General features: G+C 65.9%; 47 protein-coding genes (2 of these 47 cut by a window edge). 20 read left to right on the forward strand and 27 right to left on the reverse strand.

Annotated elements, in window-relative coordinates; all coding sequences use genetic code 11:
- Positions 1-244, forward strand: partial view of a nucleoside hydrolase gene (locus AC5P5R_RS01550; RefSeq protein WP_004147861.1) — the 3' portion only. 704 nt of this gene lie to the left of the window's left edge; only the last 244 of its 948 coding nucleotides appear in the window; its start codon lies beyond the left edge, outside the window; its stop codon occupies positions 242-244.
- 4 nt (positions 245-248) lie between these two features.
- Here AC5P5R_RS01550 and AC5P5R_RS01555 read toward each other — a convergent pair whose 3' ends face one another.
- The 6 genes from AC5P5R_RS01555 to AC5P5R_RS01580 form a co-directional block, all read right to left on the reverse strand.
- On the reverse strand, positions 249-1,508 hold the full coding sequence (locus tag AC5P5R_RS01555; protein WP_005408507.1) for an MFS transporter: 1,260 nt from the start codon (positions 1,506-1,508) through the stop codon (positions 249-251).
- A gap of 78 nt (positions 1,509-1,586) precedes the next feature.
- Positions 1,587-2,600 (reverse strand): hypothetical protein, encoded by a 1,014-nt coding sequence (locus AC5P5R_RS01560; RefSeq protein WP_043034146.1) that lies wholly within the window; start codon positions 2,598-2,600, stop codon positions 1,587-1,589.
- Between the two features lie 125 nt (positions 2,601-2,725).
- Complete coding sequence (locus AC5P5R_RS01565) at positions 2,726-4,039, reverse strand: sensor histidine kinase (protein ID WP_100437996.1); 1,314 nt, start codon at positions 4,037-4,039, stop codon at positions 2,726-2,728.
- The gene (locus AC5P5R_RS01570; protein WP_164281464.1) at positions 4,036-4,776 is read right to left on the reverse strand and encodes a response regulator; all 741 of its coding nucleotides are present in this window, start codon (positions 4,774-4,776) and stop codon (positions 4,036-4,038) included. Before AC5P5R_RS01570 ends, AC5P5R_RS01565 begins: the two co-directional genes overlap by 4 nt.
- A 57-nt stretch (positions 4,777-4,833) precedes the next feature.
- Entirely contained in the window at positions 4,834-5,379 is a 546-nt protein-coding gene (locus AC5P5R_RS01575) for a redoxin domain-containing protein (protein WP_100437995.1), read from the reverse strand.
- A 3-nt stretch (positions 5,380-5,382) separates the two neighbouring features.
- Positions 5,383-6,174, reverse strand: coding sequence for an alpha/beta fold hydrolase (locus AC5P5R_RS01580; RefSeq protein WP_100437994.1), 792 nt, complete (start codon positions 6,172-6,174; stop codon positions 5,383-5,385).
- 342 nt (positions 6,175-6,516) lie between these two features.
- Here AC5P5R_RS01580 and AC5P5R_RS01585 point away from each other — a divergent pair, with 342 nt between their 5' ends.
- The 5 genes from AC5P5R_RS01585 to AC5P5R_RS01605 all read left to right on the forward strand — a co-directional run bounded on the left by AC5P5R_RS01585 (position 6,517) and on the right by AC5P5R_RS01605 (position 10,148).
- Positions 6,517-7,161: an HvfX family Cu-binding RiPP maturation protein gene (locus AC5P5R_RS01585; RefSeq protein ID WP_100437993.1), complete on the forward strand. Its 645-nt coding sequence runs from the start codon at positions 6,517-6,519 to the stop codon at positions 7,159-7,161.
- Between the two features lie 95 nt (positions 7,162-7,256).
- Complete coding sequence (locus tag AC5P5R_RS01590) at positions 7,257-7,733, forward strand: HvfA family oxazolone/thioamide-modified RiPP metallophore (protein ID WP_049460061.1); 477 nt, start codon at positions 7,257-7,259, stop codon at positions 7,731-7,733.
- Positions 7,734-7,789: 56 nt separating this feature from the next.
- The gene (locus AC5P5R_RS01595) at positions 7,790-8,635 is read left to right on the forward strand and encodes an HvfB family MNIO-type RiPP peptide maturase (protein ID WP_100437992.1); all 846 of its coding nucleotides are present in this window, start codon (positions 7,790-7,792) and stop codon (positions 8,633-8,635) included.
- Positions 8,628-9,362, forward strand: a complete 735-nt coding sequence (locus AC5P5R_RS01600) for an HvfC family RiPP maturation protein (protein ID WP_100437991.1) — start codon at positions 8,628-8,630, stop codon at positions 9,360-9,362. The genes AC5P5R_RS01595 and AC5P5R_RS01600 overlap by 8 nt, the downstream gene beginning before the upstream one ends.
- Before the next feature lie 147 nt (positions 9,363-9,509).
- Positions 9,510-10,148, forward strand: a complete 639-nt coding sequence (locus tag AC5P5R_RS01605) for a ferric reductase-like transmembrane domain-containing protein (protein WP_043034153.1) — start codon at positions 9,510-9,512, stop codon at positions 10,146-10,148.
- A 56-nt stretch (positions 10,149-10,204) separates the two neighbouring features.
- Here AC5P5R_RS01605 and AC5P5R_RS01610 read toward each other — a convergent pair whose 3' ends face one another.
- The 5 genes from AC5P5R_RS01610 to AC5P5R_RS01630 form a co-directional block, all read right to left on the reverse strand.
- Positions 10,205-11,341: a metallophosphoesterase gene (locus AC5P5R_RS01610; RefSeq protein ID WP_164281463.1), complete on the reverse strand. Its 1,137-nt coding sequence runs from the start codon at positions 11,339-11,341 to the stop codon at positions 10,205-10,207.
- Between the two features lie 134 nt (positions 11,342-11,475).
- Complete coding sequence (locus AC5P5R_RS01615) at positions 11,476-13,014, reverse strand: TerC family protein (RefSeq protein WP_049460057.1); 1,539 nt, start codon at positions 13,012-13,014, stop codon at positions 11,476-11,478.
- A gap of 43 nt (positions 13,015-13,057) precedes the next feature.
- On the reverse strand, positions 13,058-13,282 hold the full coding sequence (locus AC5P5R_RS01620; RefSeq protein WP_495226299.1) for a helix-turn-helix domain-containing protein: 225 nt from the start codon (positions 13,280-13,282) through the stop codon (positions 13,058-13,060).
- Positions 13,282-13,749: a DUF2975 domain-containing protein gene (locus tag AC5P5R_RS01625; protein ID WP_005412578.1), complete on the reverse strand. Its 468-nt coding sequence runs from the start codon at positions 13,747-13,749 to the stop codon at positions 13,282-13,284. Before AC5P5R_RS01625 ends, AC5P5R_RS01620 begins: the two co-directional genes overlap by 1 nt.
- A 184-nt stretch (positions 13,750-13,933) precedes the next feature.
- A complete protein-coding gene (locus AC5P5R_RS01630) occupies positions 13,934-14,515 on the reverse strand; it encodes an NMCC_0638 family (lipo)protein (protein ID WP_005412577.1) in 582 nt (193 codons plus the stop codon).
- Between the two features lie 129 nt (positions 14,516-14,644).
- Between AC5P5R_RS01630 and AC5P5R_RS01635 the strand changes: the two genes are divergently transcribed.
- Both AC5P5R_RS01635 and AC5P5R_RS01640 read left to right on the forward strand, forming a co-directional pair.
- A complete protein-coding gene (locus tag AC5P5R_RS01635; RefSeq protein ID WP_004147836.1) occupies positions 14,645-14,956 on the forward strand; it encodes a metalloregulator ArsR/SmtB family transcription factor in 312 nt (103 codons plus the stop codon).
- A gap of 24 nt (positions 14,957-14,980) precedes the next feature.
- Positions 14,981-16,375, forward strand: a complete 1,395-nt coding sequence (locus AC5P5R_RS01640; protein ID WP_100437989.1) for a DUF2867 domain-containing protein — start codon at positions 14,981-14,983, stop codon at positions 16,373-16,375.
- A gap of 38 nt (positions 16,376-16,413) precedes the next feature.
- Here AC5P5R_RS01640 and AC5P5R_RS01645 read toward each other — a convergent pair whose 3' ends face one another.
- Entirely contained in the window at positions 16,414-16,845 is a 432-nt protein-coding gene (locus AC5P5R_RS01645) for a pyridoxamine 5'-phosphate oxidase family protein (protein WP_012479407.1), read from the reverse strand.
- A gap of 284 nt (positions 16,846-17,129) precedes the next feature.
- On the opposite strand from AC5P5R_RS01645, the gene AC5P5R_RS01650 reads away from it, so the two are divergent.
- A complete protein-coding gene (locus AC5P5R_RS01650) occupies positions 17,130-17,564 on the forward strand; it encodes a hypothetical protein (RefSeq protein ID WP_012479406.1) in 435 nt (144 codons plus the stop codon).
- Between the two features lie 35 nt (positions 17,565-17,599).
- Positions 17,600-18,106 carry a PaaI family thioesterase gene (locus tag AC5P5R_RS01655; protein ID WP_012479405.1) on the forward strand — a complete coding sequence of 169 codons (507 nt, stop codon included), beginning with the start codon at positions 17,600-17,602 and terminating at the stop codon, positions 18,104-18,106.
- 9 nt (positions 18,107-18,115) lie between these two features.
- Here AC5P5R_RS01655 and AC5P5R_RS01660 read toward each other — a convergent pair whose 3' ends face one another.
- The 4 genes from AC5P5R_RS01660 to AC5P5R_RS01675 all read right to left on the reverse strand — a co-directional run bounded on the left by AC5P5R_RS01660 (position 18,116) and on the right by AC5P5R_RS01675 (position 23,361).
- Entirely contained in the window at positions 18,116-19,858 is a 1,743-nt protein-coding gene (locus AC5P5R_RS01660; RefSeq protein ID WP_044571215.1) for a GGDEF domain-containing protein, read from the reverse strand.
- A 162-nt stretch (positions 19,859-20,020) separates the two neighbouring features.
- Positions 20,021-21,046 carry an AI-2E family transporter gene (locus AC5P5R_RS01665; RefSeq protein ID WP_005408485.1) on the reverse strand — a complete coding sequence of 342 codons (1,026 nt, stop codon included), beginning with the start codon at positions 21,044-21,046 and terminating at the stop codon, positions 20,021-20,023.
- A gap of 107 nt (positions 21,047-21,153) precedes the next feature.
- On the reverse strand, positions 21,154-22,206 hold the full coding sequence (locus AC5P5R_RS01670; protein WP_138927386.1) for a sensor domain-containing diguanylate cyclase: 1,053 nt from the start codon (positions 22,204-22,206) through the stop codon (positions 21,154-21,156).
- A gap of 147 nt (positions 22,207-22,353) precedes the next feature.
- Entirely contained in the window at positions 22,354-23,361 is a 1,008-nt protein-coding gene (locus AC5P5R_RS01675) for a LacI family DNA-binding transcriptional regulator (protein ID WP_012479402.1), read from the reverse strand.
- Between the two features lie 95 nt (positions 23,362-23,456).
- Here AC5P5R_RS01675 and AC5P5R_RS01680 point away from each other — a divergent pair, with 95 nt between their 5' ends.
- Genes AC5P5R_RS01680 through AC5P5R_RS01700 form a run of 5 tightly spaced genes read left to right on the forward strand, consistent with a single transcriptional unit; the run spans position 23,457 to position 28,089 of the window.
- Positions 23,457-24,509 carry a sugar phosphate isomerase/epimerase family protein gene (locus AC5P5R_RS01680; protein WP_100437987.1) on the forward strand — a complete coding sequence of 351 codons (1,053 nt, stop codon included), beginning with the start codon at positions 23,457-23,459 and terminating at the stop codon, positions 24,507-24,509.
- Between the two features lie 27 nt (positions 24,510-24,536).
- The gene (locus AC5P5R_RS01685; RefSeq protein WP_060379929.1) at positions 24,537-25,754 is read left to right on the forward strand and encodes a nucleoside permease; all 1,218 of its coding nucleotides are present in this window, start codon (positions 24,537-24,539) and stop codon (positions 25,752-25,754) included.
- Positions 25,755-25,766: 12 nt separating this feature from the next.
- Positions 25,767-26,891 (forward strand): Gfo/Idh/MocA family protein, encoded by a 1,125-nt coding sequence (locus AC5P5R_RS01690; RefSeq protein WP_100437986.1) that lies wholly within the window; start codon positions 25,767-25,769, stop codon positions 26,889-26,891.
- Positions 26,892-26,910: 19 nt separating this feature from the next.
- Positions 26,911-27,774, forward strand: a complete 864-nt coding sequence (locus AC5P5R_RS01695; RefSeq protein WP_100437985.1) for a sugar phosphate isomerase/epimerase family protein — start codon at positions 26,911-26,913, stop codon at positions 27,772-27,774.
- An 18-nt stretch (positions 27,775-27,792) separates the two neighbouring features.
- Positions 27,793-28,089, forward strand: a complete 297-nt coding sequence (locus AC5P5R_RS01700; RefSeq protein ID WP_100437984.1) for a c-type cytochrome — start codon at positions 27,793-27,795, stop codon at positions 28,087-28,089.
- Positions 28,090-28,119: 30 nt separating this feature from the next.
- Here the strand turns inward: AC5P5R_RS01700 and AC5P5R_RS01705 are convergent, their stop codons facing one another.
- Genes AC5P5R_RS01705 through AC5P5R_RS01720 form a run of 4 tightly spaced genes read right to left on the reverse strand, consistent with a single transcriptional unit; the run spans position 28,120 to position 32,062 of the window.
- Complete coding sequence (locus tag AC5P5R_RS01705) at positions 28,120-28,878, reverse strand: 3-keto-disaccharide hydrolase (RefSeq protein WP_100438054.1); 759 nt, start codon at positions 28,876-28,878, stop codon at positions 28,120-28,122.
- Positions 28,878-29,453 carry a gluconate 2-dehydrogenase subunit 3 family protein gene (locus tag AC5P5R_RS01710; RefSeq protein ID WP_100437983.1) on the reverse strand — a complete coding sequence of 192 codons (576 nt, stop codon included), beginning with the start codon at positions 29,451-29,453 and terminating at the stop codon, positions 28,878-28,880. Before AC5P5R_RS01710 ends, AC5P5R_RS01705 begins: the two co-directional genes overlap by 1 nt.
- Complete coding sequence (locus AC5P5R_RS01715) at positions 29,453-31,138, reverse strand: GMC oxidoreductase (protein ID WP_161771493.1); 1,686 nt, start codon at positions 31,136-31,138, stop codon at positions 29,453-29,455. The genes AC5P5R_RS01710 and AC5P5R_RS01715 overlap by 1 nt, the downstream gene beginning before the upstream one ends.
- Before the next feature lie 27 nt (positions 31,139-31,165).
- Positions 31,166-32,062: a hydroxypyruvate isomerase family protein gene (locus tag AC5P5R_RS01720; RefSeq protein WP_100437981.1), complete on the reverse strand. Its 897-nt coding sequence runs from the start codon at positions 32,060-32,062 to the stop codon at positions 31,166-31,168.
- On the opposite strand from AC5P5R_RS01720, the gene AC5P5R_RS01725 reads away from it, so the two are divergent.
- Positions 31,998-32,174 (forward strand): hypothetical protein, encoded by a 177-nt coding sequence (locus tag AC5P5R_RS01725; RefSeq protein WP_164221395.1) that lies wholly within the window; start codon positions 31,998-32,000, stop codon positions 32,172-32,174. The two genes, AC5P5R_RS01720 and AC5P5R_RS01725, sit on opposite strands and share 65 nt — an antisense overlap.
- An 89-nt stretch (positions 32,175-32,263) precedes the next feature.
- Here the strand turns inward: AC5P5R_RS01725 and AC5P5R_RS01730 are convergent, their stop codons facing one another.
- From AC5P5R_RS01730 to AC5P5R_RS01755, 6 genes are all read right to left on the reverse strand, one after another.
- On the reverse strand, positions 32,264-32,848 hold the full coding sequence (locus tag AC5P5R_RS01730) for a single-stranded DNA-binding protein (protein WP_100437980.1): 585 nt from the start codon (positions 32,846-32,848) through the stop codon (positions 32,264-32,266).
- A 192-nt stretch (positions 32,849-33,040) separates the two neighbouring features.
- A complete protein-coding gene (locus tag AC5P5R_RS01735) occupies positions 33,041-33,589 on the reverse strand; it encodes a toxin-activating lysine-acyltransferase (RefSeq protein ID WP_100437979.1) in 549 nt (182 codons plus the stop codon).
- Entirely contained in the window at positions 33,586-43,785 is a 10,200-nt protein-coding gene (locus AC5P5R_RS01740) for an SPM autocatalytic domain-containing protein (RefSeq protein ID WP_197634600.1), read from the reverse strand. Before AC5P5R_RS01740 ends, AC5P5R_RS01735 begins: the two co-directional genes overlap by 4 nt.
- A 2,339-nt stretch (positions 43,786-46,124) precedes the next feature.
- A complete protein-coding gene (locus tag AC5P5R_RS01745; protein WP_138927384.1) occupies positions 46,125-46,574 on the reverse strand; it encodes a hypothetical protein in 450 nt (149 codons plus the stop codon).
- Positions 46,575-46,693: 119 nt separating this feature from the next.
- Positions 46,694-48,088: an HlyD family type I secretion periplasmic adaptor subunit gene (locus AC5P5R_RS01750; protein WP_049422738.1), complete on the reverse strand. Its 1,395-nt coding sequence runs from the start codon at positions 48,086-48,088 to the stop codon at positions 46,694-46,696.
- A gap of 30 nt (positions 48,089-48,118) precedes the next feature.
- Positions 48,119-50,257 carry a type I secretion system permease/ATPase gene (locus AC5P5R_RS01755; RefSeq protein WP_235202901.1) on the reverse strand — a complete coding sequence of 713 codons (2,139 nt, stop codon included), beginning with the start codon at positions 50,255-50,257 and terminating at the stop codon, positions 48,119-48,121.
- Between the two features lie 258 nt (positions 50,258-50,515).
- Between AC5P5R_RS01755 and AC5P5R_RS01760 the strand changes: the two genes are divergently transcribed.
- From AC5P5R_RS01760 to AC5P5R_RS01775, 4 genes are all read left to right on the forward strand, one after another.
- Complete coding sequence (locus tag AC5P5R_RS01760) at positions 50,516-51,547, forward strand: LacI family DNA-binding transcriptional regulator (protein WP_100437977.1); 1,032 nt, start codon at positions 50,516-50,518, stop codon at positions 51,545-51,547.
- A gap of 355 nt (positions 51,548-51,902) precedes the next feature.
- Positions 51,903-52,805 (forward strand): ABC transporter ATP-binding protein, encoded by a 903-nt coding sequence (locus AC5P5R_RS01765; RefSeq protein WP_100437976.1) that lies wholly within the window; start codon positions 51,903-51,905, stop codon positions 52,803-52,805.
- Between the two features lie 12 nt (positions 52,806-52,817).
- The gene (locus AC5P5R_RS01770) at positions 52,818-56,402 is read left to right on the forward strand and encodes an ABC transporter permease/M1 family aminopeptidase (protein WP_100437975.1); all 3,585 of its coding nucleotides are present in this window, start codon (positions 52,818-52,820) and stop codon (positions 56,400-56,402) included.
- Between the two features lie 167 nt (positions 56,403-56,569).
- Positions 56,570-56,950 (forward strand): hypothetical protein, encoded by a 381-nt coding sequence (locus AC5P5R_RS01775; protein ID WP_100437974.1) that lies wholly within the window; start codon positions 56,570-56,572, stop codon positions 56,948-56,950.
- On the opposite strand, the gene AC5P5R_RS01780 is transcribed toward AC5P5R_RS01775, so the two are convergent.
- Positions 56,940-57,164 carry the 3' portion of a hypothetical protein gene (locus AC5P5R_RS01780; RefSeq protein ID WP_100437973.1) on the reverse strand. It continues 84 nt past the right edge of the window, so 225 of the gene's 309 nt are visible here — the last part of the coding sequence; its start codon lies off the right edge, out of view — the gene reads right to left on this strand; the stop codon is at positions 56,940-56,942. The two genes, AC5P5R_RS01775 and AC5P5R_RS01780, sit on opposite strands and share 11 nt — an antisense overlap.

Below are 57,164 nucleotides of genomic sequence, written 5' to 3' on the forward strand. Positions count from 1 at the left end.
CAAGGGCATGGTCGTGCACGACTGCTGCGCCTGCATCGCGCTGACCCGTCCGGAGCTGTTCCAGTTCGAGCGCGCCAGCGTGCGCGTGGCCACCGACGGCGTCGCCCGCGGCATGACCATTCCCAAGCCGGAAGGCCTGGCGTTCGGCCCCAGCGTGTGGGACGGCCACGTGGTGCAGTCGATTGCCATCGGCGTCGATGCGGCCGCCGTGCTGGCCGACATCGAGCAGACCCTGAAGGTCTGACCCGCTAGCGCTTGGCCCTGCCCGGGACCGTCTCGGGCAGGGTCCACAGCACCGGCAGCACCAGCACCGCCACCAGTGCGATCATCGCGCCCGGCGCCGCCGCCCAGCCGCTGCGTTCCACCCACCATTGCGCCAGCCAGGGCGTTGCACCGCCGAACACGGCCGTGGCCATGGTCACCCCCAGTGCCAGCCCGCTGACCCGCCCTTCGCCGGGGAACTGCTCGGCCGTGGCCGGGGCCGCCACCGCGCTCACGCCACCGGCCACGCAGGCCAGCAACACCGCGGCCAGCGCGATGCCCAGCGGCGTCGCCTGCGCCATCCACGCGAACAAGGACAGCGGCAGCAGCGCTGCCAGCACGGTCAGGCCCAACAGCACCGGCCGTCGTCCGACACGGTCGGACAATGCGCCGCACAGGGGCGTGATCGCGATCACCGCCACTGCCGCAATCGTCGACAGCCACAGCGCATCGCCCTCATCGTGGCCCCGCGCATGCAGGAATGCGGGCACATAGGTGATGCCGACGTAGTAAGTAATCGAGCCCAGCGCCGAGATCGCGAACGTGCGCGCCACCGCCAGCGGATGGTTGCGCAGCACATGCTTCAGCGGCGTCGCGGGAATGCTGCCCTCGCGGCGCTGCCGCTCGAACTCCGGCGACTCGTGCATGCCCGAGCGTGCGACCAGGATCACCAGTGCCAGCGCCGCGCCGACGAAGAACGGAATACGCCAGCCCCAGCTGTCCAGCTGCGCGGGCGCGAGCAGCGCCACGGTAACCGCAGAGATCGCCACCGCCAGCAGCGCACCCACCTCGCTGGCGGCCGAAGCCAACGAGGTCACCAGGCCGCGTCGCCGCGCCGGTGCGCTTTCCAGCAGGTACGCCACCACGCCGGTGTACTCGCCGCCCACCGAAAACGCCATCACGCAGCGCAGTAACAGCAGCAGTACGCCCGCCGTGGTGCCTGCGGTGGCCGCGGTTGGCAGCAGCGCGGTGGCCAGCATTGCCGCCGCCATCAACGCCATCGAAGCCAGCAGCATCCAGCGCCGGCCCAGGCGGTCGCCAAGGTGGCCGAAGCACAGCGCGCCGAGCGGGCGCATCAGGTAGGACACCGCGAAGCCGGCCAGCGTGACCAGCAGCGCCTGTTCGCCGCCGCCGAAGAACACCCGCGACAGCACCGTGGCGAAATAGAGGTACAGGGTGAAGTCGTACCACTCCACTACCGTGGACAGGCCCGCCACCCACATCGAGCGCTGCCGCGCCGCGGTCATTGCGTATTCGCCTTCAACAGCCTCGATCCCGGTTGCGCAGGTTCCGCGCAGCGTGGCATGGACGGGGTGAAATACCGGTCATCGGCTGTCCGCTGCCTGCATGTACTGGGTTTCATGGCCGGTGAAGCGCTCACCGTCAAAGCCGAAGCAGAAGCGCCCCTCCTCGAACACGCGGTAGACCAGCAGCGCACCATCGAGGCAGAACTGCTGCTGGTCCACGCTCGTCTCCAGTGTCCCGTAGCCGGTGGCCTCTCCGCCCTTCCCCGCCGGGCCGGTGAAGGCATCGAACGGCAGTGGCGTCGCCCTGCCCGTGCGGGTATCGACCAGCACCAGCGTGCGCTGGAAGTACTCGGGTCGATCATCGACCTGCACCAGCAGGTAGTGCTTGTTGAAATTGGGTTTCTGATGCTGGAGGGCATCTTCGATGGCTCCGCGGTGCCGCGCATCGCAGAAGTCGACCGGGCTGTAGCGGTAGCTGCAACCGTCGTGGTCGTAGGGCAGGTTCATGCCCGAGTAGCTGACGCCTGCCTGGCTGCCCAGATCGTCTCCCGGTTCCGGCGTGCTGCACAGCAGCCATGAGCGCTGCGCATCCTCGGGATCGGCCAGCAGCTTCGGCTCACGGCCTGCCTCGTACGCCGCGCCACCCGGGAATTCCTGCCCGAAGCGCTGGCGGACGATGGGACGTGCCTTCTCCAGCGGCAGGCCGATCTTCGCGCCACGGAACGAGACGAAGGTCATCGTCGGCAGGATCACCTCCTCCACCGGCAGCCCCTTCCATTGCCCCTGCACGCAGAACGTGGCGATCTCGTTCTCCCCGTCCTCCTTGCAGGGCTTCGGCGCGTTCGTCGCCAACCAGGGATGGGCCGGGCGCCTGGTCTGCTGATCGATGTACCAGCCGTCCAGCGCGCAGGTCGGCAGGGCATCGAGCAGCGGAGAGAGGTCTGTTGCGGTGGCCGGGGCGGCAAGTGGTGCGCCCGCTGCGGGTGCCCCGGTCGGCGCATCCGTTGTGCGCTGGCAGGCCGCCAGCGCGAGTAGACCGACCAGCAGCGCGACGTGGCGCGGGCGCCGGATTGAATGCTGCGTTCCCTGCATTGCGTGTTTCCTGGTTTCGACACTCCCTGCAGATGATCGCCGATCCCGAAGCCGTGCAGGAACGTCGCAGATCCCACATCGGGGTCAGAGCCCTTCGCTCCCGCAAAGGGATCCGACCCCGCCCGTTACCCCGGCAGCTGCAGTTCCGCCCGCAGGCCGCCGCCCTCGCGGTTGTGCAACCTCAGCGAGCCGCCCAGCGACTGTGCCAGCTGCACCGCGATGGCCAGGCCCAGGCCAGTGCCGCCTGTATCGCGGTTGCGCGAGCTTTCCAGCCGATGGAACGGCGCCAGCACTGCCTGCAGCTGGCCCTCGGGAATGCCAGGGCCACGGTCGGAAATGCTGATCCACACTCTGCCGGCGTCATCACGGCCCGCCTCGATCTCGGCGGCACCGGCGTAACGCAACGCGTTGTCGACCAGATTGCCGACCACCCGGCGCAGCGGCTGCGGCCAGGTCTGCACGACCAGTCCAGCGGGCGCACCACCGCTGACCGGCTTGCCCATGTCCTCGTAATCGCCCACCACACTGGCCAGGAACGCGCCCAGGTCCATCGACACCGGTGCGCCACTGGCGACGTGGCTGCTGCGCGCATAGGCCACGCCCTCACGCACCAGTTGACCCAGGTGGTCGAGGTCGTCCAGCAACCGCTGCTGGGTGCTGTCTTCAGGCAGGGTCTCCACCCGAAGCTTCATGCGCGTGATGGGGGTCTGCAGGTCATGCGAGATCGCGGCCAGGATCTGCAGACGCTCAGTGACATGGCCGCGAATGCGTGCCTGCAGTGCGTTGAGCGCGGCCGCCGCGCCGCCCACTTCCGCCGGGCCATCTTCAGGCAGTTCGGGCCCGTCCTTGCCCGGCTGCAGATGCTCCACCGCATGCGACAGCTGCTGCAGCGGGCGCATGGCCAGGCGCACCGCCAGCCACGCGCACACCAGCAGCAGCGCCAGCTGCACCAGCAACACGGCGGGCAGCCAGCGCGCCAGCGGCAGGCCCGACGGGGTGACTTCGATGGTCAAGGGGGTGCCGTCGTGCAGGCGCAGTTCCACCTCGAACCGCTCCGGCAGGCGAGCCACCTGGCGCGCCTGCAACGGATAGCGGTGCTGCAGGCTGTCGTCGATGATCGCGGTGACCTGGCGTGCACGATCGGTCTGCAGCCCGGGTCCTGCGGCGGCCGGGCGCAGCAGGTAACGGTAGGTGCGCCGCTCCAGCCGCGGCACCCAGGCCGCGCGCTGGCCTGCGGGCAGGTGCTCCAGCAGCGCGACACTCACGGCCACGTCTTCATCGAGGTTGCGCAGCATCATGCTGCGGGTGGACTGGTAGCGTTCGAAGAACAGCAGGCCGAAGGACAGTGCGTGGGCCAGGGTCAGTCCGCCCAGCAGCACCAGCAGCAGCCGCGCCGACAGCGTGCGCGGCCAGCGTGGGCGGTGTGCGGTGGTGTTCATTCGTCCGGCCCCAGCAACTGCACCGGCACGCTGAACACATAGCCTTCGCTGCGCACGGTCTTGATGTAGGTCGGCTCGCGTGCGTCGTCACCCAGGCGCTGCCGCACGCGGCTGACCAGCAGATCGATCGAGCGGTCGAACAGTTCGGCATCGCGGCCCTGGGTGAGGCTGAGCAGCTGGTCACGGCTGAGCACCCGATTGGCGTGATCGAGGAACACGCGCAACAGGCGGAACTCGGCGCCACTGAGCGGATGCGCGGTGTCCTGCGCATCCAGCAGATGGCGTGCGGTGGTGTCCAGGCGCCACTCGCCGAAGGCCAGCTGGCGACCTGCTTCGCTCACCTGCAGATTCGGCGGCAGCATCTGCGTGCGGCGGATCACCGCATTGATGCGTGCCAGCAGTTCGCGCGAAGAGAAGGGCTTGGTCACATAGTCATCAGCGCCCATTTCCAGGCCGATGATGCGGTCGGTCTCGTCGTCGCGGGCGGTCAGCAGCACCACCGGCACCGCACGATGCTTGCCGGCGCGCAGGTTGCGGCACAGGCTCAGGCCGTCCTCGCCCGGCATCATCACGTCCAGCACCACCAGATCCACGGCATGGGTATCCATCAGCGCGCGCATGGCCCGGCCACCGTCGGCCTGGCTCACGCGCAGGCCGTTGCGCTGCAGGTAATCGGCCAGCATCTGGCGGATCTCGCTGTCATCGTCGACGACCAGCATATGCGGTACGTGGTTCATTGCGTTCTCGATGAAGACGGAGGTCAGGGCCGCGCTGCGGGGCCATGGTAGCGCGGCTCAGGGGTTGGCCAGCAGGCGCTGGATCTCGCTTTCGGTACGTGCGTAGTCGCCCTCGCCGTAATGGCGGTAGACCACCCGCCCCTGACGGTCGAGCAGGTACAGCGCGGGCCAGAAGCGGTTGCGCCAGGCGTTCCAGATCCGGTACTGGTTGTCCTGCACCACCGGCCAGGTGATGTCCAACCGTGCGATGGCCTTGCGCACGTTGCCGGGCAACCCTTCATAGGCGAACTCCGGCGTATGCACGCCGATCACCCTCAGGCCCTGCGACGCATAGCGTGCATGCCACTGGTGGACATGCGGCGCCACGTTGAGGCAGTTGCGGCAGGTGTAGGTCCAGAACTCGACCAGCACCACCTGCCCCCGCAACTGCTTCAGTGTGAGCGGTGGGCTGTTGTGCCAGGGCCCGCCACCGTCAAACCCCGCCATCGGTTCTGCATCGAGCGGTTGCGCGCCGGCATCCGCGCCGGGCCAGGCCATCAACAGCGCAGCCCCACCCAGCACGCCCATCAGCAACGGCAGCACGTACGCACGCAGGCCGGCCATCGCTCAGCCCCCCTGCTCGGCCAGCGGCAGTTCCGCCGGCTTCACCCCCGCCGCTTCCAGGATGCTGTCGGCCACCTGCGCCGGATGCGAAAGCAGCGACACATGGCTGCTGCCGATCGATTGCAGCTGCGCGCCAATGCGCTTTGCGGTGGCGGCCTGCAGCTGCGGCGACAGCATGCGATCGTCACGGCTGAGCACGTACCAGCTCGGCTTGCTGCGCCACGCCGCAACGTTCACTACTTCGCCCAGCGCGCTGGCCTTCAACGGGACCTGCGTGCTGTACAGCAGTGCGGCCGACTTCTTCATCACGTCCGGCGCGAAGTCCTGGGCGACAGCGTCAGCCGGCAAGGTCAGGTAGCCGTCCCTTTCCTGCAGGCGGGCCAGGCCCGGACCGACCGGGAAGCCTTCGCCCTGTTGCGCCGAAGACTGCCCCGCATCCGGTGCGAAGGCCGCCACGTACACCAGCGCCTGCACCTTCGGGTCATTGCCCGCTTCGGTGATGACCGTGCCACCCCAGCTGTGGCCGACCAGCACCACCTTGCCGGGCGCGGCGGCAATCGCGCGGCGGGTGGCGGCGACGTCGTCGGCCAACGAGGTGAGCGGATTCTGCACGGCCACCGCCGGCAGCTTCCAGTCATGCAGGGTGCTGATGACCTTGCTCCAGCTGGAGCCATCAGCGAACGCGCCGTGCACCAGGATGACGGTGGGCGGTGCAGCGGTATCGGCCTGGGCAGCGAAGACAGGGGCGGCGGCGGCAAGGGCGAGAGCGGCGGCCAGCAAGGAGGTACGGATCATGTGGGGCACTCCGGAGTTGGGAGTGGCCATTTCCGCCTGCCGGTGTATCGGCGCTGTTTCTCCGCAGCGCGGAGTTGTACCGGACTGTAGGGCGCAGGCGGGTTTCTACAGTGGGATACATTCGCGCGCCGGTCCTGGCCGGGCGCTACCGGGTGGGTATCGCTCCCCGCACGCGCGCGCGCAACGCCCCGATGTGCATCCACGCATCGTCTTTGTATCGGACTGTACGAAACCCCGGCCGCGGCCACAGTCGCTGACAAAACCCCGGGCAACGGCACACGTTGCCGATACCTGCGCCGCCTGGAATGGCTTCCATCGACCACTGGCCCGCAGGACACCACCATGATCAGCACCGCTTCTTCCGTGTATACCCCCCGCCTGGACGCCGTCGGCCGCTGGCTCTCGCCATTGGCGTTGCGCACCCTGCTGGCCTGGGAGTTCTTTGAATCCGGCCGCGAGAAGCTGGGCGGCCAGAACTGGTTCGACGACCTGGAAGGCCGCTTCCCGTTCCCGTTCTCCGCCCTGCCCGCATCGCTGAACTGGCAGCTGGCGACCTGGCTGGAACTGGTGGGCGCGGTGATGCTGCTGCTCGGCCTGGCCACGCGCTCGGTGGCCTACGTCTTCTGGATCCTCACCATCGTTGCCATCGCCGCCGTGCACTGGCCCGACCAATGGAACGGCCTGGGTGAACTCTGGCAGGGCTACGCGATCACCGACCAGGGCTACGGCAACTTCAAGCTGCCGCTGCTGTTCCTGGCCATGCTGCTGCCGTTGATCCTCAACGGCGGTGGCGCACTCAGCGTGGACCGGCTGCTGGCCGGCCCCGGCCGCGCCACGGCAGGCAATGACGGCCTGGGCTGGGGCGTCAGCCTGATCGCCCTGCTGCTGCCGGTTGCCGCGCTGTTGCCCGGCATCGGCTTCGGTGGCGCGCTGCTCGGTGGCGTGCTGCTGCTGGGCTATCTGCTGCGTCGTCGCCGCGCGGCCTGAGCCGATTCCCCTGTTCCCGCGCCTTTCGCTTTCCGTCGCCTCCTCGGCGGCGTCCATCCCGCACGCCCCGCGTGCTTTCCCAAGGAGTCATCACCATGTACATCTCGACCAGGAACACCCCCTCCTCCCGCCTGCCGCGCATCGGTGCCATCGGCATTGCCCTGGCCGGTGGCCTGCTGCTGGCCGGCCAGGCCGCGGCGATCCAACCGCTGGCGATCAGCGCGGTGGCCATGAGCGCCGCCGCCGAAGGCAAGTGCGGTGAAGGCAAGTGCGGGGCCAACAAGGCCACCACCGGCAAGCCCGCCGGCAAGGCCAAGGTGGCCGAAGGCCAGTGTGGCGAAGGCAAGTGCGGCGACGCCTCGTTTGCCCGCACTGACCGCGACCACGACGGCAAGGTCTCGCGTGCCGAGTTCAACGCTGTGGCCGCCAAGCGCGCCGCCGAGTTCGACCGCATCGACACCGACCACGACGGTTACATCAGCGAGCAGGAAGCGCACGACTACCTGCGCAGCGTCTACACCGCCAACGGCAAGCCGATGCCGAAGGGCCTGTTCTCCCGCGTTGCCGATTGATCGACGTTCACCCGGCGCCGCCTTCAAGGCGGCGCCCTCCCTCTGGAGCATCCACCATGTCCCTGCCCCTGCCCGCCCATGCCGCCGGTCTTGGCCTGCGCCGTGGGCTGATCGACGAACTGCTGGCCATGCCGGCCGGTGCCATCGACTTCCTCGAAGTCTCCCCTGACAACTGGATCGGCGTCGGCGGTGCACACGGCGCCGCGCTGCGCCAGCTCAGCGAGCGCCATCCCCTGACCTGCCACGGCCTGTCGCTGTCGCTGGGAGGTCCTGATCCGCTGGACCGCACCCTGCTGGCAGAGACCCGTGCCTTCCTCGACCTGCACCAGGTGCAGCTGTACAGCGAACACCTGAGCTACTGCGCCGCCGGCGGCCATGTCTACGACCTGCTGCCGCTGCCGTTCACCGCCGAGGCCGTTCACCATGTCGCCGGTCGCATCGCCCAGGTGCAGGACATGCTGGGCCGACGCATCGCCGTGGAGAACATCTCCTACTACGCCGTTGCCGGCGCGGACATGAGCGAGACCGACTTCATCAACGCCGTGCTCGCCGAAGCCGACTGCGACCTGCTGCTGGACGTCAACAACGTCTTCGTCAACGCCTGCAACAACGGCTACGACGCCTTCGAATTCCTGGCCCGCGTGCCGGCCCACCGCGTCGCCTCGCTGCACGTAGCGGGCCACTTCGATGAAGACGATGGCTTCAAGATCGATACCCATGGTGCGCCGGTGAAAGGCGTGGTCTGGGCACTGTTGCGCGAGGCCTATGCGCGGGTGGGCGTGCGCCCCACGCTGCTCGAACGCGACTTCAACTTCCCCCCGCTTGCCGAATTGCTGGCCGAGGTCGGGCAGATCCGCCAGGCGCAGGCCGAGGCACGTTGGCCCGAGGTGACCCATGGCTGAGTCGCTGGCGACCCTGCAACGGCGCTGGGCCGATCATGTGCGCGACCCTGCAAAGACCGCACCCGATGGCATCGAGGCGCGGCGGATGGCGGTCTACCGCCGCCTGTGCATCGACAGCTTGGACAGCCTGCTGGCCGGCAGCCTGCCGCGGTTGAAGTCGCAGCTGGGCGATGCCTGCTGGCGCAACACCGTCGAGCACTACTACGCGAGGCACGCCTGCCGCACGCCGTTGTTCCCGCAGATCGCCGGCGAGTTCGCGGCCTGGCTGGCGGTGCAGGACACGCTGGCGCTGCCGGGCTGGGCAGCGGAACTGGCGCACTACGAGAGCACGCAGCAGTCGCTGCACATTGAAGCGCGTGACGGCGGGCGGCCGCTGCAGCGCGCTCCCGTAGGCAATGATGTGCTGGCGGTTTCGCCATTGGTGCGGGTGCTTGGCTACCAGTGGCCAGTACATGAGGACGGGGCGCTGGAGCCGGTGTTGAGCACGGCTCCCACGCTGCTGGTGATCCAGCGCCTCGCCGATTTCAGCCTGCAGACCGAGGAACTGTCACCGCTGGCCTACGCGCTGCTGTCGGTGTTCGGTGACGACAGCGCGTCGGTGGATGAAGCACTGCAGCTGCTGTCCGAAACACATGGCGTGGCAGCGGACGCATTGCGCATGGCCTGCGTGCCTGTTCTGGGCGAGCTGTGCGCGGCGGGCGTGCTGGTTGCATTGCCCGCTTTCTGAGGTTGCCGGCCAGCGGCCGGCACTACCCGTTCCTTGGCCGGCCAGCGGCCGGCACTACCCCTTCCTTGACCGGCCAGCGGCCGGCACTACCCGTTCCTTGGCCGGCCAGCGGCCGGCACTACCGTCCCCCTACTTCGAGGTCTCATCATGGCTCCTTCCAACACGTCCTTCCTGCATGGCTGGCGCCTGTTCGTGGCCGTAGCGGTGGTCCTGATCGCCTTCGCGCTGGCGGCCTTCGCCCTGTATCCCGATGCAGCCGAAGGCAGCCGAGCCGCGATCCGGGTCACTGCGCGCACATCGTTCCTGCTGTTCCTGGCAGCGTTCACGGCATCGTCGTTCGCCAGCCTTCTGCCAGGCCCGTTCACCCGCTTCCTGCTGCGCGAACGGCGCATCATCGGCCTGTCCTTCGCGTTCTCGCACCTGTTGCATGCAGTCGCGATCACCAGTTTCGGCGTCCTCAACCCGGCGTTCTGGCCAGCACGATCCGCGCTGGCCAACCTCCCGGGCACGGTGGGCTACATTGCCATCCTGGCGCTGGCCATCACCTCGCACCGGGGGCTCGCCCGGCGCATGGGACCCACCGCCTGGCGTCGCCTGCACGTCACCGGCATGTGGATCATCGCGGCGGTGTTTACCTACTCGTACTTCAAGCGCGTTCCGGGCAACTTCTGGTATGCGGTGCCGTCGGCGCTGCTGTTCACCGCCTTCGTGGTGCGCTGGATTGCCAAGCGGGCGCAGGCGCTGCGCCGAAGTGCGCATGTGCGGCCGCCGCTGCGGGCGGCCTGAGGGGCTGGGGCCAGATGCCTTTACCTGCGGGAATGGGATCTGACCCCCACTTCAGGTCAAGGCGCGCGGCGCAGCGTGATCAGGGTGATCTCCGACGGCACACCGATGCGCGCCGGGAAACCTGCGCAGAGGCCCGCACCGTTGCTCACGTACAGTGTCATCCCGTCCACGTCGTAGCGGCCGGAGACATAGCCGCCGTTGGCTCGTTTCACCAGCTGGTCCATACCAAAGATCTGCCCGCCGTGGGTATGCCCGGACAATTGCAGCTTCACACCGCGCGCGGCAGCTTCACGCGCATTGCGCGGGCGGTGATCGAGCAGGATCACCGGTGCAGAGGGATCGGCGCCGGCCAGCGCGGTTTCCAGATCCGGCAGCGGCAGGCCATAGCGTGCCGCCACCGGATCGGTGACGCCGGCGATGGTCAGCGCAGCATCGCCGCGCCGCACCTGCAGGTGGCTGTTCTCCAGCACCTGCATGTGCAGCGCGCGGAACGCCTGCATCCACGCCTGGTACTGCGCGTAGTACTCGTGGTTGCCGGTGATGGCGACGACGCCGTCCGGCGCCCGCAGGTCCGCGAGTGGACGCGCGTCGTCACGGCGGGCCTCGACACTGCCATCGATCAGATCACCAGTGATCACGATCAGGTCCGGCTTCAGCGCGTTGCTCTCGTCCACCACCCTGCGCACCCAGTCGCCGGTCAGCAGGCGGCTGGCGTGGATGTCGGTCAGCTGCAGTACGCGATAACCGTCGAACGCGACCGGCAGATCCTTGATCGCCACGTCGATCTGCCGAGGCTGGGGCACGGCCATGCCCTGGCTGATGCCATAGCCACTCACAAGCAGGGCCAGCAGGCCGGCCAACGGCCGCAGCTTCGAGGCGCGCAGGACCGATACGATGCGCGGCCAACGCAGCAGGCGCGAAAGCAGCAGGCCGGCATCCAGTACCAGCATCATCAAGGCGAGCAGCAGTACCGCCGTGGAGCCGGTGGCCAGAACGGCGATGGCCAGCTTCGGGATCTCTGGCGAGGCCATCGTGCCCCAGAAGGTGGCGACGATGCGCAGCTGCACGGCCACGCCCACCAGCAGCAACGACAGCACGACCTTCATCCAGATGGGCATGCGCAGCGGCCAGAACAGGCGCCAGGCCACATACAGGCCCATCAACAAACCGATCGTACTCAGCACTGCAACCATCCATGACAGAAAGCGGGCCCGCCATGGTGACGGCTGCGGGTCGTGTTGTGTAGAGCCGGGCCCATGCTCGGCTGCTCAGGAAGCCGTCGAGCATGGCTCGACGCTACAGAACCCCGATCGCGCATGGCTCGACGCTACGGACGCGCCAGGCGCTCCACCCGCAGGCGGGCGATGCGACGCTTCTCCATCGCCAGTACGGTGATGCGAACATCCGCAATCTCCACCGCGTCACCGATGTCCGGCAGGCGCCCCAGACGCTCCAGCACCAGGCCGGAGATGGTCATGTAGTCGGCACTCCGCGGCAGCGATACGCCGGCCAGCCGCTGCAGGTCGTCCAGAGTCAGCGCACCATCGGCCTCCCATTGGTCCTCGCCCTGCGCGACCACGCCATAGCGCTCGTCCTGGGTATCGACCAGGTCACCGGCAATGGCCGCCAGCAGGTCGTTGGCGGTCACCAGGCCTTCCACGCTGCCGTACTCGTCCACCGCCACCGCCAACGGCACCGGGTGCTGGCGGATCAGTTCCAGCGCCTGCAGCGCGCTGGCACTGGACAGCACGTACTGCGGCTCGCGCAGGTTGCCTTCCAGCTGCAGCGGCCTGCCCTGCAGCAGGTCGGCCAGCAGGTCGCGGCTCTGCACCACGCCACGCAGGCTGTCCAGGTCGCCATCACCCACCAGCAGGCGGGTGTGCGGCGACGCCACCAGGCGTGCCACCACATCCTCCTGCCCACGGGCCAGGTCGATCCACTGCACGTCGGCACGCACCGTCATCACGCTCGACACCGGGCGATCGGCCAGCCCCAGCACGCTGCGGATCATCTCGTGCTCCGCCGGCTGCAGGCGCTCTTCGGCATCGACGTGTTCGTCCGCGTTTTCGTCGTCGTGGCCATTGGCCGGGCGCGCGCCCAGCATGCGCAGCACGGCGTCGGCGGTGCGCTGGCGGAACGGCTGGCGGCGCTCGTTGCGCTCACGGTTGAAACGCACCCACTGGTTGAACGCCTCGACCAGGATCGAGAAGGCAATCGCCGCGTACAGGTAACCCTTCGGAATCTTGTAGCCCAGGCCCTCGGCCACCAGGCTGAAACCGATCATCAGCAGGAAGCCCAGGCACAGCACCACCACCGTGGGATGCTTGTTGACGAAGCGCGTCAGCGGCTTGCTGGCCAACAGCATCAGCGCCATCGCGATGGTCACGGCGGCATACATCACGCCAAGGTTGTCGACCATGCCCACCGCGGTGATCACCGAGTCCAGCGAGAACACCGCGTCGAGCACCACGATCTGTGCCACCACCATTGCGAAGCTGGCGTAGACCTTCTTGCCATCCTCGTGGTGTTCGCGGCCTTCCAGCCGTTCGTGCAGCTCCATGGTGCCCTTGAACAGCAGGAACAGGCCACCGCCCAACAGGATCAGGTCACGCCCGGAGAAGCTGTGGTCGAACAGCGTCAGCAGCGGCTCGGTCAGTTTCATGATCCACGCCAACGCCGCCAGCAGCACCAGCCGCATCAGCAAGGCCAGCGCCAGGCCGATTACCCGCGCGCGGTCACGCTGGTGCGGCGGTAGCTTGTCGGCAAGGATCGCGATGAACACCAGGTTGTCGATGCCGAGAACGATCTCCAGCACGACCAGGGTTGCAAGGCCCATCCAGATCGAGGGGTCAGCCAACCATTCCATTTCAGGTCCGTTTCGTCAGTAGGTAAGGGGAAAGAGCGACCGCTCAGTCAGCGTCCTGTGCCCGCGCCGGGTCGTGCCCGAGCAGGTCGCCGGGCGTGCACTGCAGCTCGCGGCAGATCGCATCAAGGGTGGAAAAGCGGATGGCGCGCGCCTTGCCGGTCTTCAGGATCGACAGATTGGCCAGGGTGATGTCGATGCGCCCGGCCAGCTCGGACAAGGTCATGCCCCGTGCCTGCAGCATGCGGTCCAGGGTGATGACGATCGCCATCAGATGACACCGTCGAGGTCGTCGCGCATCGCTGCGCCCACGGCGAAGACGCGCGCCAGCACGAACAGCATCAGCACGGCCACCAGGCCAGTGATCGACATGCCACCGCCGACCTCCATCCAGGTGAAATCCGGGCCCATCCAGGCCGAATAGGCACCGATCAGGATCGACAGCAGTTCCATTGCCAGCATCAGCCAGGCCATGCGCTGCAGCCGCCGTGCATTGGCGTGGGTGAACGGCCGCTCGCGCGCCGCCGACTTCAGCAGCCTCAGCAGATGGCGCAGGAACAGCAGGCACAGCACCAGCAGCGCGATGATCGCGCCCAGGCCCAGGCAGAAGTGCAGGAACAGATCATTGCCGTGCGCGGCAGCGGCCTCGGCGTCATGCACGCTGTCGAGCAGCCAGCGACGGTCGTGGGCGACCAGCGGCACCGCCAGCAGTGCGGCCAGGATGCCCAGCCAGCACATCGCCCGGACGGCCTGTACGGCGGCCTGGGCCAGGGCAAACAGGCCTCGCGCGGGTCTGGCGCGGGCGGGACGAGCGGTCAAGCGGCCTCCGGTGTTGGGGTGGACGCGCCGCCCCGGGATGGATTTATCGATAAACGATATATCACACGCCCCGTGAAAGGCTGAACCGCAGGCGTGGCTCCTGTCAGGGCCCGGGCGCGCCCCGCTCCAGCATCGCTTCACCCGGCGTCGCAGAGGCCATCGCCTGCACGCCGGCATCGGCGGCCTGCCGCGTGACCAGGCGGAAGCGCACCTGCAGCTTGCCCTGCCCCGGGGTGGCCCAGCCGTACTGGATGGCCACCTGATCGGCCGAGAGCGGCCCACGTCCCGGCAGCGAGCGCACCTGCAACGGCATCGGCGCGGCCTGCACCAACCGGGCGAATCCCTTCTGCACGACCGCCGCGTCGGCCTTCTCGGCGTAGACCGTGCACGTGCCATCGTCAGCCCAGCTCACCGCATAACGGCCACTGGCCAGGGGCACCATCCAGGCCACGCCCGATTGCCCCTGCAACAGCGTGGCGGCTTCGGCGGGCTGCAGCGGCGACAGCCCATTGGATTCCATCAGCGACTGCAACCGCGCCGGGGCCCCGATGTGCTGCATGCAGGCGGTATCGAACAACTCGCTGAAGGGATCCTGCGCCGGAGCCTTGGCCTTGGGCGTGCGCGCGGGTTGCGCCGCCGCCAGGGTGGGCAGCAGGGCCAAAGCCAGCCAGAACGCAGGACGCATCGGGATTCCACGCTACGAAGAACAGCAGGGAGGATGGCAAAGCCCGGGCGCGCCGCGCAATGGGTCATGGCTTGACAGCCGCCACCGGCGGGAGGAGTATCAGTTAATGAATTAGTTAATTAGCTCGCCATGGACCGCATCTTCGAAGCCCTTGCCTCCACCGCCCGCCGGCAGATCCTGGCCTATCTCAGCGCCGGCGAACTCAGCGCGGGCGAGCTGGCCGAGCGCTTCGACTTCAGCAAGCCGGCGTTGTCCAGCCACCTGCGCATCCTCGAGGAAGCCGGACTGATCGAACGCGAGAAACGCGGCCAGTTCGTGTACTTCAGGCAGGTACCCGACCGTTTGGCCAACACGTTGTTCTCGTGGGCGGCCGAAGTCTGCCCTGTCGGCGGCCCGCTCAAGCGTGAAGCCCGCGCCCGCCGCAAGTCCCCCGCCCGCTGATCCGCCCCGCCAAGGAGCATGACGATGCCTGGTTCGACCCGCGATCGCCGTTCGTTTCCAGCAGTGCAGCTTCCGGCACAGGACGGCGGCAGTCCGACCGAAGTCACCCTGATCGCGCAGCTCGGCATCGGTGCCGGTGACGCGCTGGTGAGTGACGCCGGCCAGCGTCAGCGCCACCACCCGGCGTTCATCGATGCGTTGGATGAACCTTCGGCGCGACTGGGTGGCATGCACCTGCAGCACGGGGATGCCTCCTCGCTGTACAGCTTCACCGTCGGTGCCGGTGGCCACCCGTTTCATCGCCATGCAGGCCCGCGCATGTTCACCGCCATCGCCGGCAGCGCGGGAGCCGAGCTGCGTTTCGCCACCGCCTCCGACACGCAGCTGGCAGCAGATCCCGGTGCCTTCGCGCGCACGCTTCGGCGCATCCGCATCCCACCGGACTGCCTGTTTACCGTGCGCTTCGGCGGCGGCACCTGGCACCAGTTCGCGTCGAACCATCCTGCACATCCCGCGCTGTTCGCGTTGTCCTGCCACAGCAATGAACTGGCCGGCGCGATGAGCGAGCAGGCGCGTGCACAGGTGCAACGCAATGCCGCCGATATCCCCAGCCTGACCGAGGTGCTTCCGAAATCGCACTGGCCTTCGGGCACTTCGCTTGCGGCGGCACCGCTGTTGCAACTGTCGCTGCAGGCGGCGCCTCCCAGCCTGTGCGCACACCTCTGCGCGCGTACCCGTGCCCTGCTCGGCCCGCTGCGCCGCATCCCCATGCGGCCGCTGCACGGGTTCGTCGAACGTGCCACACCGGCCTATCCCATCCGTTCGCGGCCCGCCGCCACCGATGGCCTGCTGCCCACAGCGCTGCCGCACAGCCACTACCAGGACCTGACCACCCTGTGCCTGGAACCCTCGCAGGTGGTCCACCGCTCCGCGTCGGCACTGCTGGCCGATGTACTGGACGGCTTCCTGCGCAATCCGCCCAGCGGCGTAGGCCATCTGATGGCGCTGCGAAACCGACTGGTGGCGCCGTTGCGGTTGCGCACGTCGCCGCTGGGATGCCCGGTGTCGTCACTGCTGTCCACCGATCGCAGCCGGTTGTTCGCTGGTCGATTTCCGGTGCTGGATTCGCACATCGATACGCAGGACAACGACGCCGAGGTCCTGCTCGGCGCCGACGATCGGCACCTGCGTTTCCGCAGCAGCGTGCGCGTGCAGCGGCGTAGCGATGGACATGTCGAGATCAGCCTGGGCTCTCGCGTGCAGACCTTCAATGCGTTCGGCGGCATGTACATGGCACTGATCGACGCCGGGCACCGGCACTATGTCGCGCCGGCACTGCTGCGGCGTGCGGTGGAACACGCCTTGGCACCGGAGCTGGCCAATGTTGGGGATCCGGCAGCACACCCTGCGAACTGCTGACCCTGGAACACGATGCGCCGGGCCCTGCACGGTTCCGCTCAGATAACGATTTCGCCCTCGTCCTCGCCATCCCAGTAGTGGATGCGGCTGGCGCGCACGTGAATCAGCACCAGTCCCGGTGTATCCACGCCCTGTTCGAACCATCGCTCCAGGTCCTTCACCCAGTGCTGGCTCATCGTGGCCCGGTCGCGCACCAGCGCTGCCCTTCCCTGCACGTGCACGAACAACGGTGGCTTGCCCAGCAGCGACTTGCTGCCGGAAAAACCCAACGCGACGGCGGGGTCAGCTTCAATCTCGCGCACCATGTCGGTGTCTTCGGTGGTGAAAAACCAGCTGTCACCGTCATAGTCCACGTCGCCGTTGTTGCTCATCGGACGACCGGCAATCTCTCCGCCGGCGTGGGTCTGCAGCATCGTGAAATCGATGCCGGCCATTTTCCTGGACAGTTCAGGCAGGGTGAGCTGGCTCATGTCGTCGTCCCTCGTCGGATGGAATCCCAGCGTCTGCGCAGAGCGGTGACCGAAGCGTGGATGGGCAGTTGCGACCTCTTCACAGAAAACGCGATAGGGCGCATGGCACGTGTGTGACGCATTCCTCACCACCACACCCGCGTTAAAGGCGGATGGAGGAACGGTCCTCCACGCCGCGACACGCCTCTAACAGGGCATTGCCCGAGAATCGCGCAACCTCGCGATGCATCCGGCATGGCCGCCGGCATCACCGAGGCTCCCCTCCGCAACCGCATGGCCCCCACATGGACCTGTTCGCCTGGCTCGCGTTCGGCTGCTACCTGTTGGCGTTCTTCATTGTCTCGCTGTTTGCTGCGGCCTACCTGAAACGCTCCGACTTCATGCCCTACCACGGCCAGGCCGTGGGCCTGCCATGGAAGGAGGTCGAACCGCGCATGCAGTTGCTGCTGATGGCACTCATCCGCGTGGTCGGCGCCGGTTGGATCGCACTGGCCGGCGCCGGCGTGATGCTGGCCTGGCTGATCTTCTTCGGCGGACACTTCGCGCTGCCGCAACTGCTGGCCTTCCAGCTGTTCTGCCTGGTCGCCACCGTGCCGCCGGTACTGGTCGCTTCCGGCGTGCGGCGACGCACCGGTGCGCGTACACCGGTGCCCGCCGGCGCCGCGGTGGTGCTGCTGTCGGTCATCGGATTCGTGCTGGCCCTGTTGGCACTGTCCTGATGCGTGCTCCCTCCTATCCCTCCATCGAGGCTCCCATGAATCCCGAATCGATCTTCTACAGCGTGGTCAACGGTGATCTGCCGCCCTCCCAGGCGGGCACCCTGCTCGGCTGGCGATTCGTCGAATACGACGACGCACTGCGCCGCATCCATGTCGAGTTCGACGCCGGGCCGATGCTGACCAACCCGATGGGCAACGTGCAGGGAGGCTTCCTGTCGGCGATGCTGGATGACTGCATGGGGCCGGCGATCTACGCCACACTGCCCGCCAACCGCATCGCGGTCATGGTGGAATCCAAGACCAGTTTCGTCAGTCCGGCACGACCCGGGCGCATCATCGGTTGGGGCGAAGTCGAGCACAGCAAGGGGAGCATCGCCTTCACGCGTGGCTGGCTGACTGACCCGGCAGGCAACGTACTGGCCACCGCCACCGCCACCTTCCGGGTGGGTGCGCTGCGCTGGCGTGGCTTATCGGTACCACGCCCGATCGCGCGCCGGATGATCGCGCGGACGCTGCGGCGGGTGCATGCACGCATCGGCTGAGGCGTACCCTCAGCGCGTGATGCGGCCGCCACCCGCCACCCGTACCCGATCACGCCCCTGCGCCTTGGCCCGGTACATGGCCGCATCGGCGGCACGCAGCAGGGTGCGCCAGCCCAGCGCGTCGGTGCCGCCCTCGGCCACGCCGAAACTGGCGGTCACCCGCAGCACGGTGCCGCCGGCCAGCGCGATGTCCATCTGCTGCAGGGCCAATCGCAACGACTCGGCCAGCTGCCGGCCACCGGCCAGATCACCGTCGGCCAGCAGCACCAGGAATTCCTCGCCGCCATAACGGGCGATGCTGTCGCTGCGGCGCAGCTGATGCCGCAACAACTGCGCCACCCGCACCAGCACTTCGTCGCCGGCATCATGACCATGGCCATCGTTGATCGCCTTGAAGCGATCCACGTCCAGCAGGATCACCACGGCGCTTGCATCGCCCCCCGCGTGTCTCTGCTGCACCACCTCATCCAGCGCGCGCCGGTTCAACAATCCGGTCAGCTCGTCGGTGCCAGCGAGCTGGCGCAGCTCGCTGGTCAGTGCCGAGCGCTCGCGCGATTTCTCACGCAGTACTTCGATGGCGTCGAACAAGCGCTGCATCTCGGCCAGCGGGTGGGTGACATGCTGCTCCGGACCGGGTGCATCCGAGGCAAGCTGGATCACCTGCGCCTGCGCCTGCAGCAACGGCTGCAGGATCTGCCGGTGGGCAATGCGCAATGCCACGCCCAGCACCACCAGTGTGCCCAGCGCGGTCGCCACCAGCACGGCCAGGCGCATGGCCTCGCGATTGCGGGTGCGTTCAAAGCGGGCGATGGACACGCTCAGGTAGCCATCACGCAGCGCCTCAAGCGACTGCAGGGTCGGCACGTAGCGCGTGGTGAATTCGGCGGCGGTCCATGGCGGCGGCAGGCCTCGGCGGCCATCTTCGATCAACTGCTCGATCATCGGCAGCGATTCGCCGAAGAACTGCCGACGCGCCATGTCCCAGTGCCATGACAATTCCGGGTCACTGCGGAACACCGACTCGTGGCTGCCCGCCAACCGCCACAGCTCCAACAGGCGACCCTCGGTCTGCAGTGCAGCGCGTACCTGTTCCTCCCGCCATGCCCCTGGCACCGCCACCGGCGCCATCACATTCGAGGCCAGGCGGCCACCATGCTCGCGAAGATCGATCAGCACCTGGCCCTGCATCGCCGGAATCGCTGCTTCACGGTCGGCGCTGACCAGCACGTTGATCTGTGCCGAGGTCAGCAGGTGCAGGCGATCGACCACGGCGAACATGCCACTGATCGCACGCTCCACCTCCTCCACGCGGCGTGCGTCATGGGGTTGCGCCACGACCCGGTCGACCGCAGCCCGCGCCGATTGCAGGCGACGTTGCGCGTCGGCCAGCAGCCCATGCTCGTTGACCACTCCCGGATCAGCCTTGAACACGGTGTCCAGCTGCAGCAGGGCAGCGTCGACCCGCTTGCGCGCGGCCGCCAGCTGCGCGGCCAGCCGTGCCTGCTCGGCCGCATCGGCCGGGTCGGCCCCCAGCAGGCTGTTGGCGGGGCCGCGTTCGGCCGACACCAGGTTGGCCAGGTCGAAGGTCTGCCGCAGCTGGCGCAGGCTGGCCAGGTTGTCCTCGGCGGCCGTGAAGCGCAGCGTGCCCTGCACCAGTGCGATGGCCATCAGCGGCAGCGTACAGACTACGAACAGCCCAGCCAGGATCCAGACCCAGGTCCGCAGTCCGATGGGCGACGCCTTGCGGGCCATGCACATTTCCCCTGTAGTACCGAACACTGTAACGGCCGGCTACACAGGCGCCAAGCCACTCGCGGGCCAACCGTGGCGGTGGGTATACCCTGCCGACCGCGAACGCACCGACAAGGCCGCGCGGACATTCGAACCGGGACAAATACGTCATGCCCAGCCGCGTCAGATCCAGCGCTGGTCGACCAGTTCGCGCTTCACGTAGGCATAGAACACCGGCGCGGCGACCAGGCCCGGCAGGCCGAACGCCGCCTCCATCACCAGCATGGCCAGCAGCAGCTCCCAGGCACGCGCCTGGATCTCGCCACCGACGATGCGCGCATTGAGGAAGTACTCCAGCTTGTGGATCACGATCAGGTACAACAGCGCGGCCACGGCCACATAGAACGAGACCGACAACGCGACGATGCTGATGATGGTGTTGGAGATGATGTTGCCCACCACCGGCAGCAGGCCGGCGATGAAGGTGATCAGCACCAGCGTCTTGGAAAGGGGCAGGTGCACGCCGAACAACGGCAGCACGCCCAGCAGGAAGATGGCGGTGAAAAGGGTGTTGAGCAGGGAGATCTTCACCTGCGCGAACACCACCTGGCGGAACGCGGTGGCCAGGCGGCTGGTGCGCCCGATCAGCTCCTGCGCCAGCGGCCCCATCGTCGGCAGCGGCAGTTCGTCATACAGCGCGATCATCGCGCCCAGCACCATGCCGATCAGTACGCGTACACCCACCTGCACCACCGAGGTACCGGCCACGCCCAGCTGGCGCTGGTGCTCGGCGGCCCAGTCATTCAGCGCCGCACGCAGCGCCGGCATGTCCTCGGGGATATACGGCTGCAGCAGCGCCGGTACCTGGTGGCGCGACGAATTGAGGATATCCATCAGCCGTGCCAGCAGCGCGTCCGGCCCACCGGTCTCGTTGCGGAAGAACGACGCCACGCCGATGCCGGCCAGCACCAGCGCGCTGATGATGATTGCCGACAACACGATCACCGCGATCGCCCGCGCCCGTCCCGGCGGCAGCTTGCCTTCCACGGTGGACGCCAGCACATGGGTCAGCTGGAACACCAGCAGGCCCGACAGCAGCGTCACCACCAGGCCGAGCTTCAGCGCCAGCCACATGCCCAACAGCATCATCAGCCAGGCCGCGATCCTCGCAACGGGGGGCTTGGGCTGGGCAACGAGGGCGTCTTGCATGGGCGGCGCGTCCGGGCGGGGTGGCCCATGGTAGAGGATTGGCGTGCCGATTCCGCGTGCAGGATGAACGGGCGTTTCGGCCTCGTTCGGCGGCAGCCGTGCCGCACTCACTCGCCGTAGCTGGCTGTGTTCTTGCCCTGCCGCTTGGCGTGGTAGAGCGCGCGGTCGGCCAGTGCCAACCAGTCCTCGACACTACCGCCACGCGGCGTCGCGGCAATGCCGATACTCACGCTGAACTCCACGCCCGGCGTGGCCTGCCGCGCGGCCTCCAGCAGGTGCAGGCGCACCCGCTCGGCCACGTGCATCGCATCGACGGGCGCGCAGTCGCGCAGCAGCACTACGAACTCATCGCCCCCCAGCCGCGCGGGCGTATCACCGGGCCGGGCAAAGGTGCGCAATGTCGCCGCGATATGCCGCAGCACCTCGTCACCGGCGCGGTGGCCATGCGAGTCATTGATGCGCTTGAAATCATCCACATCGAGCATCAGCAGGCAGGCAAAGCCGCCCTGGCCCTGGGCCCGGTCCAGCGCCTGCTGCGCACGCAGGATCAGGAAGCCACGGTTGGCCAGCTCGACCAGCGGGTCCATCCGGCTGAGCCGCTGCAGCTGACGGTTCTGCGATTTGACCCGGCGCGCCAGCTGCCAGCTGAGAATGCTGAGGCCGATGCCATACACGAACAGGAACGGGACACTCAGCACGATCGTGCGCTGCGAGGCGACCGGCTGGTAAGGGAAGCCGAGCAACCACCAGGTGAGTGCGAAGCCCAGCAGCAGGGCCAGCGTGGCGCGCATCGCCAGGCGCACGCCACCGGCGGCGATCTTGTCGGCCACCAGCAGCGCGGCGAACAGTGCGCTGGGCACCGCGCTCAACGCCATGAAGGCGATCCAGCCACCGCCGAAGAAGGAGTCGGCCACCATGCAACGGAACTGGACGACCGCCGGCTGGCGGGAGCGCTGGGTCAGCAGCAATGCCAGTGCCGGCCACGCCAGCGCGTTGAGCAGCAGCAGGACCCACGCCAGCCCGCCATCCTGGCGTTCAAGCATGATCGAGGCGATGGGGATCGCTCCCAGTCCATTGCCGACGAAACGCATCCAGCCGATGCGACGTGCCGCGCCAATGCCTTCGACCGCGCCTTCCGCCGAATCGGTGAAGAATGGCATTGCCGCCCCCCTTGCGCGATCGCACCTGCTGCTACGGCCCTTGCCGGGCTGCCTGCGATGAGTCTGACAGCTTTGCGTCAATTCGGGATCAAGGTTGCACGATATCGCGCGGGCCGGCTGCCACGCTCCCGCGGCCCCACCCCGTGGTCACCCGCGTCGGGGCGCAGCCGTCGATCCCCGCACCATCAGGCTGAAATCCAGCGTCTGTTGAAGCGGGACATCCACCTGTTCGATGATGGCGAGCAGCAGGTTGACCGCGCGCGCGCCGATTTCCCGCATCGGCTGCCGGATGGTCGTCAGCGGCGGCGTGAGGTAGCGGGAAGACGCCAGATCATCAAAGCCGACGATGGACAGGTCTTCCGGCACGCGGATGCCCAGCTCCCGGCAGGCCGCCAGGGTGCCCAGCGCCATCTGGTCGCTGAAGCAGAAGATCGCGGTTGGTGCGGACGTGCCGTCCAGCAGCGCCATGGCAGCCGCATGGCCGGATTCCACTGAAAAATCCCCGGGCACGATGCTCAGCTGGCGCAGGCGGCCGCGCGCCTTGCCGGCCGCCCGCACCCCTTCCAGGCGCTGCTGGTGCAGGGGATTGTCCGGCGGCCCACCGACCACGGCGATCCGTTCATGGCCCAGTGCGTACAAGTGCTCCATGACGGCACGTGCGGCGGCGGCATTGTCGATGTGAACACTGGGCAGGCCGAGCGCGGGATCGAACTCGCAGCCGTTGACCACCGGCGCGGCAGCCCCCCTCTGCTGGACAATCTCGCGCGCCGTCGGTGGCAGGCGATGGCCAAGCACGATCATGCCGTCGGCCTCGTTGCGCCGGAGCATCTGCGCGTAGCGCTCCTCGCGGTCGGGTTGGTCCTGCGTATCGCCCAGCAGCACCGCATAGCCGACAGCCTGCGCGGCGTCTTCCGCGCCCTGCAGGATCTGCGCGAAGAACGGGTTGGCGATATCCGGCACCGTGACCAGGATCTTGCCGCTGCGCTGGGTCTTGAGCGTGCGGGCGACCGTGTTGGGCACGTAGCCCAACGCCGCGGCGGCCTGCTCGATGCGCGTGCGCGTGGCCGGCAGCACTTTGTCCGGCCGCGAAAGTGCACGCGACACGGTGCCGGCGGAGACGCCGACGTGCTTTGCGATGTCGTAGATGGTGGCCATGGCGTTAGTTCTCCCGCCCGCTGTGCACTGCACAACAGGTCCTGCGTAAGCCCCTGCTAGGATAATGCAATCGATTGCATCGAGGGCGAATCACGTTGAAGACGCTCAAGGGTCCAGCGCTGTTCCTGGCGCAGTTCATCGGCGACACGGCTCCTTTTGATCGGCTGGACACGCTGGCCGGATGGGCCGCGGGTCTGGGCTATTCTGGCGTACAAGTCCCCACCACGGCGCCCCACCTGTTCGATCTGGCCGAGGCGGCACGCAGCCAGGCGTACTGCGACGACGTCGCCGGCATGCTGGCCGGTCATGGCGTGCAGATCACCGAGCTGTCCACCCATCTGCAGGGGCAGCTGGTCGCGGTCCATCCGGCCTACGACAGCTTGTTCGACGGATTCGCACCCGCGGACAAGCGTGGCGATCCCGCCGCCCGCCAGGCCTGGGCGGTGGAGCAGCTTCTGTTGGCCGCCAAAGCCAGCCAGCGGCTGGGGCTGACCGCGCATGCCACGTTCTCCGGCGCATTGGCCTGGCCCTATTTCTATCCCTGGCCGCAGCGCCCACCGGGACTGGTGGAAGAAGCCTTCGCCGAACTCGGCCGCCGCTGGCGCCCGATCCTCGATGCCTTCGATGCCTGCGGCGTGGATCTCTGCTTCGAGATCCACCCGGGTGAGGACCTGCACGATGGCGCGACTTTCGAACGCTTCCTCGATGTGGTGGATCATCACCCCCGCGCCAAGATCCTGTACGACCCCAGCCACCTGCTGCTGCAGCAGATGGACTACCTGGGTTTCATCGACCGCTACCACGCGCGCATCGGCATCTTCCACGTCAAGGACGCGGAGTATCGCCCCAGCGCAAGCAGCGGCGTGTATGGCGGCTACCAGGACTGGATCGAGCGTCCGGGCCGCTTCCGTTCGCTCGGTGATGGCCAGATCGACTTCAAGCCGATCTTCTCGAAGTTCGCCCAGTACGACTTCCCCGGCTGGGCGGTACTGGAATGGGAGTGCTGCCTGAAGCACCCCGAGGACGGCGCACGCGAAGGTGCCGCCTTCATCCGCGACCACATCATCCGCGTGACCGAACGCGCCTTCGACGACTTTGCCGACAGTGGCACGGACGCCGCATCACTGCACCGCATGCTGGGAATCTGAGCCAAGACCGCCCCGGGAGGGCAAGCCATGACGCACGCCATGTCGCGCCTGGGCGCGATGATGTTTCTGCAGTTCTTCATCTGGGGGGCGTGGTTCGTCACCCTCGGAACCTACCTGGTGCAGGGCCCGCTGCAGGCCAGCGCGAGCCAGGTGGCCACCGCCTTCCTCAGCCAGTCCATCGGCGCCATCGTGGCGCCGTTCCTGGTCGGGCTGATCGCCGACCGCTACTTCGCGGCGCAGCGCATCCTTGCGGTGCTGCACCTGGCCGGCGCGGTGCTGATGTGGCTGGCGTCCACGGCATCCAGCTTCAGCGTGTTCTCGGCCTGCGTGATGGGCTACATGCTGCTGTTCATGCCGACATTGGCACTGGCCAACAGCGTGGCGATGCGGCACATGCAGTCGCCCGAGAAACAGTTCCCGCTGGTACGCGTGGCCGGCAGCATCGGCTGGATCGTCGCAGGCGTGCTGATCGGCTGGCTGGGCTGGGAACAGGCGCACCGGCTTGAACTCACCTTCCGCATGGCCGCGCTGGCATCGCTGGTGCTGGGCCTGTATGCATTCACCCTGCCGCACACGCCACCGCTGGCGCAGCAGCGCGATGCCGGACTGGGGCAGATCCTGGGGCTGGATTCGTTGCGACTGCTGAAGTCGCGTGCCTACCTGGTGTTTTTCCTGGCGTCCATCGCCATCTGCATCCCGCTGTCGTTCTACTACAACTTCACCAATCCGTATCTCAACGACCTGGGCGTGCGCGGCGCAGCAGGCCTGCAGTCGCTGGGCCAGGTCTCCGAAGTGCTGCTCATGCTGGCCATGCCGTTCCTGTTCGTGCGGCTGGGGGTGAAGACCATGCTGGCGGTCGGCATGGCCGCCTGGGTGGTGCGCTACGCCATGTTCGCCTTCGGCGATGCGGGCAGCGGCTTCTCGCTGCTGGTGATCGGCATCGTGCTGCACGGCATCTGCTACGACTTCTTCTTCGTCACCGGCCAGATCTACACCGATGCGCATGCCGGCCCCGCCGCGCGCAGCAGCGCGCAGGGCTTCATCACCCTGGCTACCTACGGCGTGGGAATGCTGATCGGCACCTTCCTGTCCGGCGCGGTGGTGGAGCACTTCACCACCGAGGCCGGCCCCGACTGGCAGCAGATCTGGCTGTTCCCGGCCGGCGTTGCACTGGTGGTGTTGATCGCCTTCCTGCTGCTGTTCCGCGACCGGCCGGCGGCCACGGCCGCGCCCTCCACACCCTGAGGATCCCCATCGATGCCCAAGCTTGGAATCGCCATCGTCGGCGCTGGCATGATCGGTGCAGTGCATCGTCGTGCCGCACTGCTGGCCGGTGCCGAGGTGCGCGGCGTAGCCGCCTCGTCACCGCAGCGCGCGCATGAGGCCGCGCAGTCCTGGAATGTCCCGCGCGCCTACCGGGATATCGAGGAGGTGATCGCCGATCCGCAGGTACAGGTCGTGCACGTATGCACGCCCAACCATCTGCACCGCGCCATGGCACAGGCTGCGCTGGACGCCGGCAAGCACGTGATCTGCGAGAAACCGCTGGCGACGACACTGGACGATGCACAGGCGCTGGCGGCGCTGGCCGCATCGACCGGATTGGTTGCCACGGTGCCCTTCGTCTACCGCTACCACCCAGTGGTGCGCGAGGCGCGCGCACGCATCGCCCAGGGCGATCTGGGGCCGTTGCACCTGATCCACGGCAGCTACCTGCAGGACTGGCTGCTGGACCCGGCCAGCAACAACTGGCGCGTGGACCCGGCGTTGGGCGGCGCATCGCGCGTGTTTGCCGACATCGGTTCGCACTGGTGCGACCTGGTGGAATGGGTCAGCGGCGAACGCTTCGTCGAGGTCAGCGCGGCGCTCTCTACGGTCATCGCCGAGCGCGGCGCCGTCAGCGGACAGAGCTTCAGCACGCCAACCGCAGCCAGCGCAATGCAGGCGGTAACGAGCGAGGACGTGGCTGCGGCGATGTTCAGGACCGGTGCCGGCACGCTGGCGTCATTGACGGTCAGCCAGGTCTCCGCCGGGCGCCACAACCGCCTCTGGTTCGAGATCGATGGCGCCAAGGCCAGCGTGGCCTTCAATCAGGAGGATGCCGAACGACTCTGGATCGGCCTGCCCGACCAGCGTGAGGAAATTTTCGTGCGCGGTCCGGGCGCCGGCAGTGCCGATCAACGCCGCCTTTCCGTGCTGCCGGCCGGGCATGCACAGGGCTACGCCCAGTGCTTCGAAGCGTTTGTCGCCGACACCTATCGCGCCATCGAAGGCGATCAGCCGCAGGGGCTGCCCACCTTCGAAGACGGCCTGCGCTCGGCGCAGATCGTTGATCGTGTCATTGCATCGGCCAGGTCACGCGCCTGGACCACCATCGGTTGAATCCCGGGAGGATCTGTTGATGAAAGCTCTTTTCCGTAGAAGTGCAAGCCTCATCCTGCTGTTCGCTGCCCTGCCCACCTTCGCAGACGAAGCCGCCAGCGCGCAGAAACCGATCGCGGTGCAGATGTACACCCTGCGCAACGCCGGGTCGCTCGAGCAGCAGTTGAAGATCGTCCACGACGCCGGCGTGCACGCGGTGGAGACGGTCGGCACGCAGAACGCCAGCGCTGCAGAGCTCAAGCGGCTGCTGGACCGGTACTCGATCAAGGCGATTTCATCGCATGTGCCGCTGGCCGAGCTGCGCAGCAATCTGGATGGGGTGGTGACCTTCAACCGCTCAATCGGCAACAGCACGCTGGTCGTGCCTTACCTGGACAAGAAGGACCGCCCAACCGATGCCGCGGGCTGGACTGCGTTGGGCCAGGAACTGGGCCGGATCGCAAAGCAGGTGCGCGGCAAGGGCATGCGCCTGGCCTATCACAACCACGACTTCGAACTGGCCGACTTCGATGGCAAGACCGGACTGGAGCTGCTGTTCGCCGCCGCCGGTCCAGACCTGCAGACCGAGCTGGACCTGGCCTGGGTCGCGCGTGCGGGCCTGGACCCTGCGGTGATGCTTGAGAAATTCCGCGGCCACGTATTCGCGGTGCACGCCAAGGACAATGCGCCCAAGGGCCAGGCCCAGGACGAAGACGGATTCGCTGCCGTCGGCCAGGGCGTGCTGGACTGGAACGCGATCCTGCCTGCTGCAGCAGCCGCCGGCGTCCACTGGTACATCATCGAGCACGACCAGCCACGCGATCCGGCCAAGGTCATCCAGACCGGCGCGGACTATCTGCGTGAACACCTGACCACGAATGCGCCTGCCCATGCGCGGCGCTGACGCATCAAGGAGCCCCACATGAAAATGATCCTGGCAACGGCGGTGGCCCTGGGCGGCATGAGCGTTGCGACAGCTGCCTGGTGCAAGGACGACCCTGCGGCCGGCGCGAAGCTCTACACCGCGAACTGCACGGCCTGCCATGGTGCGGATCGTGCAGGCATGCCGGGCGCGTTTCCTGCGCTCACCGACATCAGCAAGCGGCTGCAGCCCACGCAGATCAAGGACAAGATCAGGAAGGGCGGCGGCTTGATGCCGCCCTTCCCGCAGCTGTCACAACAGGAAATCGATGACATCGCCAGCTACCTGGCGAAGTAAGCGGCCGGCGACCACGCCGGCCGTGTGCGGCTACAGTTCGCGCACCCAGATGTTGCGGTAGCTGACCTTGGAGTCATGCTCCTGCAGATACAGCGGCGCGCACGCGTGAGGCGCGTACGACGGTGCACCGATGTACTCCGTCTTCCCCGCCAGCACGGTGTCATCCTGCACCAGCACGCCGTTATGCAACACGGTGATCCGCGCGGGCGACGTCAGGCCACCGCCCTGCGAGAAGCGCGGGGCCTTCCAGATGATGTCGTAGACCTGCCACTGGCCCGGTGCGCGCGAGGCGTTCACCCGTGGTATGGCCTGCTTGTAGATCGAACCCGCCTGGCCATTGGCATATGTCGGGTTGTTGTAACTGTCGAGCACCTGCAGCTCATACAGTTCCTGCAGGAAGATGCCGCTGTTGCCCCGGTTCTGGCCGTCGAAGCCTTTCGTCTCGGTGGGGGTACGCCATTCGACATGCAGCTGGACGTCACAGAAGCGTTGCTTGGTGCGGATGCCCTTGCTGCCCGGAACGACGGTCATGGCGCCATCAGCAAGCGTCCAGGGCACGCGCCCGCCCTGCTCCGATTCCCACGCGGAGACATCCTTGCCATCGAACAGCACGATGGCGTCGGACGGCGCCTTGCCCGCGGGCGTTGCCACGACCGCAGGCACCGGCGTCCACACCTCGGTCTTCTTCGGATCGCGCGCGGCATCGGCACCGTTCTGCGCGAACGCAGGTACTGCGGCCAGCAGGCCGGTGGCAATCAACAGAGAGCGGATCATCAGGGTCTCGTCCATCAGCTGGTCCCCCACGCCGGCGTACCGGGGACATAGGCCAAGTCGCCGTCGTAGCGACCCGGCACGGCGACGTACTGCAGCACCCCTGTTGCGCCGACCTTGGAGGTGAAGAAGCCGAAGATGGCCAGCTGCTTGATCATCGTGAAGTAATGCGGCATCGCCTCGCCCTCTTCCGGTGTGCCGGTCTCGGTCACGTCGGCATGGCGTGCTTTGGCTTCAGCGTCCAGCGTTCGCAGCAACCCGGTGCGGGCTTCCGGCGTGAGCGACACGAAGCGGCCGCCGGCGCGTTTGTCGATGTCGGCCAGGCCGGCGCGGAACGTCGCCTGCTGCCGGGCGGTGTAGCAGTCGCTGACGAACGTCGCCATGAACAGCCCGGCACCCGCATCCTTCGCGCCGGGTGTCCGGGTCCGCGGCAGGATGGTCTCGGCGATCTCGTCCAGCGTGCCGACATCGGCATCGGAGAAATGGATCTTCGCGGCGCCCGCCGGTGCCTGCCCCTGCACAAGCGCGGGCAACCCGACCATGGCCGCGCCGGTGGCGGCGACGATCATCTTCAACAGTTCGCGGCGATCCATCAGAGGTTCCCTGCTTTCAGTTCGCGTACCGCGTGGTCGGCCGCGCGCGCGGTCAGCGCCATGTAGGTCAGCGAGGGATTCACGCAGGCGCTGGAGGTCATGCAGGCACCGTCGGTCACATAGACGTTGGGAGCATCCCAGACCTGGTTGTGCTGGTTCAGTACCGAGCTCTTGCGATCACGTCCCATGCGCGCGGTCCCCATCTCGTGGATGCCCTTGCCCGGGGCATAGTCGTTGTCGTGCATCTTCACGTCCTTGACGCCGGCCGCCTCCAGCATCTCGGCAGCATCGGCGGCCATGTCCTTGCGCATCGCCAGTTCGTTGGCGCGCATGGCAACGTCCATCGCCAGCACCGGCAACCCCCACTTGTCCTTGCGGTCGTGGTCCAGGCGGATCGTGTTGTCGTGGTGCGGCAGCATCTCACCGAACCCGGTCATGCCGATGCGCCAGTCACCGGGCACGATCAGCGCCTCCTTCAGGTCGGCACCGATGTTCAGCTCGGCAATCTCGCGTGACCAACCGGTGCGGCTGGCACCGCCCTGATAGCCGAATCCACGCAGGTAGCCACGTTTGTCCGTGGCGACGTTGCGGAACCGCGGGATGTAGAAGCCGCAGGGACGGCGGCCGAAGTAGTACTTGTCTTCGTAGCCCTCGACCCGGCCCGAGGCTCCCGCACCGAAATGATGGTCCATCACGTTGTGCCCAAGCTCGCCGGACGAGGAGCCCAGTCCGCCGTCCCATACATCGGTGGCCGAGTTCATCAGCAGCCACGTCGAGTTGAACGACGATGCGTTGAGGAAAATCACCTTGGCCGTGTACTGATAGGTCTGGCCGGTTTCGGCGTCGATGACCTCCACGCCGCGCGCGCGCTTGCGGTCCTTGTCGTAGAGCACTTCCTTGACGATGGAGAACGGCCGCAAGGTCAGGTTGCCGGTCTTCATCGCCGCTGGCAGTGTCGCCGCCTGGGTCGAGAAGTAGGCACCGAAGGGACAGCCCAGGATGCACTTGTTGCGGTACTGGCAATTGACGCGCCCCTGCTCGGGCATCGGCTTGGTGATATTGGCAGTGCGCGAGTGGATCATATGGCGCGTTCCGCCGAAGGCCTTCTTGATACGCGCGGCCACATCCTTCTCGACGATGTTCAAGGGAATCGGCGGCAGGAACTCGCCGTCCGGCAGCACGTCCAGTCCTTCGCGCGTGCCGGCGATGCCGGCGAACTTCTCCACATGGTCGTACCACGGCGCGATGTCGGCGTAGCGGATCGGCCAGTCAGCGGCGATACCGTCCTTGAGATTCGCCTCGAAATCCAGATCGGAGAAACGATAGCTCTGCCGCCCCCACAGCAGCGAGCGGCCGCCGACGTGGTAGCCACGGAACCAGTCGAAACGTTTGGTCTCGATGTAGGGTGAGTCCTGTTCGTTGGCCCACATTCCTTCCAGATTCTCGGCCAGGCCGTAGTCGCGCATCAGCACCGGGAAGTCCGCTTTCATCGCCTGCGTGGGCCGGTTGCGGTGCGGGAAATCCCACGCCTCCTTCATCGCATTGACGTAGTCCTTGACGTGCTCGATGTTGCGTCCGCGTTCCAGCATCAGGACCCTCAGGCCCTTTTCGGTCAGCTCCTTCGCCGCCCAACCGCCACTGATTCCCGAGCCAACAACAATGGCGTCGTAGTGATCATCTGCCATGGGTTTCTCACCTGGGTGGATATCGTTTCAGACGTCGCAGAGGCGGATCGCCTCGCGCAATGAGGCAACGGGATCGGGCGCTGCAGGCGTGAACTCCTGCGCCAGATACCCCTTGAAACCGGTGTCGCGGATCGCGCGACAGATGGCCGGATAGTGGAGCTCCTGCTGGTCTCCGATCTCGTTCCGGCCGGGCACGCCTGCGGTGTGGTAGTGCTTGAAGCAGGCGTGATGCTTGCCGATGGTGGCGATGATGTCGCCTTCCATGATCTGCATGTGGTAGATGTCGTAGAGCAGGCCGAAGTTGTCCGAGCCGAGCCGCTGGCACAGCTCCACGCCCCAGGCGGAGTGATCGCACAGGTAGTCGTGGTGATCGACCCTGGAGTTCAGCAGCTCCATCACCAGCACCACGCCGCGCTTCTCGGCATGCCCGAGGATGCGCTTGAGGCCAGCCTCGGCGTTGGCCATGCCGTCATGCGGGTCCATGCCGTTGCGGTTGCCGGAGAAGCAGATGAGATTGCGGTAGCCGGCATCGGCGACCAGATCGATGTGCCGCGTGTAGCGCTCCACCAGCTGGTCGTGGAACTCACGGCCGGCAAAACCCTTGGTCAGGCCGAGCTCCGCACCGTTGCACATCGAGCTGTAGATGCCATTCGCCTTCAGCGTGGGCCAGTCCTCCGGGCCGACCAGGTCGATCGCGGCAAAACCAATGTCCTTCACCGTCGCGCAAAGCTGGGCGACGGACAGCTGCGGGAAGGTCCAGCGGGCCACGGAGTGCTTCAGGTTGCCCTTGAGCGGCGCCGTGGCGGCGAATGCGGGCAGCGCTCCCGCAGTACCCAGAGCTACGCCTCCAGCAACCGTCATGCGCAACGCATCGCGCCGCGTGAGCCCCCTCGAAGGAGCCGGTCTGATCGAATGGATGGACATCCACCTGCCGGCCTCCCAACCGGTATCAAACGCAACGATTCACAGCAATGCAATCGATTGCACCATAGGGGAGGAAATTGTCTGTTTGCAAGTCGCGGTGCACGAAAACTGATGCTGCGAAGCACAACTCCGCAGGAATCGCAGACAAAGAAAAGCCCCGCATGAGCGGGGCTTTCTTTTCTGCTGCGAACGAGCGTTCGATCAGAACGGAATATCGTCGTCAGCGAAGTCGTCCATCGGCGGCGCCTGCTGCGGCTGCGGGCGCTGGTTGCCACCCTGGTTGCCGTAACCGCCGCCCTGGTTGCCGCCCTGGTTGCCATAGCCACCGCCCTGGCCACCACGCTGGCCGCCGCCACCGCCGCCGTACTCCTGGCGCGGAGCCTGCTGGCGCTGCGGGCGCTCGCCGCCGTAGTTGCCACCACCGCCGCCACCGCCGCCACCGCCGCCTTCACCGCGGCCGCCCAGCATCTGCATTTCATCGGCGACGATGTCAGTGGAGTACTTCTCCACGCCGTCCTGGCCGGTGTACTTGTCGTAGCGCAGGCTGCCTTCGACGTAGACCGAGCTGCCCTTGCGCAGGTACTCGCCGGCGATCTCACCGAGCTTGCCGAAGAACACCACACGGTGCCATTCGGTACGTTCCTGCTGGTTGCCATCCTTGTCCTTGCGGACGCTGGTGGTGGCCAGGCTGATGCGGGTGATCGCCATGCCGCTCTGGGTGTACTTCACGTCCGGGTCGTTGCCGAGGTTGCCGACCAGGATGACTTTGTTGATGCCGCGCGCCATAGGTAAGTGATTCCATTGTCCGGGGGCTGGTGCCTGTCATAGCACACAGCCGGAGTTGCCGATACCCGGCCGCCCATCGGTGGGCACTGCCAGAAACCCGGCATTCTATCATCGAGCCCCGGCCCACCGGGCTTGCCTCTACTCCCCCGACCGCCAGCGTGGCGACCGGGGCGGACGTTTAGCTCTCCCGGATCAAGCCGCCTGCGACGGCACGCCGCCCAGGGTCACTTTGTCACGCCGGCCGGTGGCCGGATCGGTCCGGTGCATGGACAGGCTGCGCCCCGCGAACGGCCCGGTCAGCAGATCGCCCAGCATGGCCTCGGCCAGGCCGTTGCCGGGCTGGGCGAAGGGGGTGATGAACTCGATCAGCCACAGGCGATCGCCACTGTTCCAGTCGTCCAGTTCCAGCCGCTCGCCGGCTTCCAGCTTGCGCTCGGCCTCCTCTGACAAATTGGCCCAGATTGCAACGCCAAGCGGCAACTGTTCCAGTGCCTGCTGGGCCACCCCGGCGAACGCCGCACCGGCCTCCTGCATGCCCGGCAACGGCGGCAGGGTGCCGAAACGGAACACCCGGAACTGCTCCTTCAGCAGCGGCGGCATGAATGACCATTCAAGGTCCTTCAACTGCATCTCACGGTGCAGCGGCGACTGCGAAAGCAGCCAGACGATCTGGCCGAGGGCCTCGGCAACGGTGCGCGGCGCCCCGTCGGAGGCGGCGGTGGCGGTCGTGGACGTGATCATGAACGGGAAATCCTATAGTCGGGAATGGCGGTCAACAGTTCCATGGTGGCCGGATCGCGCGCCGCCGTGCTGATGCCCTGGGCATAGGGCTGAGCGTCGAACGTGGACATCGCTTCGATCATCTGGAACCGTTTCTTCTGTGCCAGCGCCAGATTGTCATGCAAGGCTGAGCGCTGTGTTGCCGGGCCGGACGGAATGCTTTCGTCGATGGGGGCACGCTGTTCCGACCGAGCCGATTGCTGCATCCGCTCGGCGGCGGTGGGCTCAACGCCACCGAAACGATCCCCCAGTTCCGTCACGGCTTGCGCCACCGGGGCCTGCGGCAGTTCAGTTGCAGGCGTGAAGCGTGGATCCCCGCCTCGGCGGTTGACCCGGCCGGAGGTGGCATCACCGCTACCCAGGTCACGTCCGCCCTTGCCGGCGCCAGCATTCAGGTTCAGGCCGTCACCGTCGCCCCCCTCATCGCGCTCGCCGAAAGCGAAGAACATGTCCGACAGGGCCGCTTGGGTGCCATCGGTACGGGTGTACTGACCGTTGGCATAGGTGGTGTTGTCCGGCGCCGCACCGGGCATCTGCCCGGTACGGCGCGCATCGAGGTTGATCGACGCCACGCCGGCCTGCTGCAACGTCAACAGCTCACCCGCCTGGCTGATGCCATCGCGGTTGGCGTCACGCCAGACCTGGAACTCTCCGAAGCGGGCGTCATTGGCATCCAGACGCCGATCACCATTGCTGTCATAGGCAGCCAGACCTTCAAGGTCGGAATGGGCCCCCTCCAGATCCATCGTGAACGAGATTTCGGCGCCGGAATCGATCGTGCCGTTGCGGTTGCGGTCGAGCACCAGCAGGCCGTCATGCGGGCCGACCCAACCGGTCAAGTCACGCACGCCATCACCGTCCATGTCGAACCGCGTGGCGCTCTGTGCCCAACCCACGGTCTCCACGCCGTCGCCATCCAGGTCAAGCACGACCGGGCCCAGGCGTGCGCCGAACTCGTTGACGACAAACTTCAGCGGATCACTCCAGAGGCCAGCGCTGTCCACGCTCTGGATGACGATTTCATAGTAGGTGTCGTAGTAGGTCTCCTGGTAGTAGCCCGCGCCGCTTCCGCGAGGATCGCCCCAGTTTCCGTCATTCACCTGACGCCGGTTTCCACGATTCACGATCCGCGTGGCAAGCGTGCCGTTGTAGTAGTAACCGTTCAGGAAACCATCACCGGAAATGGCCTTCGACGTGGTCCCATAGTCAAAGAACGATGTCTCGTTGGTATAGGTGTCCCAGTACTGGCCAGTAGTACTCACCAGCTCCACCGCGCTGGTGATCACCAGACGGCTGAAGATGTCCTCCTGGTCACTTCCCCAGAGCACGTACACGTAGTTGCTGTCCTGCGTCTGGACGACCGTCGGCCGCTCATTGACGTTCTGCACATTGATCGTCACCCAGGTGCTGCTGGAAAGGCCACCACGATCGGTGACCGTCACCTGTATCTGGTGGCTCTGCGCGGTCTCATAATCCAGCTGCCCGTGCAGCGCAATCTGGCCCGTGGTGGCGTTGATGCCGAACAAATTGCTGGCACCACCTGTGATGGCAAACCGGTGGTCGCGGTTGTACCACTGGCTGTCCGGGTCGGACCAGTTGGTGAACTGGAATACGGTCTGCCCCGCGCCCGGCGCCGATTCGGCCAGCGTCACGCTCTGGCCCCAGGTTGTCGGCGCTTCGTTGACGTCTTCGATGCGCACCGTGATTTCACGATTGCCCGACACCAGCGCTCCATCCGTCGCACGAACGGTGACGTTGTAATACGCCTCCAGCTGGCCATCGCCATCGCCGTCGATCAACTGCAGGTACGGTGCAACCGCTTCGAAATCGAAGCTGCTGACGTTGTACTTGAGCTGGTTGCCGGAAATGGCGAACCAGGCAAACGGATCGTTGATGATCTGGTACGAGGGTGCGGTCCCGTCCGGATCAGACGACGACAGCGTGGCTACCACCTGCCCGGACACGCCGGTGTTCTCGGAGGTGAGCGCCACATGCTGCACGACGTCCGGCGTTCGTGGTGCTTCGTTGACGTTGGACACGCCCACTTGGAACACCTGGTCGCGGGTTGCGCCGTGGGTGTCGGTCACCCTCACCGTGATTGCATGCGAAGTGGCGGCCTCGTAGTCCAGTAGCCCACCATTGGCGACGCTCAGTACACCAGCCGCGGTGATGGCAAAGCGGCCGCCAGCATTGTTGACCAGGGTGAAGGTCAGGCCGTCGGTCACGTCCTGGTCCTGGCCACTGAACTTACCGACCTCGGCGCCGTTGGCAGTGTTTTCCGCGATGCTCAGCGTGCGATCGACGGTGATGCCATGCGGCGTATCGTTGACGTCTTCAAGGCGCACGGTGATGGTGCGCGCCCCCGCCGAGGTCAGCCCACCCGACACAGCCTTCACCGATACCGAGTACACCACCTCCTGTCGGCCATCGCTGTCAGCATCGCTCAGGGTCATGCCAGCGGCCTTCAGCGCCTCGAAATCCAGCACCAGGCCATCGCGGAACTTCAGCTGGTTGCCGACCAGGGTGAACCAGCCGCGCGCGTCGCCCTCCAGCACATAGCTGTAGCTGCCATTGCCGCCACTGGAGGCAAGGTTGGCGATCACAACGCCGCCCAGCGCCGCATTCTCGGCCGCGATTGCCACCGGTTGGCTGGAGATGGTCGGCGTAGCCGGCGCCTCATCAACGTTGGTCACCGCCACGGTGAACGTCTTGTCGCGGGTCAACCCGCCCGAGTCGGTCACCCGCACCACGATCTGGTGCGAGGTGTTGGCCTCGTAGTCGAGCAGGCTGGCATTGGCCACCGTCAGCACGCCGGCCGCGGAAATCGCAAAGCGTCCGCCTGCGTTGTTGGTCAGGCTGAAGGTGAAGCTGTCATTGTCCGCGTCCACCCGTGCGAAGTTGCCCAGCACGGTGCCATTGGCCACCGGTGCATCCGAGGTCGACTCGACTGTGCTCAGCGCACGGTCCACGGTGATGTCGGTCGGACGCGCATTGATGGTGACCGACAGGGTCTGCGTCTTGCTGCTGGTCTTGCCCGTCGCGGTCTCCTTGGCGATGGCGGTCACCGTCAGCGCCGCAGTGCCGGTCAGGTCGGCCGACCACGTGGCCGGACCGACCAGCGCCAGACCGGCCAGCTGCGCCGGCGTCAGCGACCACACGCCGTTGCCCAGGTTCGTGCCCTTGTTCAGGGTCAGTCCGGTCGGCAGGTTCGAGATGCGGATCTCCAGCGTTTCCGACCCGTCGGTGTCGGTGAGGGCAGCCTGAACGTCCAGCGTCAGCGTTCCGCCATCCAGCGTCTTGCCGACCTGCACGGCACGGGTAATCACCGGCGCGTCCACTACCGGCGCCACATTCATGAAGAACACGCGCTCGGTCACCAGCCCACCGGCATCGGTTGCGATCAGCTTGATCGCAACGCGTCCGCTGGCGTTGCCCTTCGGCACCAGCGTCACCGTACGCTCGCCGTTGGCCCCCGCAGTGATGCTCGGAGTATTCATCCAGGCCACCACCGTCGTGAGGTCAGTGGCATCCACCGCCACGGCACGCACGGTGACCCCGGATGCCGGGGTCAGGTCATCACCGACGGTGAACTGCAGGGCGACCTGGCCATCCTCGTTGATCGACTGATCCGGCACGATGCTGATCGACGGCAGGCCGTTGCCATCCCAGTAGTGCCGCCACTGGTTCTCGAACGTGCCGTCCGCATGCAATGCCTGATAGGCCGCGACCGTGGCCGGCTTGGTGCGACCGGCCATCAGCGCGACCAGTGCCTCTGCATTGATCGTGCTGCTGGCGTGCTCGCCGGCCAGGAAGAAATCAATCTTGTAGTTGGCGCGATCATTGGCATTGGTGGTCGTGTACCAGCCCTTGATCGTGGTCACCACGCTGGTGCCGATCACCGAGATCACCAGGTCATCGCCGGTACGGCTGAACCACAGGTCATTGCGGCTGATGTCGCGATAGCCGATGACGTCGATATCGTCGCCACTGGAGTCGTAGTTACGGATTTCGTCGGCACCGGAGTTGCGGTCGATCAAGTAGACGTCGCTATCATCGCCACCAATCAGGATGTCGTTACCGGCGCCGCCATACAGGGTGTCATTGCCGGCCTGCGCATCGAGCAGGTCGTCACCATCACCGCCATACAGCGTGTCGTTGCCAGCGCCGCCGTAGAGCTTGTCGTTGCCTGCGCCACCCTCGATGTAATCATCCCCCGCGCCACCAGTGATGACGTCGTCGAACCCACTGCCGATCACGCGCTCGAACGCATCTTCCAGCACATCGCCGGCGGCCGCGCCGCCATGGGTTCCCGTCGCCAGGTTCAGCACGATGCCCGCCGTCGCCGTGGCGTAGGTCAACGTATCGACACCGGCGCCTCCGGACAGGGTGTCGGCACCGGCACCGCCATCGAGGATATCGTCGCCATCACCACCGCGCAGGATGTCGTTGCCGACGCCGCCGCGCAGCGTGTCATTGCCGATGCCCCCTTCCAGCAGGTCATTGCCGGCACCGCCATCGAGGATGTCATTGCCGGCGTCGCCGTACAGACGATCATCACCGTCTTCGCCATACAAGTTGTCATCGCCATCACCGCCACGCAGTTCGTCGACGCCTGCGCCACCGTACAGCGTGTCGCGACCCAGCTCGCCCCACAGTTTGTCGTCGCCAGCCTCACCGCGCAGATTGTCATCGCCATCGCCGCCGTACAGGTCGTCGTTGCCACCGCCGCCGTTGATGATGTCGTTGCCGCCGAGCCCCTGGATCACGTCCCGGTTGGCCTGGCCGACCAGCGTTTCTCCAGCGGCAGTGCCGTACAGGTAGTCATCGCGGTTGACCACGGTGAAGACCAGCTGCTTGCTGACGCTCAACCCGGCGCCGCCGCGATCGGTCGCGGTGACCGTCACTGTGACGTTGCTTCCCGCCTCATAGTCAACGATCGCACCGGCCTTCAGGCGCAGCTGGTTGCCGTTGATGATCTCGAAGCGGCTGTCGGACACGCTGTACACCATCGTGGCGAAATCACTGCCTGCCGTGGTGTCTGGATCGGTGGCCGACAGCGTACCGAGCAGGATCGCCGGCAGCGCAGTTCCGGTGGGAACCCGATCGGTTTCGCTGAAGCTGGTGGTGGTGGCCACGAACACCACCGCTGTCGGCGCTTCATTCTCGTCTTCGATGGCATAGGTGAAGCTGAGCGTCGATGCAGATGCAAGGCTGCCGTCGTACGCCCTCACGCTGGCGGTCAGCAACACCTCCTTGATGCCGTCGCCATCCAGATCGACCAAGGTTGCGCCCTGGGCGGCGGCCAGCGTCTCGAAGTCGATCGCAACGCCCGCACGCACGCGTACCTGGTTACCCACCACCTCCAGCAGACCGCCCGGGTTGGTCACCAGCTGCAGGGTCGGCGTGCTCTTGTCGGGGTCCCCGATCACGAAGGTGCCCACCACCGTACCGGCGCCCGTCTTTTCACCGGCCAGTACGGGCGCGGTGTTCGGTGGCCGCGTCGGCGTGAACGGCGCCTCGTTGACGTTGCGCACGTCGATCTTGAAGTCCTTCTCGAACCACGCGCCGGCACCGTCGGTCACGCGCACCCGGATGGTGTGCGCGGTGGCGCTTTCATAGTCAAGCTTGGTGCCATCACGAACGCTCAGCGTGCCATCGGCGGTGATCTTGAAGCGCCCGCCGCCATCATTGATCAGGGTGAAAGTGGCCGTATCTTCCGCGCCGTCGCGATCGACATGGCCGAAGCGGCCCAGCGACAGGTTGTTGGCAGCGTTCTCGTCCACGGCCAGCGGTCCGGGTGCGAGGATGTCGCTGGGCGCGTCGTTGACCGAGCGCACCACCAGATCGACGATCTGGTCGGCGGTATTGCCGTCGGCATCGGTGACCCGGACCACGAAACGATCGTTGCCGTGGCGGTCCGCCGCCGGCGTGTAGACCCAGGCGCCGGTGGCTGCATTGAGCGCGACGGTCCCCATGCCGGGTGCAGTGATTACCGTGTATCCGGTGATGTTCCCATCATGGTCGACGGCATTGACGCTGCCACTGAGCGGTACGTCCTCATCGGTGGCCAGGTACTGCGTTTCGACCAGCGGTGCCGGCTTGCTCGAGTTCTGCCAGTAGCTGCCGAGCAGGCCCTGCAAGCTTGAGGACATCCCAGCCGGCACGGACCCCGACTCTGCCGCCATTGCCGCAAGCAGCGGCTCGGCGTGGGCGAGGAACAGCGAGCCTGCACCGGTCGCGATTTCGGTGATCCGGCTGGCGCCGGTGTAGTAGCCCGCGATGGTGATCCGGGTGCTGCCTCCGATCACGCTGACCAGCAGATCATTGCCCACCTTCTGCAGCCAGACCTCGTGGTTGGCCACGTTCTGCAGCACGATGCGATTGACGCCCAGCGCGTCTTCGATGCGGTCGTTGCCACCCTCCCGATCGAACAGGTAGGTGTCATTGCCATCCCCGCCCCGCAGCAGGTCGTTGCCTGCCTCACCGGCCAGGGTGTCGTTGCCGGTCCCGCCATCCAGCAGGTCGTCGCCTGCGCCGCCCACCAGGGTATCGTTGCCGGCCTCGCCGTAGAGCTGATCGTCTCCGTCCTGGCCCCCCAGGGTGTCATTACCTTCGCCGCCCCAGGCCTTGTCGTTGCCTACATCGCCGCTGATCTGGTCGTCGCCCAGCCCACCGTAAAGCTCGTCAGCACCCGCGCCACCGGCCAGCACATCGTTGCCCGCGCCACCTTCAAGTCGGTCATCGCCGGCATCGCCGGACAACGCATCGTTGCCGTCGCCGCCCATCAGGGTGTCGTTGCCGTCACCACCGATGAGCACGTCATCGCCCCCACGCCCATCCAGCCAGTCGTTGCCGCCCAGCCCGATCAGGCGATTGGCCCGCGAATCACCACTGACGGTATCGGCGAAGCCGTCGCTGCCCACCACGTTCTCCAACGTGCTGACGCCGTTGACTGCAACCAGGGTATCGCCATCGGCATGCCCGCCCGACAGCGTGCCTGCGGCGAGGTCCAGCACCAGCGACGCGGTGGACGTCACATAGCGGACGGTATCGCCATAGGCTTCACCCGCCACCGCCGCCTGGCCGAGGCTGATGCGGTCGCTGCCACCGTCGAGGATATCGGCACCGGCACCGCCCTCCAGCGTGTCGTCGCCGTCGCCGCCCCGCAGCGTGTCATTGCCATCTCCACCCGCCAGCACGTCGTGACCTGCAAGACCCGTAAGCGTGTCCGCGCCATCGGACCCGAACAATACATCGTCACTCGCGCTGCCGCCTTGGGAAAGCTGGCGGAACTGGCGCAGATCCAGCACCAGTCCGTCCTTCAACTGCATGAACTCGACGCGACGCTGGGCATTCGTGTGATTGGCGAGCTTGATCGTACCGTTCTGTGCGGCGAAGACATCCACCTGGAGCGTCGTCCCGCTCAGCGCCAACCGAAGATTGGAGAGGCTTAGCCCTGCTCCCAGTACTAGCGTATCCTGGCCCCCGTCGGTGGCCTGGAACACTTCGCGCACGATCTGTTGCCCATTTGGCCCGTTTCGCCAGGTCGACGAACGGAACTGCCCCTGCGCCGATGGCCACGTGGTGGAGGCTGGCGCGTTCGCCACTGGGGCGTCAAACAGGAAGTCCACCTTGTCCACGCTCTGGTAGACAACAGTGCCGGATGCGATCTCCTTGACCGTCAACCGATACTGATGCTTGTTGCCCGCAGTTGTCTCGCCAAGGCCCAGATACTCCCAGGACGCCGTGTAGGCTGATCCCAACGTCCCTGAGCTGGACATCACCTCATCCAGATAGAAAGCGCCTTCATAGATGACATCACTACCGTCGCCGATGTTGTACTCATAGGCATCGTCGCCCTCACCGCCGTACAGCGCATCCGCACCACCTCCACCACGCAGCACATCCGCACCGATACTGCCGCCGAGACGGTCGGCGCCGGCGCCGCCCTCGATGCCTTCGATGCTGCTGTAGGCATCGCCCTTGGCATCGCCGGTATTGGCGAACGTGCCTTCCAGGTAGACGCGCACCGCCGCGCTGCCCGCGTAGGACGCGATGTCCACGCCACCGCCACCGAACAGGGTGTCCGCGCCGGCACCGCCGTGCAGCAGATCGTCACCCTGGCCGCCGTACAGGATGTCGTCACCCGCACCGCCACGCAGCGTATCGTCGCCTTCGTTGCCCATCAGCAGGTCATTGCCCGCGCCGCCGTCGATGACGTCATCGCCACCGTTGCCGGTCAACCAGTCCTTGCCAGCCGTTCCAGCAATCGTGTCATTGCCATCGCCGCCCCCGAGCAGGGTCATGTCGGTGAGCGCATGGCGGCCGGTCGCGGCAAACACCATGTTCTCGATCGATCCACCGAGTGCGTACCAGTCCTTGATCGTGATCCGGTCACTGGACGCCGAGAGGCGCTCCTTCTCGCCATCGCGGCCGATCACCAGGCGCAGGTCATTGCCATCTCGCTGCAGCATCACATCCTGGATGTCGATGCCGACGCCAAACTCCAGCGAATCAACACCCGCATTGCGCGCAATCAGGCCATTGAGCGCTCCCTTGTGCCGGCGCAGCACCTGCGCCTCGTCGTTCCAGTCGTTGTGGCTGATCCAGGTGGAACCGTCGAAATAGACCACGCCGTCCTTGCTGACGGTGCCATCGGCATTGCGTACATAGCCATTGACGTAGGCGCCCTTCTCCCAGACCAGATCCCAGTTGTCGACATAGTCGTCCATGACAATGTCGTCGCCATCGCCGCGCTGGTAGCGGAAGACGTCATCGCCTTCACCGCCCACCACTTCGTCGTTGCCACGGCCGCCGACCACCAGGTCCGAACCCGTACCGCCATACACACGGTCATTGCCATCATCGCCAAACACCGTGTCATTGCCTGCGCCGCCCAGCACCTGGTCGTTGCCGGAGCCGCCCATCACCCAGTCCTGGTCGCCATCGCCAGCAACGAAATCGTCGCCCGAGCCACCATTGCCGAAGTCATTGCCGGCCAGGCCTCGGATCTCGTCATTGCCGGCGCCGCCATACAGGAAGTCAGCGCCGTAGGTGCCCAGGATCACATCCGAGCCACCGGTGCCGATGATGTACGAGGTCATGTCGCCGATGCGGATGTCCTCGCCATCGGCAAACCGCAGCCACTCCACGCGATGCGAGGATTCGAACCAGTCCTTGATGGTCAGCTCATCGCCGGTGTGGGTCGCGTTGCCGGCGGCGTCATAGCTGACCAAGGCAATGATCAGGTCGTTGCCGGCGCCGCTGGCCGAGGAGCGGCGCATCTGGATGTTCTGCAGCGACAGGCCGGTGCCGAACACGATCGCGTCCTCACCACCCTTCACCGAGCCGTTGACCTCGTACTCGCCACCACCGGCCCAGTTGCGCGCCAACTGTCCATTGGCGATCTTTGCGAGGCGGTCATTCAAGCTGTCGCCGCTGCCACGGATGGCGTCTGCGCCCTCTTCGTCGTAGACCACATCGCGGCCGTCACCAAGCCGGAACAGGTACTGGTCCGCGCCGCCCCCACCGAACAGGCGTGCTTCGCCATTGGCACCCCGATCATCGCCAGCGCCACCGGCGATGATGTCCCCCCCTTCGCCACCCACCAGCAGGTCGTTGCCAGCGCCACCTTCCAGCCAGTCCGAACCGGTGCTGCCATACAGGCGATCATCGCCGGCACCGCCGTCGAGGTAGTTGCCGTTGCCACCACGCGCAGCGATCGCCAGCGCCTGTGCGCTGGCATCACCGATGGCGAAGTTCACATTGGTGACATTGCCGGCGAACAGCACGTCATTGCCGTCCCCGCCAAACAGCCAGTCATCGAGCAGGCCGCCCACCAGGGTATCGTTGCCGCTGCCGCCGAGCAGATCGTTGCCGAGGTCTCCACCCCGGACCAGATCGTCACCTGCACCGGCATCGATGACAGCCGCGATTTCGATGCGATGCGTGGCCGAAGGTGCGTTGCCGTTGACCAGCAGGCCGGTGGTGCTGGACAGCAATGCACCATTGACGATGATGCTGTCGCTGCCGGTTCCGCCGAGGATCCTGTCTTTATCTGCGGTGACGATGGTGTCGCCCAACGAGTGAACTTCGTCTCCGGTCCAGCTGACCAAGGTACGCTTTCGTCCTCCATCAGGATCGAGCGCCAACGTCATGTTGGAGGCGACCAGACCGACACCGTCTACAGCGCCGTCTGCCAGTTGATCAAGCCATGCAGCAAATCCCCCCGTCCAATCAGACGCTGCACGGCGGTTGAGTCCGAGCTCTTCGACACGGACGAGCGTAATGGCCCACTGTGCGGCGAACCCACTCTCAGGCGCTCCCGCAATCAGAGTATTGATTTCCCATGGAGACGCAACATATCGAGCGTAGTCGGAAGCAACGGCTATGTCGCCAAACAGATTGGTCGCACTGAAACCTGTCGGCGCATCTAGGCTGACAAGATTCTTTCCGATGGCACGCTTGATGTAGATGTCTCCACCAATCATCCGATCGAGTAGATTGGACAACGCCCGCACCGTACCGTAGGAAATTACATCCTCGGCCTTGGAGGTGGTGAATGAAGGCTCCGACCAATAGCGATACTTCTTGCCGTACGTTCCATAGGTACCGCCATCCACCGTCGCACCCGTTGCCACCCGGCTCCCCGACACCTCCAGTACCGCATTCATGGTGCCAGCGACCTGATTGGCCAGTAGCGTCGCTCCGATACTCACGCCGCCCGAGCGGGCACGAACGCCAGAAACGGTGAAGGTCGAGTTCGCCTCGTCCCAGGTGACAGATGCCCAGGAGCGCGGCTTCCCACTGGAGAACAAACTTCCGATCAATCCTCCGAATATGTACCCAACCAACGCGCCAATAGCCGCGCCGATGGGTCCGGCATAGGTCGTGCCAACGGCCTGCAGCAAGGCACTCCACGTCTGTGCCATCGTGGCACCAACATAGGCGCCCACAGCAGAGCCGATCTGAGCGCCCAACTGTCCACCCACTGTTTCGAACTGGACGAGGCTGGCGCCCAGGCGCGCGCCGATGTACCCACCGATCGCGGTAAAGACCTGCCCCTTTGACAAGCCATCTGTGATGCCGATCGTGGCGCCATCAGCAATCTTGATCGCATTCTCAATGATCTGGCTGAGTGAGCTTGCGGCAACGCTCTGTCCGACCTCTCCCAGCGTGCCCTTGATGCCAAGCGAGCTGATCAGCTCAGCCGTCAAATAGGCAGAAACCGTGCCAGCAGCGGCGCCCTGAAGGCTTACTCGAAATTCGTCCGGAACATCAGAGAGCAGATCCAAGACGCCCGCCCGGGTCACGACCTTCGTTCCACCGGCGGCTGCAATCTCGCCCAGATTTTTGCCTACCGTCTTCAACGTGGCTGAAGCGAGCACCTTCCACAGTGGATCGTTGATCTTCAGCGCAGAGGCTATTGCCCCGCCAATGGCCCCGCCCAAACCCCCAGACATGGTGATTCGTTGCAAGGTTTCACTGTCAACGGGGAGCTGTATCTGTGAAGGGCTTCGCGGCTTCTGCGAAGCATCACCCTTTCTATTGAAGACCCGCAATGGCCCTCGGCCATCAGAGAATATGAACTGGCTATCTCTTCCGCTGAAGTACAGGCCGTCTGCTTCAAGGACCGCCTCGTTGCCACCTATCGCCTCAAGATCAATCCGAACGTCGCCAGGCTGGTTTCCCGCCGGCATCAGCCGCTGCATCTGCAGCTCGGCTTCGATGATGTACTCCAATTGGGGACCCAAGTAGTAGTTCCGGTAATCGAGCCCCCCGGATTGGCCGAGCCCCGCACCGGTACCGTCGTAGTAGCAGATTCCGAATCCCTCGATGTTCGGCGAATTCCTGCTGGACTCAATGGAGTAGTTGCCGCGCATGGTGATGCCCTGTGCGAGCTTGTAACTACCATTGGGCTCCTTGATGACGCATCCCGGTGGCATCGCCTGATACATCCTGGCCAAGAACGACTGCTGGTCAATGCCATTGCTGGAATTGAGTACGGCTCGTCCCCAGACTGCGTTCCATCCGCCGATCATCGCAACCGCTTCGTTTTCGCGAGTAGCCTTGAGGTAGGCAGCCAGGATGGGCGTGTAGTCTCTGACACCCTTCACGACCGAGAGTGCGTATACCTGCTGGCGGAAAGTTTCGAGCGCTTTGGCGTTCTCGACTTGATAGATGCTATGCGCGGTTTCATGGCCGAGCACGAATGCCAGCGCGTCCAACGCAGCTTCACCTCCAGCAACGAACCGATCGCGACTTATACGGATGACTCCGGACCCGGCGCTGTAGTGCCCTCCCTCTGTCGCACCGGAGGGAAGCAGTTCGATTCCCTTCAGCGTTCCATTCTTGGCGGATACGTTCAAGCGAATCATGAGTTCGGGTGAACTCTCGATTGTCCGCCTAATGGTCTGCTCGGCCTTGGAGAACTGCCCTCCCTTCTGACGGAGGCTCTGCAGAACGGCTTCAAGCTCGTTGTTGATCGATGGCATGTTCAGAACTCCCGGGGACCGATGCTGATCGTTTCAACGCACTGATGGCGCTGACCATTGGTAGTGCTTGTGTATGTCCTGACCGCAACCTCCACGTTTCTGGCACCGAGGTACCAGGTCTCGGGAAGCAGCGTTGATCTGACTGGCCCACCCTCCATCCCGATGGCCTTGAGCCTCCGGGCAAACTGATCGGCATTGAAGGTGCAGGTGCTCCCTGGCGTGGCAACGTAGGTGTCGAGGCGCGTTTGATAGCCACCGTTGCGAAACTCGGTGTGCATCCAGAAAGACCAGCCTTCGACCGTGACCCCCTCCCCTCTGCCGGAAGAAGGCAAACCTGCTCCACGCCGCCAACTGACCCGCATCGCCTGTTCCAGAGTGCTCGGCGGGATGCCCTTCCAGTGGTCCCCGCCCTGTCGGGCCAGCAGTCCAACCAGGCGTTCCTGCAGGTCCACCGACCTCAAGGAGGCGTGATCTCGTGCCTGTAGATGCCAAGGGAGGAGTACCAGCGCGAGAATCAGACCAAGAGCCCGCATAGGTACAGGGTTGCCGTTTGAGGCTCGAACTCCGCTTTTCATCGCTCCCTCCCCGCCTCCTGAACACGCCGCGACAGCGGTGACAGCAGGTATTCAATGATGCGGCGATCACCGGTCTTGATCTCCGCCGTGGCAGCCAAGCCTGGCGCCAGCGCGCGGCGCCGGCCATCCACTTCGATCCAGGGCTTCAGCAGGCGCACGCGCGCCGGGTAGCGTAGCCCTTCCTTCTCGGTCTGCACCGCATCATGGCCCACGGTCTCCACGATTCCGTCGACCACGCCGTAGCGGGTGAACGGGTAGGCCTCCAACTTCACCTCCACCGACTGGCCGTCGCGGACGAAGCCGGCATCACGATTGGGCAGCATCGCATCGACCACCAGTTCGCCGTCGTGCGGCACCAGCACCATCAGCGGATCTGCCGGCTTCACCACGCCTCCGATGGTGTGCACCTGCAGCTGCTGCACCACGCCGGTCACCGGCGCGCGCAGTACCATGTGCCCGGCCTTGTCATGGGCCTTCTTCAATTCTTCGCCACGCAGCGCGCGCGCCGCTTCGGCCTCGGTCAGGGCGTCCAGTGCTTCACGTGCGAACTCGCTGCGGCTCTTGCTCATCTGCTGGCTGGCCGCCAGTTGCGCTGCGGTCGCTTTGCGCTGCTCTTCGCGTCGGATCGCCAGGTCCTGGCGCATGCCGACAACACGCTCCTTCACTTCGGCCACCTGCAGTCGCGGCACATAGTTGTCGCGGCTCAGCTCCTCCAGCTTGTTCAGCTGGTCTGTAGCCAGCGGCAGCTGCTCTTCCAGCTTGGCGATCTCGGCCAAGATCATGCCGTGCTCGCCATCGCGCTGGCTGCGCTCCTGCTGCAAGCCGCCCACGGTGGAATCGAACTCGCGCTGTTTGGCGGCCACCAGTGCCTGCTGGATGGCAACGATGCTGTCAGATGCTCCCTCCGGTGCGATGAACCGACCGGCCCGGCCGGCAACGTGGTCAACCACGGCCTGCGCCCGTGCCACATCGATCTGCGCGGTCAGCAACGCCTGGCGCGCCTGCTCGACCTCGGCATGGCTGACCGTCGGATCCAGTTCGAGCAGCGGCGTGCCAGCCTTCACCGACTGCCCTTCGACCACATGGATCGCACGGACCACACCCTGGTCCGCAGCCTGGATCACCTTCACGTTGCCGCGCGGAATCACCTTGCCTTCGGCCACGGCGACCATGTCCAGGCGGCCAAGGCACGACCAGACCAATGCGATGGCGAGAAAGGCGATCAGCAGCCAGAGAACGGTGCGGCCGATCGGGTTCGGGGGCTTTTCCAGGATCTCCAGCGCCGCCGGCAGGAAGTCCGGCGCCGCCGAATCGCGTTGGTCCGGCTGCGCACGCTCCGCGCGCAGGCTCTCGCGCAGGATGCCCAGGTGATGCCTCAGTCCCTTCAACATGCGTGCTGTCCTTGGCTGGGCCCGCAGTGGTCAGTTCAGCGGGGCCGCCACGGCGGGCAGGCCCATCTGTTTGGTGTAGAGCAGTGAGTAACGGCCTCCCGCGCGGAGCAGATCCTCGTGCGTGCCGGTCTCGGTGATGCGGCCACGTTCGAGGGTCACGATGCGGTTGGCCTGGCGTACCGCCGACAGACGATGCGCGATGATGATCACGGTGCGGCCGGCGGACATCCGCTTGAGGTTGTCCTGGATGACCTCTTCGCTCTCCGCATCCAGCGCCGAAGTCGCCTCATCGAAGATAAGGATCTTCGGATCGATCGCCAATGCACGCGCGATCGCCAGGCGCTGCCGTTGGCCGCCGGAGAGATTGCCCCCGCGCTCGTCGATGCGAGTGTCGTAGGCCTCGGGCAGCTCCAGGATGAAATCGTGCGCGCCAGCCAGCTTGGCCACTTCCACCACCCGGCTCATCGGCATCGCCGGGTCGGCCATGGCGATGTTCTCGCGCACGCTGCGGTTGAACAGCAGGTTTTCCTGCAGCACCACACCCACCTGTCGCCGCAGCCACGCCGGATCCACCATGGACAGATCGACACCATCCACCAGCACACGGCCGCGCTCCGGGGTGTGCAAGCGCTGGATCAGCTTGGTCAGGGTCGACTTGCCGGATCCCGAGGGCCCGACCACGCCGAGGATCTCACCCGGAGCAATCTCCAGACTGACCGACGACAACACTTCCTGCCCCTCAGGCCGATAGCGGAACGACACGTGCTCCAGCGCGATGCGGCCATCCACTGCCGGCAGGCTGGCACGCGAGGGTGAGCTGGCCGGTTCGGTAGGGGAGTTGAGGATGTCGCCCAGCCGCTCCACGGCAATGCGCGCCTGCTGGAAGTCCTGCGCCAACTGCGCCAGGCGCAGCACCGGCCCGGCAACCTGCCCGGCAAGCATGTTGAACGCCACCAGTTCGCCCACGGTCAGCTTGCCGTCAATCACCAGCCGCGCGCCGAAGAACAGGAGTGCCACGGTGGCCAGCTTGTGGATCAGCTGCACCGCCTGCGAGCCCCAGTTGGCCAGCATGCTGGCGCGGAAGCTGGCCTGGATGTAACCCGCCAGCTGCTTGTCCCAGCGGTTCTGCGCCTGCGGCTCGACCGCCAGCGCCTTGATGGTCTCCACACCGGTCACTGCTTCGACCAGGAACGACTGGTTTTCGGCACCGCGCACGAACTTTTCATCCAGGCGGCGCCGCAGCATCGGCCCGACCACCATGACCACCACCGCGTACAGCGGCAGCGTGATCAGTACGATCAGCAGCAATGCAGGGCTGTACAGCCACATCACGGCCAGGAACACGATGGCGAAGAACAGGTCCAGCACGACCGTCTGCGCCGAGGAGGTGAGGAACTCGCGGATGGTTTCCAGTTCGCGCACGCGCGCCACCGAATCGCCCACCCGGCGCGCCTGGAAATAGGCCAGTGGCAGATGCGTGAGGTGCGAGAACAGCTTCGATCCCAGCTCGGCATCAACGCGGCTGGTGGTGTGCGAGAACAGGTAGGTGCGCAGTCCGCCCATCAGCACTTCGAACACCGAAACCACCAGCAGGCCGAGGGCAAGCACTTCCAGCGTGGTGATGCCTTTGTGCACCAGTACCTTGTCGATCACCACCTGGAAGAACAGCGGCGTGATCAGTGCCATCAACTGCAGGAAGAACGAGGCTACCAGCACGTCACGCAGCAGGCGGCGATACTTCACCAAGGCAGGAATGAACCAACCGACATCGAAGCGCCTCACGGCGCCGGCCACGCTTTCACGCGTGGTCATCAGCAACAGGCGGCCATCGAACTCCTGCGAGAACTCGCCAAGGGACAGCGTGACCGGGCGTCCGTCGGCCGCCGCGTCGAAGCACAACACGTTCTCGGCGTCGGCCTTGAGCACGAGCGTATAGCGCCCGTCGGCCAGGCAGGCAATGGCGGGCAGCGGATGGTCGCGCAGCGCGGTAACCCGCGCCTGTACCACGCGTGCCTTGACGTCCATCCGCTTGGCCAGGCGCAACAGATCCTGTGTATCGATACGGCCTTCGGGGTGGCCCAGCTGGTGCCGGAGCTGGTCGGGGTCGGCAGGCCGGTCCAGAAACCCCAACAGGGCGACGAAGCACGCCAGCGCGCCTCCATCGTCCACGCACAGCGGCTCCTGCAGATCGATCCCTGATCCGTTACTGCCCACGTCAACTGCCTTGTTGTCCCCTGGTGCGCGGACTCTAGGGCCATCCCATGGCAGCTGTCCATCCGCTGAATGCGCTTTTGTGCAAATCAGGTCAAAGTGACAAATTGATCACATTTTTTAACATCAACTCCGTTCATCCACACAGGAGCGCACCTGCAAGCAGAGGGCCAGCCTCATGGCATCATGATCGCTGCACGTTCCCTATCCGTTCCCATGACGATCAAAGGCAAAGCCACCTCCCTGGACATCGCCCACCTGGCCGGGGTCTCCCAGCCGACCGTGTCGCGGGCCCTGCGAGGCAGCCCGATGGTCAATGCCGAGACCCGCGAGCGCATCCTGCGCATCGCCCGCGAACTGAACTACAAGGTCGACAAGAACGCCTCCAGCCTGCGCCTGCGCAACGCCGGCACGCTGGCCCTGCTGTTCTTCGAGGACCCGACCAACGACGACTCGCTGATCAACCCGTTCTTCCACTCGATGCTGGGCTCGATCACCCGTGCCTGCGCCCTGCATGGGCAGGACCTGCTGGTCTCGTTCCAGCAGCTGTCCACCGACTGGCAGGCCGATTACGAGGACAGCAACAAGGCCGACGGCATCATCCTGCTCGGCTACGGCGACTACCACGAATCGCGCGACCGCCTGCAGCAGCTGGTCGAACAGGGCACGCACTTCGTGCGCTGGGGCGCCGCCCTGCCCGGCCAACCCGGTGTCTCGATCGGCAGCGACAACTTCCAGGGCGGGCATGACATCACCACCCACCTCCTGCAGCAGGGCTGCCACCGCATCGCCTTTCTCGGCCATGCCTCCAGCCATTACCCCGAATTCCAGGAGCGCTACCGCGGCCATGTCGCGGCCCTGCAGGACCACGGCCTGGCCGCCGAACCGACGCTGCAGCACGATGCGATCACCACCGAGGCTTCCGGCCAGGAAGCCTGCCAGGCACTGTTGGCACGCGGTGAACCGATCGATGCGATCTGCGCCGCCAGCGACCTGATCGCCATCGGCGCGATGCGGGCCCTGCGCGAGGCCGGCCTGCGGGTGCCACAGGACGTAGCGGTGACCGGCTTCGACGACATCCCGCTGGCAGCCTCGGTATCCCCGGCGCTGACCACGGTGCAGCAGGACACCAAGCAGGCCGGCCAGCTGCTGGTGGAACGCCTGCTGGCGCTGATCGGCCGACAGCCGGTGGAGAGCCAGAGCATCCCGGTGAAGCTGGTGGTGCGGGAATCGTCGCTGCGCCGGTAGGCGCCGCCAGGCCTCCCGCCACGCCCCAACGTGCGACGGCGGAATTCTCCCCCCATGACCAACGGCGGATGACGCCTGCCTGCCCGTGAGCGATAACCACGACGCACACAGGGAACATCGGTAGCGCTCGTCTGCTGAACTGCCGGCTGGCATCCGGACAAGAGCCCATCGCATGCAATCCGGTGTTGCAGCTCAGTGCCTGCAGGACACCCACGAGTATCCATGACTCTGGGACACGTCCTATAGGACGTTGAGGCTGCACGTCCCAGAGTTTCAGCCTTCAAGGCCAGGCAACCTGATTTCAGGTAGCCCGGTCGATTCCACCTCGGTCCGCCTCTTCTACTGGAGCTGCCAAGTGCTGAAGATCGATTCGCTGTCCAAGACGTACGCCAACGGCGTGCACGCCCTCAACAACGTCAACCTGGATATCCCGCGCGGCATGTTCGGCCTGCTCGGCCCCAACGGCGCCGGCAAGTCGTCGCTGATGCGCACGCTGTCCACCCTGCAGGAGGCCGACAGCGGAACGGCGACGCTCAGCATTCCAGGCGAGGCGCCGATCGACGTGCTGCGCGACAAGGACGCGGTGCGCCGCCGGCTGGGCTACCTGCCGCAGGATTTCGGCGTGTATCCGAAAGTCAGCGCGCTGGACCTGCTGGAGCATTTCGCGGTGCTCAAGGGCCTGACCCAGCGCGCGCAGCGCCGCGAGGTGGTCGATGGGCTGCTGCAGCAGGTGAATCTGTGGGATGCCCGCAAGCGCAAGCTGGGCACCTACTCCGGCGGCATGCGCCAGCGCTTCGGCATTGCCCAGGCGCTGCTGGGTGACCCGCGGCTGGTGATCGTCGATGAACCCACCGCCGGCCTCGACCCGGAAGAGCGCAACCGCTTCCTCAACCTGCTGGCGGCCATCGGCGAGAACGTGGCGGTGATCCTGTCCACCCACATCGTCGAGGACGTGACCGATCTGTGTCCGACGATGGCGATCATGAACAAGGGCCAGGTGCTGCTGACCGGCCGTCCTGCCGAAGCGATCGACGCCCTGCAGCACCAGGTCTGGCGCAAGCAGGTTGATCCTTCGGAACTGGCCGACCACGAGGCACGCTACGTGGTGCTGTCCACCCGCCTGGTCGGTGGTCGCCCGGTGATCCACGTGCACAGCACCAACGACCCCGGCGACGGCTTCGCAGCCGTGGCTCCCGACCTCGAGGACGTGTACTTCCAGCGCCTGCGCCTGCAGGCCCGTGCCCGCGCGGCAGCCTGAGCGGAGCACGCCATGATCTTCAATTTCTTCCGCTTCGAACTGCGCGAGCAGCTGCGTTCCCCGCTGCTGTGGCTGCTGGCCGGGCTGTTCGCCCTGCTTGCCTTTGCCGCAGCGTCCAGCGACGCCGTGCAGATCGGTGGCGGCACCGGCAACGTGCACAGCAACGCGCCCACCGTGATCGCGCAGATGCTGGGCATCTTCACCCTGCTCGGCATGCTGGTCACCGCGCTGTTCGTCAGCAACGCGCTGTTGCGTGACTTCGAACTCGGCACTGCCGAACTGATCTTCGCCAGCCCGGTGAAGCGCCGCGATTACCTGGCCGGGCGCATCGCTGCCGCCCTGGCGGCCGGGCTGCTGGTCTACATCCTGATCGCGTTCGGCCTGTGGCTGGCGCCGTTCATGCCCTGGGTCGATCCCGAACGCATGGGCCCGATCAGCTGGCAGGGCTATGCCTGGACGTTCGCGGTCATCGTCATTCCGAACCTGTTGTTCACCACCGCGCTGCTGTCGCTGCTGGCAGCGCTGACCCGCTCGATCCTCTGGGTCTACATCGGCCTGGTGGCCTACCTGGTCCTGTACGGCGCCAGCGCGGCGCTGCTGCGCGACATCGACAATACGTGGATCGCGGTGCTGAGCGAACCGCTGGGCATGCGCGCACTCGGCCGTACCATCCGCTACTGGTCCACTGCCGAACGCAACAACGGGATTCCCGAGCTGGCCGGTTACCTGCTGGCCAACCGCGCCCTGTGGTTGGGCGTGGCTGCCGCGCTGTTCGCCGCCACCTTCGCGCTGTTCCGCACCGAACGCAGCGGCAGTGGCCGTCCGCGCTGGGGCCGCAGGCAGGCGCAACCGGCTGCCGATGCCAGCGTGGTCCGCCCCACCCGCGCGACACTGCCGCGCGTGATACCGGCGTTCACTGCCAGCACGGCGTGGCAGCAGTTCCTGCGCCAGGTCCGCTTCGATACACGCGGCGTCCTGCGCAGCGTGCCGTTCATCGTGCTGCTGGTATTGGGCCTGGCCAACTTCCTGCCCAGCGCGCTGTTCCGGCAGACCCTGTACGGCACCTCGATCTGGCCGGTCACCTCGCAGATGATCATGGGCCTGCAGGGGGCCTTCAGCTGGCTGCTGGTGATCATCGTGCTGTTCTTCGCCGGTGAGCTGGTCTGGAAGGAACGCAGTGCGCGCATCAATGAAGTGACCGATGCCATGCCAGTGCCGAACTGGGTGCCGCTGCTGGCCAAGTTCACCGCACTGCTGGCCGTGATCGTCTGCTTCCAGGCCGCCGGCGCGCTGGCCGCGATGGGCGTGCAGCTGGCCAAGGGCTACACGCATCTGGAGCCGCTCCTGTACCTGCGCAGCCTGGCGCTGGATTCGGTGGTCTACATCCTCATGGGGGGCCTGGCGCTGGTGCTGCAGGTGCTCACCAACAACAAGTTCGTCGGTTACGCATTGCTGATCGTGGTGATGATCGGCCAAGGCGTGCTGGGCATGCTCGACTACACGCAGAACCTGTACAACTTCGGCAGCTGGCCCAACGCACCCTATTCGGACATGAACGGCTACGGCCACTTCCTGACCGGGCAACTGGTGTTCCAGGGCTACTGGGCGCTGTTCCTGCTGACGTTGATGTGCCTGGCGTCGGCCTTCTGGGTACGAGGTGTCAGCCAGGGTCTGCGCCAGCGCATGACCCTGGCCGGCCGTCGCCTGCGCGGCCCGACCGGTGCCTTCGCCGCAGTGGCCGCCCTGGCCTTTGTCGCCGTGGGCGGCTGGCTGTACTGGAGCACCAACATCCGCAACGAGTTCATCTCGCCCGACCAACAGCTGGATCTGCAGGCCCGCTACGAGCGCGAGCTGTCGAAGTACCGCACGCTGCCGCAGCCCCGCATCGTGGCGGTGGACAACCGCGTGGATCTGTTCCCGGAATCGCAGTCGATGGTGATCGATGCGAACTGGACGGTGCGCAATACCCACGCCACGCCGATCCAGGACGTGCACGTCTCGATGGGCGATGACAAGCAGCTGGTCGCGGTCGACCTGGGTGGGCAGACCCTTTCGATGCATGACGCCGATCTCGGCTACCGCATCTACCGCCTGCAGAAACCGCTGCAACCGGGTGAAACCCGCAGCGTGCATTTCCGGGTGGTGCAGAAGCCCAACGGCATCACCGCGGGCCAGGCACCAAGCAACATCGTCGACAACGGCACCTTCTTCAACAGCCGCGTACTGCCTTCCTTCGGTTACAACGAAGGCGCCGAGATCAGCGACCGCAACGAGCGGCGCAAACGCGACCTGGGTGAGCCGCGGCGCATGCCCAAGCTGGAAGACGAAGCCGCGCGTGCCAACACGTACATAGCCAACGATGCCGACTGGCTCGACTTCCGCACCACGGTCTGCACGGCACCGGACCAGGTGGCGTTGGCGCCGGGCTACCTTCTGAAGGAGACCACGGTAAGTGGCCGGCGCTGCTTCAGCTACGCCATGGACCGGCCAATGCTGAACTTCTACGCCTACCTGTCGGCACGCTGGGAGGTACGCAGGGCGAAGTACAAGAACATCCCGGTGGAGGTCTACTTCGACCCGGCGCACGGCTACAACGTGGACCGTATGATCGAAGCGGTGCAGAAATCGCTGGCCTACTACGAGGCGAACTTCACCCCGTACCAGCATCGCCAGGTGCGCATCATCGAGTTCCCAGGCTATGCGCGCTTCGCGCAGTCGTTCGCCAACACCATCCCCTACTCCGAGGCCATCGGTTTCATCGCCGACCTGCGTGACCCGGACAAGGTGGACTACGTGTTCTACGTGACCGCGCACGAGATCGCACACCAGTGGTGGGCGCACCAGGTGATCGGTGCCAACGTGCAGGGCGCGACGGTGCTGTCCGAATCGTTGTCGCAGTACTCTGCGCTGATGGTGATGGAGCAGGAGTACGGCCGCCAGCACATGCGCCAGTTCCTCAAGCGCGAACTGGACGGCTACCTGTCCGGCCGCGGCGGCGAGGCCATCGAGGAACAGCCGCTGGAACGTGTGGAGAACCAGCAGTACATCCACTACCAGAAGGGTTCGCTGGTGTTCTACCGGCTGCGCGAGGAGATCGGCGAGCAGGCGCTTAACCGCGCATTGAAGCGCTTCCTGCAGGACAAGGGGTACCAGCAACCGCCGTACACCACCTCACGCGAGCTGCTGGACTACATCCGCGCCGACACCCCGGCCGACCGCCAGCAGCTGGTCACCGACCTGTTCGAGAAGATCAGCTTCTACGACAACCGCGTGATGGCCGCCAGCGCCCGCAAGCGCGATGACGGCCGCTACGACGTGACCCTGGACCTGCACGCCGCCAAGCAGTACGCCGACGGCAAGGGCAAGGAGAGCGACGGAAAGATGGATGACTGGGTCGAGGTCGGCGTGTTCGCCAATGGGCCGTCGGGCAAGGAGCGCGACCAGAAGGTGCTGTACCTGCAGCGCCACCACATCACCAGCGCCGATCCGAAGATCACGGTAACGGTGGACGAAAAGCCGGATGAAGCGGGCTTCGACCCGTACAACAAGCTGATCGACCGGGTGAGCGATGACAACCGGCGCAAGGTAACGATGTGAGGTATGCGGTGGTGCCAGTCAAATGGCTGGCATCACTGCTGCAGACAGAAACGACATGCCACGCCCAATTGCGTCATTTAAAGTCCTGATTGGCCAGAGATGCAGGGACACCACCAGATTCCATTTCAAGGCAAGCGATACTCTCCGTGCACCTTCGAGAGGCCGCGATGACATCCAGCCATATCTACTTCGCCGCACACGGAATCTCAGCATCACTGAACTGGGCAGCCGAGGTATTGGCCGACGGTGGTCTTGAGCTCGAATTGGAGCTGGGTGGGAACAGTGTTCTCATTACGGGCGATGAAGACGTTCGCCTGCGGCTCTCTCTCAACGACGCGCCCCATGTCCTCCAGGAAGCCATCGCGCTAGCGCATGGCACTGAACACGTACATGCCATGAGCCAGTGCACGGCCAGATTCGAGATCTCAATCACCGACCTGGAGGCGGTGTTGGATGAGATGAACACGCTGATCGAGGTCCAGCAGACACTGCTCACCGCCGTGGACGGTGTCCTGTGGAACGAGTGGAACGAAGCACTCAGCCGGTGATTTCCGGCTGAGGCCTGGCCTTCGGCCCAAGCAACGCCAGCAGTACATAGAACACGATCGAGGCGACGGTGCCGAGCGCCGCCGGCAACCCGAACGCCCACGCCGAACGGCGCTGCTGGCGCGCCCACTGGGCCAGATGCCAGGCCGCGCCCAGGTTGATCAGCCAGGCAATGACGAACACCGGCCATAGCACCATGCCCACCGCGCGCAGCAG

The sequence above is a fragment of the Stenotrophomonas sp. YJH_SMC_19 genome, assembly GCF_059367915.1.

What these genes read in the sequence shown, in the direction of transcription:
- AC5P5R_RS01555 (WP_005408507.1), bottom strand. Translation starts at nt 1,508, where the DNA reads ATGACCGCGGCGCGGCAGCGCTCGATGTGGGTGGCGGGCCTGTCCACG.
- AC5P5R_RS01560 (WP_043034146.1), bottom strand. Translation starts at nt 2,600, where the DNA reads ATGCAGGGAACGCAGCATTCAATCCGGCGCCCGCGCCACGTCGCGCTG.
- AC5P5R_RS01565 (WP_100437996.1), bottom strand. Translation starts at nt 4,039, where the DNA reads ATGAACACCACCGCACACCGCCCACGCTGGCCGCGCACGCTGTCGGCG.
- AC5P5R_RS01570 (WP_164281464.1), bottom strand. Translation starts at nt 4,776, where the DNA reads ATGAACCACGTACCGCATATGCTGGTCGTCGACGATGACAGCGAGATC.
- AC5P5R_RS01575 (WP_100437995.1), bottom strand. Translation starts at nt 5,379, where the DNA reads ATGGCCGGCCTGCGTGCGTACGTGCTGCCGTTGCTGATGGGCGTGCTG.
- AC5P5R_RS01580 (WP_100437994.1), bottom strand. Translation starts at nt 6,174, where the DNA reads ATGATCCGTACCTCCTTGCTGGCCGCCGCTCTCGCCCTTGCCGCCGCC.
- AC5P5R_RS01585 (WP_100437993.1), top strand. Translation starts at nt 6,517, where the DNA reads ATGATCAGCACCGCTTCTTCCGTGTATACCCCCCGCCTGGACGCCGTC.
- AC5P5R_RS01590 (WP_049460061.1), top strand. Translation starts at nt 7,257, where the DNA reads ATGTACATCTCGACCAGGAACACCCCCTCCTCCCGCCTGCCGCGCATC.
- AC5P5R_RS01595 (WP_100437992.1), top strand. Translation starts at nt 7,790, where the DNA reads ATGTCCCTGCCCCTGCCCGCCCATGCCGCCGGTCTTGGCCTGCGCCGT.
- AC5P5R_RS01600 (WP_100437991.1), top strand. Translation starts at nt 8,628, where the DNA reads ATGGCTGAGTCGCTGGCGACCCTGCAACGGCGCTGGGCCGATCATGTG.
- AC5P5R_RS01605 (WP_043034153.1), top strand. Translation starts at nt 9,510, where the DNA reads ATGGCTCCTTCCAACACGTCCTTCCTGCATGGCTGGCGCCTGTTCGTG.
- AC5P5R_RS01610 (WP_164281463.1), bottom strand. Translation starts at nt 11,341, where the DNA reads ATGGTTGCAGTGCTGAGTACGATCGGTTTGTTGATGGGCCTGTATGTG.
- AC5P5R_RS01615 (WP_049460057.1), bottom strand. Translation starts at nt 13,014, where the DNA reads ATGGAATGGTTGGCTGACCCCTCGATCTGGATGGGCCTTGCAACCCTG.
- AC5P5R_RS01620 (WP_495226299.1), bottom strand. Translation starts at nt 13,282, where the DNA reads ATGGCGATCGTCATCACCCTGGACCGCATGCTGCAGGCACGGGGCATG.
- AC5P5R_RS01625 (WP_005412578.1), bottom strand. Translation starts at nt 13,749, where the DNA reads ATGTGCTGGCTGGGCATCCTGGCCGCACTGCTGGCGGTGCCGCTGGTC.
- AC5P5R_RS01630 (WP_005412577.1), bottom strand. Translation starts at nt 14,515, where the DNA reads ATGCGTCCTGCGTTCTGGCTGGCTTTGGCCCTGCTGCCCACCCTGGCG.
- AC5P5R_RS01635 (WP_004147836.1), top strand. Translation starts at nt 14,645, where the DNA reads ATGGACCGCATCTTCGAAGCCCTTGCCTCCACCGCCCGCCGGCAGATC.
- AC5P5R_RS01640 (WP_100437989.1), top strand. Translation starts at nt 14,981, where the DNA reads ATGCCTGGTTCGACCCGCGATCGCCGTTCGTTTCCAGCAGTGCAGCTT.
- AC5P5R_RS01645 (WP_012479407.1), bottom strand. Translation starts at nt 16,845, where the DNA reads ATGAGCCAGCTCACCCTGCCTGAACTGTCCAGGAAAATGGCCGGCATC.
- AC5P5R_RS01650 (WP_012479406.1), top strand. Translation starts at nt 17,130, where the DNA reads ATGGACCTGTTCGCCTGGCTCGCGTTCGGCTGCTACCTGTTGGCGTTC.
- AC5P5R_RS01655 (WP_012479405.1), top strand. Translation starts at nt 17,600, where the DNA reads ATGAATCCCGAATCGATCTTCTACAGCGTGGTCAACGGTGATCTGCCG.
- AC5P5R_RS01660 (WP_044571215.1), bottom strand. Translation starts at nt 19,858, where the DNA reads ATGGCCCGCAAGGCGTCGCCCATCGGACTGCGGACCTGGGTCTGGATC.
- AC5P5R_RS01665 (WP_005408485.1), bottom strand. Translation starts at nt 21,046, where the DNA reads ATGCAAGACGCCCTCGTTGCCCAGCCCAAGCCCCCCGTTGCGAGGATC.
- AC5P5R_RS01670 (WP_138927386.1), bottom strand. Translation starts at nt 22,206, where the DNA reads ATGCCATTCTTCACCGATTCGGCGGAAGGCGCGGTCGAAGGCATTGGC.
- AC5P5R_RS01675 (WP_012479402.1), bottom strand. Translation starts at nt 23,361, where the DNA reads ATGGCCACCATCTACGACATCGCAAAGCACGTCGGCGTCTCCGCCGGC.
- AC5P5R_RS01685 (WP_060379929.1), top strand. Translation starts at nt 24,537, where the DNA reads ATGACGCACGCCATGTCGCGCCTGGGCGCGATGATGTTTCTGCAGTTC.
- AC5P5R_RS01690 (WP_100437986.1), top strand. Translation starts at nt 25,767, where the DNA reads ATGCCCAAGCTTGGAATCGCCATCGTCGGCGCTGGCATGATCGGTGCA.
- AC5P5R_RS01695 (WP_100437985.1), top strand. Translation starts at nt 26,911, where the DNA reads ATGAAAGCTCTTTTCCGTAGAAGTGCAAGCCTCATCCTGCTGTTCGCT.
- AC5P5R_RS01700 (WP_100437984.1), top strand. Translation starts at nt 27,793, where the DNA reads ATGAAAATGATCCTGGCAACGGCGGTGGCCCTGGGCGGCATGAGCGTT.
- AC5P5R_RS01705 (WP_100438054.1), bottom strand. Translation starts at nt 28,878, where the DNA reads ATGGACGAGACCCTGATGATCCGCTCTCTGTTGATTGCCACCGGCCTG.
- AC5P5R_RS01710 (WP_100437983.1), bottom strand. Translation starts at nt 29,453, where the DNA reads ATGGATCGCCGCGAACTGTTGAAGATGATCGTCGCCGCCACCGGCGCG.
- AC5P5R_RS01715 (WP_161771493.1), bottom strand. Translation starts at nt 31,138, where the DNA reads ATGGCAGATGATCACTACGACGCCATTGTTGTTGGCTCGGGAATCAGT.
- AC5P5R_RS01725 (WP_164221395.1), top strand. Translation starts at nt 31,998, where the DNA reads ATGCGCAACGCATCGCGCCGCGTGAGCCCCCTCGAAGGAGCCGGTCTG.
- AC5P5R_RS01720 (WP_100437981.1), bottom strand. Translation starts at nt 32,062, where the DNA reads ATGTCCATCCATTCGATCAGACCGGCTCCTTCGAGGGGGCTCACGCGG.
- AC5P5R_RS01730 (WP_100437980.1), bottom strand. Translation starts at nt 32,848, where the DNA reads ATGGCGCGCGGCATCAACAAAGTCATCCTGGTCGGCAACCTCGGCAAC.
- AC5P5R_RS01735 (WP_100437979.1), bottom strand. Translation starts at nt 33,589, where the DNA reads ATGATCACGTCCACGACCGCCACCGCCGCCTCCGACGGGGCGCCGCGC.
- AC5P5R_RS01740 (WP_197634600.1), bottom strand. Translation starts at nt 43,785, where the DNA reads ATGACGTTGGCGCTCGATCCTGATGGAGGACGAAAGCGTACCTTGGTC.
- AC5P5R_RS01750 (WP_049422738.1), bottom strand. Translation starts at nt 48,088, where the DNA reads ATGTTGAAGGGACTGAGGCATCACCTGGGCATCCTGCGCGAGAGCCTG.
- AC5P5R_RS01760 (WP_100437977.1), top strand. Translation starts at nt 50,516, where the DNA reads ATGACGATCAAAGGCAAAGCCACCTCCCTGGACATCGCCCACCTGGCC.
- AC5P5R_RS01770 (WP_100437975.1), top strand. Translation starts at nt 52,818, where the DNA reads ATGATCTTCAATTTCTTCCGCTTCGAACTGCGCGAGCAGCTGCGTTCC.
- AC5P5R_RS01775 (WP_100437974.1), top strand. Translation starts at nt 56,570, where the DNA reads ATGACATCCAGCCATATCTACTTCGCCGCACACGGAATCTCAGCATCA.